A 54,663-nucleotide genomic window follows, 5' to 3' on the forward strand; every position below is an offset into this window, starting at 1 on the left:
CTGCTTGAACTCTTCAGTATGCTTGATCATCTCGTCGATCTCCTGCTGCGAGCTTAAAACGCTCAGGTGACCGGCGCAAAACCGTTACAAGTCCAGTACTCTCGATCGATCTCGACGACATCGATGGGCTGGCGGCGCGCGTGATGCGCAAGGGGCGTGATGCTGCGCGGGTAATCGTCGTGCGCAAGAATATTTGGTCGGAGCGCAAACGCTTTACGCTTGCCCACGAGCTCGGCCACATGGTCATGACGGCCACGGCAGCGGTCGACGATGAGGGCGCCGCCAACCGTTTTGCGGGCGCTTTCTTAATGCCAGCCGATGTCGTGCGCGCCGAGGTGGGTGCCCAGCGCTCGGCGATCAGCATCGGCGAGCTGGTAGCAATCAAGGAGCGTTTCGGTGTCAGCGTCCAGGCAATCGCTTATCGCTGCCTTGATCTCGGCATCATCGATAAGAAGGCATTTTCATCGCTATTCAAGGAATTCGTCAAGCGTGGATGGCGTAAGGAGCCCTTCGCCGAGCCCGCCCGTATGGCCCCCGAATACGAGGAGCCGAAGCGGTTCGAGCGACTTTGCTACCGCGCTCTGGCCGAGGGCGTGATTGGCGAGAGCCGTGCGGCAGAGATGCTGGGGATAACGCTCAAGACGCTTGATCATCGACTGGCCGAAGCAGACTGACGCGATGCCGTTCCTTGTGTCGGACACCTCGGTCATCATCGACCTCGATCGCGGCGACCTGCTCGACCCGGCCTTCGCGCTTGAAGACAGCCTCGTGGTCCCCGATCTCCTGTTCGAGCGTGAGCTGGACCAGGCATTTGGAGACCGGCTGCGCGCGCTCGGCATCGTGATCGAGTCACTCGAAGGAAGCGAGGTCCGGCACGCAGCGCAACTCGGTAGGGCCGAGCGCAGACTCTCGGTTGCCGACACCTTTGCCTTTGCCTTGGCGCATGGACGACAATGGACGCTGCTGACCGGCGACGGTGTCCTGCGCGCAATAGCGCAGGCAGAAGGAGTCCAGGTGCATGGCGTGTTGTGGATCATCGACCGCATCGAGGCGGCGGGGCTGTGCGATGCACCGACGCTCCATGCCTGTCTTACCAAGACGGCCGCCCATCCGCGCTGCCGCTTGCCGCGACGTGAGGTGGATATGCGCCTCAAACGATATCTGACCGCCTAGCAAGGTACGTGAGCGGCAGCGCTTAAGCCCGAAAGTTCTACGCCAGCCCACCGATGCCGCGCTCCGGATTCCGACCGACACAAACGTCCGACAGAGTAGGCATTCAGATCTGGATCTTGTCCATTGGGCCAAACGGGAAAAATCTGGCGATGGCGCCGTTGAGTAGCATCTGACTAGATCAGTCGGCCCTGACCCTCCGATGCCCGGCTCCGGCGCCTTTGACGGCGTTTGAAGTTCCACGGTGGCTCTGGATCATCCATAGCCCACAGTCCGCGCCGGCTATGCCGGGCGTCATCCTGCGCCTCGAAGTATTCTGCCTCGCGATCGAACGCATATTGCTCAACCACCCAAGCCCAGCCATTCACGATCATCTCGAGCTCGATATTGCGCGTCACATGACGCGCTTGCTTCACCGAACCGCTGCCGCATGTGCCTTTGTGATAATATTCGATCCTGCCGACACTCATCTGCTCCGTCAGAAATCCCATGCAGAGCAACCGCTTGTACGGATCGATGGGCATATACCCTGTCGATTCCTTGCCAACTGGATCGAGGCGAAGCTCTTTGCCTGCGATGAGGCTGGCCAAGAAATCCCTAGACTCGGGCCCGAATGGTTGGGCCATTTCTGGCGCATCAATGAATGCAAAGCGAAAAGGGATGCGTTCGACCCATGCTTCGCGATAGGGATGCCAGACATTGGCAAGAAAGCCGTCGCCGTCGAAGACCTTCTGGACAGTCGCCTTCAAGACCTCTTCGGGACCTGCGGGGCCGGGATCATCTGGGACGATGAACATGGCTGCCTGTCTCGGCTATTGCAGCGCGATCAATATTGATTTTGGCCTGCACGGACTTCGAATTGGTAGCTGGTGAACCGTTGCCGGGCCAGCGCAGGAGCCACGCAAACCGCTCGGGATCCTGAAGAAGCAGAAATTCACGAATGCGCTGCCGTTCCTGATCGGACGAGCGAACCAGCAGCGTTCGCAATTCCTGGTCGATCGCTTGGCGCGGCGCCCCCAGGCTCTCGGCTTTCGCGTACCATGCGTGTCCTGCAAGGAGGTCACCAAGCTCGATGTGAACTGCGCCCAACAGCGTGCATGGCCTGTAGTCACTTGAGGTCAGTTCATGCGCTTCGCTTGCCAGTGCCTTCGCCTCGTCGAGGCGGCGCAGATCACGCATTGCTCCGCCGCGCGTCGTTGCCAAGGCCGACCTGAGTTTGGAATTTGATCCGCACCGCGCCAACGCCGCCTCGGTCAGTCTCAATGCTTGCTCCGGTTCACCAGCCTTGCGCCAATGCCCGCTCGCATTCACGACATTCCAGGGATCACCGCTGCTTTCCCATGCTTGGGTCAGGGCTGCGGCTTCCAATGCGTGCCAGGCTCTCTGCAGCTCGTCGGTCCAGCAGTAATCGGCCTCGATCTTGAGCCATGCGACGTCCTCGACTTTGAGGCGTTGCCGGTTAGCGACTTGCCTGAGAAGCGCCATCACACGCGGATAATCTTCGCTTTCGACATATCCCACGCCGAAGCGCTGTCGCAGTTCCCTGGCCTCTCGCTTCCGGCGGAGCGCGGGATCGTTCGCCATGGCGGCAAAGGTCGCCTTAACCGCAGCTGCTCTGGCCTCAGCGCGCTCTGCCGATTCTGCCGCATCCTTCACGGCCTTTGCCGAAGCCTCCTCAATGCGCGCTGCCTGCTCCCGCTCGGCCGCGGCCCGAAACTCTCCCAGGGTTAGCTTGCCATCGGCCAAGGCGTTGAGCGTATGGAGACCTGTCGTGGCGAGAAACTGCTGCTGTAGCGCGGTCACCTGTTCGCCTGAATCAATCTTCAAGAGAATCCCGTTCAAGCGGGCGCCCAATTGAGTCGCGCCAGGCAGGTCCTCCAGAAAATAGCGTTTCGCCAAATCGGCGTGCAGAGATCGTGTCATGGGCCTTTCTTACGTCTGTGGTCCTGCTCGCCGATGATATCTTCAATTCAGATATCGTGCGACTTTCTATGTGGCACGCCGGCCTTTTGGATCTCTTAACGTCGCGACGCCCAGTCGTCGTATAGCGGTGGGACCTATCGTCTGGTGTTGACATGGTGCCGGAAGAAAAGAAGCTCGGCGCCATGCAAAATGAATCGACCATCCGCCGCCTGCATGTCCCGGTATTGCGGCCTGAAGACGTGATCCATCACCTCGGATCGCCAACCCATTGGCAGCCAGGGCGTTCTGCCAAATCGGTGGCCGATCTCTGGTTTTCTGCGAACGGGCTTCCGTCTTCAGTGAAATCGGCTTTCGATCATGACTTCGCGTTCAAGGGAGCCGCATTGGTCGATGCATTTTTTGAGCGCCCGGTAGACCTTGGTGATGGTCAGCGACCGAGTCAGACCGATCTCATGGCGATCCTTCGTCTTGATGGGCGTCTTGGCGTTCTGGCCGTCGAGGCGAAAGTGGACGAGACTTTTGGCCCGACAGTCCAAGAGTGGCTTTCGGAAGCAAAAGGGGATGCGACCGCACGCCCGGCACGCCTGGAGCGGTTGTGCCGAATTCTCGATCTCGATCCGGCGACGGTCGGGACAATCCGATACCAACTCATTCACCGAACGGCCTCCGCTGTCATTGAAGCTCAACGATACTGCGCGCGCGATGCAGCGATGATCGTTCAGAGCTTCTGCCCCAAGCGCTCTTGGTTTGACGACTACCGGGCCTTTGCCGAGGCCATGGGTTTTCCAGATGCGCCAGTTGGCACAATCAGTACGGCGAAAGTCTGCGACGGCGTATCGCTGCGGATTGGGTGGGTGGCTGAGCCAAGCGGTGGCCCGGTCAAGCGGCTCGGAACGGCGCGCACCGTTCCTTCGCTCACGGAATTGGGCCGGGCGCAGCTGTCAAAGTCCTTTTTCATGCGCGATATGCTCTATTCGGAAGTTGCGATGATCCACGGGCTGAACAACGCGCCCGATGACCCGGAACTGGCCATCAAGGCCGGTAAGCGGCTCTGCGAGGAGCTACTTGAACCACTGCAAGAGCAATGGGGACGGATCGCCATCCGTTCCGCCTACCGCTCTTCCGAGGTAAACGGCTTCTGCAACCAGATGCAGCGCAAGAAGAAGGCTGGCTACACCTGCGCTTCAAATGAGAGCAATTACGCCGGGCACATCTGGGATCGTCTTGACTCCGATGGCCGCATGGGTGCGATGGCGTGCGTCGTCGTACCCAGTTTCTGGGCGAAACATCAGGAACCAGGAGATTGGCGGATCCTGGCCCGCTGGGTGCATGAACATTTGCCCTATTCGACGCTCTATTTCTTCCCGACTTACTGGGCGTTCAACATCGGTTGGCATGAACGTCCTGAGCGGACGATCAAGAGTTACGCCGAACCGGCAGGTCTCTTCACACCTTAAAAGCGCGAAGCCGATCAAGCTATGTGCAATCCAGCCCATATCACTCGGCCGACGATCTGCACCCCATTCCTCGGAAGGCCATCCCAGTTGGGATAGGTCGGATTGTCGGTCAGTACCGAAATGCGGTTTCGGGTCGGCTCGAGCGCAATCCTACGGACCAGCAGTCCGGCATCGGCTCTGATGACGTAAAGTCCGTCGCGCGGATTTTCGTTGGCGAGGTAGCGCTGGATCAGCACTTCATCGCCGTGCCGCAGCGTCGGGTTCATTGCATCGCCCTCGACCATGACGATCGAAACCCCGGTCGGCTTGTGACTGAGCTTCCGAACCCATGCCTCATCGACCAAGCGGATGCGTGCCAGTGCGTCCGCATCATCTGTGGTGCCAAGGACAGGGATCGCGATCGTCGACAGCCCGGTGTTCTCCGGGACTGCATCGCCGCCGAACACCTCTGCCGGAACTCCGAAATGCACAGACAGCTGAGTCATATCGCTGTCGTCGAGGCGGGTCGGGCTGCCGCGTTTGATGAATTGCTGAATATAGGCGGGGTTGCGGCTCAGCAGCCGCGAAACCGACGAATAGGACTCACCGCGCTCCTTGATGAGGTCGTCGAGTGCGCGGCGCGGATCCAGTTTGGCCATCCTACGATTTCCTAGACCTTGTTTCGCATTTTCGAGGAGCATTCCCATTCGCCGAATCTTTCGCCGATTGCTACCCTCCCGTTGGCTTGTGGACGTCGGAAGTTTGCAGGGCTCCTGCCGCGAGATTAAGTGACGCCGCGCCAAAATAGAAGGATTTTCAGGGGGATTTTGGTTGGTCTACCGGAAGTATTGGGTTGGTCTGGATACGGGGATTTCCGAAACAGCAGTCTGCCTCATCGACGAATTCGGCGAAATCCTTTTCGAAGGAAAACGCGATACAAATGCCGATCAGATAAAGGATATCCTGCGCCCCTTCGGGGTCGAGGCGGTCCAGCGCATCACCATCGAGGCAGGTGTGGGCACGCACATGGTGCGCGAGCTCCAGGAGCACGGTTTCCCCGTCTACGTCGCCGAGGTTCGCAAGGCGTCCAAGTTCCTCGCCATACGGCGGCAGAAAACCGACGCCAACGACGCGCGCGGACTGGCCGAGCTTGGCCGGATTGGACGGACCATCGGGTCGGAAGTTTTCGTGAAGCCGCTCGAGTGCCAGAATCTCCGCAGCCTACTCAACGTGCGCAAGAACCTCGTCCAGCAGCGCATGAAGACTGATGCCCTGGTCCAGTCGATCGTCCGGCTGCATGGCGGGCGTCTCAAAACGAAAACAGGGGTGGGTAAGCTCGCCATTGGCATCGAGGACCAGTTGGAGCGACTGAAGGCTGACGGGCTCGATGTAGATGCCGATGTTAGGCCGCTGATCTCGATCGCGGAAACCCTGCGGTCGCATATTGCCGGAATGGACAAGCGCCTTCGCACCATGGCCGCCGCTCATCCGGTTTGTTCCAATCTTCTGACAGTGCCGGGAGTTGGCCCGATCACTGCCCTGTCCTTCTACAGCGCCATCGGCGACCCTTCGCGCTTCCAACGGGCCCGCGACGTTGGGCCCTATTTCGGACTGACGCCGTCCATCCACCAATCTGGTGTTCTCTCTCGCGTTGGGAGGATAAGCCGCTTCGGCAGCAAACTGACCCGCACGCACCTGGTGTCCGCTGCCACGGTTCTGCTTTGCTCGACGAAATCGCAAAGCGCCTTGCAGACTTGGGGGCTCGCGCTTTCAAAGAAGGTGGGTCTGTCAAAGGCCCGGGTCGCCGTCGCCCGGAAGATGGCAGTCGTGATGCTCCGAATGTGGAAATCGGGGTCGGCCTTCGACCCCTCGCACACCTGAAATCAGTTCCTCCTCCGGGAGGGGCAGGCCTGGACCCCGGTGAGTTTTCTGGGGCTTTGACCTCGCTGTAGGTAATCGGGCCAGGCCTGCCATTCAATCTAGCGGTTTACGATTCTCGAGATTTGCTAAGTCTCACTTAGCGAAAAAAGGAATTGATAAACTTGGCGCACGTTTCCCTGGAGGAAGCCCCATTGACGGCTGCGAGCCTGGCTAGTGCCTGACGATGGGGAATAGCGATGTGCATGCTAACGGTTCGCCTCTTATCGACCTAGGCTGGAATGGCCGGGCCAGGTTTGGAGCTGAGCACGCCGGGGGACCTGGCAAGCAGTTAGCTGAGATTCCACCCGCCGCCGCGCACCACGTGTGCATCACGCTCCCGCACGGCCAGGCCAAGACCTAGTTCGGTGTTCAGCAGTCCCGACATCTCACCGATGAGATTGTCCAATGGACGCATCTCTCTCGGGAAATCGTTCGCAAGCCTCTCCATCACTTGGATCAGCTCAGTTGCCGTCGAGGCCAGAATGCGTCTTGCGCCCGCAGTTGGGATACCGAGGGCGACGCAAAAACTCTCCAGATCGCCAGCCGTTATTTCGTGAGGAAGATGGGCATTGCCAATCCGGAACGCCAGTTCATCCGTGAAACCCGCGACCATCCCTACCGGGACGAGGTCATAGAATGGCGCAAGCACCGGAGACTGACCCGGTATATGCAGAAGGGCGTGGTTCTTGGCATGATTGTCGTTGTTGCCGACAAGCAGATTGAACAGCGTCAAACGCAGAAAACGCTCGCGTGCCAACGCTGGCCTGTCCGTGGCATCCAGCACGCGGGCGATAGCAGCAGCGTCAAACCGGCGTCCCTCGCGGCCACGCCGCTCGTATTTGAGCTCCGCGGGAAGACTGAGCGCTTGGGCAAAGTCTTCCTGATGTACACGGTAAACCTGGTCCTCGATCACCAATCGGTCAAAGCGGGTGATCAGCAGCACTTCCTGCCCCTCAACCTCTCCCGCAACGCACGCGCCGACATTGAACCCTGCCTGCTCGGCAAGTTCGGTTACGAACGCCTCGTGGCGAGCTTCGTGACGATGGTTCGGGTCGGGAATTTTCAGGATGTGGGTAGTTGGCGCCCCCGAGCCTGCCTTGGGCAGTCCGAAACGATCGCCCGGCAAAGCCGCGAGCGAAATCTTCCTCCGAAAGCCGGCGACAGGCGACGGATCGCGCATCTCTTCTGGCAGAGGTCGTCCTTGCGCAAGGCGCAGAATGAGATCGGCAAAGTCCTCCTCGCTTAGCGCGTCGTAATCTTGGCTGAGTGAGCCGGGTCGTTTGATTGGCGGATGATCCTCCCGCAGCACACTGACCGATCCCGAACAATCCGCGCCCACATGGGCCAGCAGGCCGACGATGTCCCCGCGATCGAGCCCCTCGCGCGCGACGACCCGCTCGAGCTGGTCGTTTTCCTGCAAAAGGTTGCTGAAGAAGGCGCGCGAGATCGCATCGCCGAAAGGCTCCTCTCGTAGCGGCAGGGACAGCGAAAGCGGAAAGTTGGTGGCTGCTTCGATCCATGCAGGAGCATAGGCGAGCTGCACTGCGCCATTATCATCCGCCGTCAGTCGCCCGACGGGATCAGGGGATGCTTCGACCCAGACGTTGAGGGTTTGCATCAGGCGCGGCGCTTCTTGGCGAAGAGGTCGACACCGACCGCTCCCGCGCAGGCTAAAACCTTATCGAACTCCAGACTGGGCTTGCCCCCCTCAAGTTCGGAAACGAAGCGGCGGCCAACGCCGGCATGCGCGGCGAACTCGGCCTGATTCATTTTCATCGCCTTCCGGGCGTCTCGCACCATCAGCCCGAGTTCGGCAATCGACTTCAGAGGATTGCGGGTTTGGCCAACCGCTTCAGCAATTACCCGCTCCGGCTTTCCATCTGACATAAGGAGCTGCGATGGCATGGATAGATTGGGATGCCGGGCTTTCAGCATTTCCCCCTGCACAACCAAGGGATGCTTTCCGAGCGCAGTGATCAACGCAGCGCCCGAGCTGCCAGGCTTCATGCGCGAGGCGAGCAGCAGGTTAGCCGCAGCTGGCAGTTTGGACTCTTTGCTCATGTCCTGCACCCTTTCGGGAGCATATATGCTCAAACCACCTAAAAAGTCAATGAATGCACCCGTTCGGGTTCATTGAGGCGACGAGTGCAATGTTTGAGCCTGAAATGCTACCGTTCGGGAGCACAAATTTCGGCAAATTTGCCATAAGCCCGCGCGCCTCCCAATGGGGGGTAAGGTCGCGATGAGTATCCCATGACCAAGGCTTCACATCCTTTTTCAGAGACCTCAAGCAGCGCGAAGATTGCGCCGACGGGGATCGCAAAAGATTTGGCGGGGCGAGTTGGAACGATGCATGAACGAATTTTTGCGGGCCTTTCGGTCCCTAGACTGATGCAAGTTTCTACTTTTGTTCACGGTGTGAAAACGGCGGAAATCCGCCGTTTCGGCAAGTTTCGAGTCCCTGAAAAAGACTCGAACCTTTAAATCATATTGAATTGCGGGCCTTTCTGCGGGCCTTCGAGAAAAACCACATCCCGTATGATGCTGTTTTACCACGTAAAACATAATTCGATGCGAGTCCTCTTCTGGGCACCATTTTCCTCTCCGGACAGATCCCGAATGTCCGGAGAAGTCCGGGAAATCAGCAACTTAGTGGGTATTCCCGTCCCCGCTGATCCCCCTGATCCACTGCAATCTACGGTACTTTGCGGTACTTTTTACGGTACTTATTATCGTGAGGTACCGCCATGCTTACCGATATGGCTGTGCGAAAAGCAGGCCCCCGCCCCTAGGCTTACAAGCTCACCGATGGAGGTGGGCTCTTTCTCCTCGTCAAGCCGACAGGTCACCGATACTGACGCATGGATTACCAATGCGCCGGAAAGCGGACGACGATCGCTCTCGGGGTCTATCAACGTTACCCTGGCCGAAGCCCGAACCAAGCGGCTCGAAATCAAGAAGCAACTTAGCGAGGGCGAGAATCCCGCGGCGAAGCGAAGGATCGAAAAGATCACCGGTTCACTGGCTCAGGCAAACACCTTCAAATCTGTTGGGTTGGAATGGCTGGACAAGGCTCAGCGCGAAAGCCCCACAGATGTGACCATGGGCAAACTGCGCTGGCTGCTCGACTTCGCCTATCCGATTCCCGGCGACCGCAAGATCGGCGAGATCAGAGACTGCGGAGCACCTGCGGACGGGTGTCCGCTACGCTATTGCGACGGGCCTAGCTGACCGCGATGTGTCGGCGGGGCCTCGGGGGGCGTTGATCGTGCCCAAGGTCAAGCACCGCGCAGCGATTGTCACGGCCGCAGAAGTCGATGAACTCCTGCGCGGTATCGGCGGCGTATTTCGCGCGCGGCGGACGCTTCGATCCGCTTGCCGACAGCGATTGGGCCGACAACTTCCGGGTCACGCTCGACGGTGTATTCCAGGACATGCGTGCGTGTACGCCGCGCATGTCCGCCGGCGGCGCCGTCGTGAATATCGCGAGCGTAGCCGCTATGGTCGAGATGCCCGTCAAGGCCGGTTACGGGGCAGCCAAGAGCGCGGTTATCGGATTGACGAGAACCGTAGCGGTTACTCTCGCGCCGCGTGGTATTCGTGCCAACAGCCTGCCACCGGGCTTCGCCACGACGAAGGCGCCCGACGACATCGCCGGAACGGTGGCCTTCCTTGCCTCGGACGATGCGGCATTCATTACCGGAGCGTGGTGGTCGATGGCGGGTTCACCGCGCAATGACGTGCGCCACCCTGCGTTCCTAGGAGGGCACGACGGAGAAACCTCATGATGGCGGTCTTCAATACTCCGGGCGAGAAGCACAGAGTTGGACCAGCAGCGGAATGCCGCTCTTGCTCAGGTGGGCTTCGAAATTTCGGGACCCAAGCGGCACGGGATGGCCGTCGAACAGCGCTGATGCGCACCGACCGCATTTCCCGCCCGCTCCAAGTTTGGAACGAGCAACCCGGTTGGTCGTCGAGCAGGTCGGACAGATGATCAGGATCGGATCTGTTGCAGTCATGCCTGATTTCCGAGATCGAGGAGCCTCATCTGTCGGATTCGCCGCACAGTTCGCATAACGTATGGATGACCCCGCGTACAATGGGATCCTTGAGGCTGTAGAAGCGGGTCTGCGCTTCTCCCCTGATGTTGACGATGCCTTCCTCCCGCAGCAATGCCAGATGCTGAGACACAGCGGACTGCGAGAGCCCCGCCAATTCCACCAGCTCTGAGACAGAAACCTCGCCTTCGTCCATCCGGCACAACATCAGCAGACGTACGGGATGGCTCATCAACTTGAGCCGTCCTGCCATAACCCCGGCATTGGCCTTGAGTTCGAAAAGATCAGTTGGCTTCATGCTTGTGCTTCCGGAAACGGGCGACCATCGTCGCGCAAGACTATGTAGATCGCTGGAATAACGAGCACAGTCAGCAAGGTCGAGGAGGCGAGGCCGAAAAGCAGCGAGATTGCGAGACCCTGAAAAATCGGGTCGGTCAGGATCACCGCCGCGCCGATCATCGCTGCTGCCGCCGTAAGCACGATTGGCTTGAAGCGAATCATGCCAGCTTCGAGCAGCGTTGCGCGCAGGCTCTTGTCAGCCGCGCGGGTGTGGCGGATGAAGTCGACGAGCAGGATCGAATTGCGCACGATGATGCCCGCCAGCGCGATGAACCCGATCATTGAAGTGGCAGTGAATGGCGCTTGGAAGAGGATGTGGCCGAGCACGATGCCGACCAACGTGAGGGGGATCGGGGTGAGGATGACCAGCGGGATCGTGAAGCTGCGGAACTGGCCGACGACGAGCACATAGATGCCGAGCAATGCCACCATGAAGGCCCCGCCCATATCGCGGAACGTCACCCACGTGATCTCCCATTCGCCGTCCCAAAGAACCGACGCCTTGCTCTCATCGTCAGGCTGGCCGTGGAGAATTATGTCCGGTTTCTCCAGCCCATTGGCCTTCCAGTCGAAATTGTTGATTGCTTCATCAACCGCCAGCATCCCGTAGATCGGGGCTTCGTAGCGACCCGCGAGTTCGGCAGTCACCATCGCCGCACCGCGCCCGTCGCGGCGAAAGATGGCCTGGCCGCCCGGCTCCATTCTTGCGGTTACCAATTCGCCGAGTGACACGAGCTGACCGGTCGGCGTCGTGGCAACGGGCGTGGCGGCAAGCGATGCCGACCAGCTGCGCTGCGACTGATCGAGCGCGACTTCTATCGGCAGAGGATTGCGTTCGTTGCCGCCCAATCCCGATCTGGTGGCATATCCCACCACCCGGCTGCCGAGTAGCGCGCCGATGCTGTCGAACACTTGGCGTTCGGAAAGGCCATAGTGATCGAGCTTCGCCCGATCAGGGACCAGCCTAAGTCTAGGGCGGGGCTGTCCGAAACTGTTGTCGACATCGACGATATAGGGAACCGACTTGAAGATCGCCTCGACTTGCGCCGCAGTCTTCTGGCGAGTGGCCTCGTCGGGACCGTAGATCTCTGCGAGCAGCGTGGCCAGCACCGGGGGGCCGGGCGGGGTTTCGACCACCTTAAGCGAGCCGCCGGCGGGCAGGGGGATTGCCTTCAGCTTCTCGCGCAGGTCCACCGCAACGTCGTGACTGGACCGCGAACGGTCACCCTTAGGAAGCAAGGTGATCATGAGATCACCCATTTCAGGCTCATTTCGCAGAAAGTAATGACGGACGAGGCCGTTAAAATTGAACGGTGCCGAGGTCCCCGCATAGGCTTCCATCGAGACGACCTCGGGCACGGTGCGGGCCAGAGACGAGGCCTGTTCGAGCACACGCGAAGTCGCCTCGAGGCTAGTGCCTTCGGGTAGGTCAGCGACGAGCTGAACTTCGCTCTTGTTGTCGAACGGCAGCAGCTTCACCGTCACCGCCTTGAAGTAGAACATCGAGCAGGCGGCGAGCGTCGCGAGGCCAACAACGATCAGAAAGCGCCGGGCGCTCTGCGAAGTGGCGATGACTTTGCTGGCATAGCGCTTGTAGAGTGCTCCCAGCTTGCCGCCATGGTCATCATGGCTGTGTGACAGCGTCTTGCGGGCGAACCGGACCATCAGCCACGGCGCGATGATCACTGCGACGAAGAAGGAGAAGATCATCGCCGCCGAGGCATTGATCGGGATCGGCGCCATATAGGGGCCCATCAGCCCCGAAACGAACAGCATCGGCAGCAGCGCCGCAACCACCGTCAAGGTAGCGACAATCGTAGGGTTGCCCACCTCGGCGACGGCATCGACCGCACCATCGATGCGGCTGCGGTCATCGTTCATGGCCCAGTGCCGCGCGATGTTCTCTATCATAACGATGGCGTCGTCGACGAGGATGCCGATCGAAAAAATCAGCGCGAACAGACTGACCCGATTGATGGTAAAGCCCATGACGTTCGACGCGAACATGGTCAGCATGATCGTGGTTGGGATGACGATGGCGGTCACGCCCGCCTCACGCCAGCCAATGGCAAAGCCGATCAGCACGACAATCGAGACCGTCGCCAGGGCGAGGTGGAAAATCAGCTCGTTGGCCTTTTCGTTGGCGCTTTCGCCATAGTTGCGCGTCACAGAGACTTCGACGCCCGGAGGAATCAGCGTCGCCTTGAGGGCATTCACCCGTTCTACAACGCTTTCCGAAACGGTAACCGCATTGGCCCCGGCGCGCTTGGCGATGGCAAGGCTGACTGCCGGGCCCATGTTCCAGCCCGCTTGGTCGTCTTTGGCCCAGCGCCAGGCTCGGGCCTGAGTTTGAGTCGGCACTTGCTCGATTTTCGCGACATCGGACAGCAAGACCGGAGCGCCGCTGGCCGAACGCACGGTCAGACCCGAAAGCTCCTGTGCATCACGCAATGTCTGGCCGGCAACAACCGGTACCGCTTGGCCGCCTTCGCGCACGGTTCCGGCAGGGAAAGCACGGTTAGCCTGGGAAACAGCCTCGATCATATTGCCCAACGGCACGCGGTAGAGTGCCAGTTTGGCCGGATCGGGCACCACGCGGAGCGCCATGTGCTGCCCCCCCGTGATGAAGGTGAGCCCGACGTCGTCGACTTTCGCGATCTCGGTCCTGAGTTTGCCTGCAAGTTCCGACAATGCCTGATCGTTCCACGCACCTGTTGCGCCAGGCTTGGGCGTGAGGGTGAGGACCACGATGGGTACGTCGTTGATCCCGCGCACCGTCACTTGCGGCGCAGGGATGCCAACCGGAATCCGGTCCTTGTTGGCCTCGATCTTCTCGTTGATGCGGATGGCCGCGTCTTCGGGGTTCGATCCTGCGAGGAAGCGGGCCGTTACCAGCGCGCCGTGATCCTGTGCCTGAGTATAGACATGCTCGACACCGTCGACGCTCTTGACGATGGCCTCAAGCGGTTTCCCCACGAGTTCGACGGCCTCGCGCGCCGACAATCCCGGCGCCTGGACCATGATGTCGACCATCGGAACCTTGATCTGGGGTTCCTCTTCACGCGGAATTGTGATGGTCGCCAGCAGGCCGACCAGGATCGCAGCAAGCAAAAACAGGGGAGTGAGGGGCGACATGATCGTCGCCCGGGTGAGTTTGCCCGAGATGCCCAGGTTCACTTGGCAACCTCGATCAGGGTATCACCTGCGGTTGCCCCAGACAGGATTTCGACTTTGCCCAGCTCGGCCGACGCGGTTGTCTGGACGGGCACCTGCGCGGCAGCGCCCTCCTTGGCGAGCACCGTGACGTAGTCGATGCCATAGCGATTGGTGACATATCCGGTCGGCACCAAGAGTGCCTTGCGCGCGCCCGTCTCGACCTTTGCCGCCACGCGACGACCGATCAGGCGATTGTCGATGCCCGGCATTTCCACATCAACCGACACTTGTCCCGCAGTGACCGAAGGATAGACTTTGATCACCGTTCCAGCGACGCTACCGATGCTGCTTGCGGTTACCCGCGATCCGGGGTGAACCTTGTCGGCCAGCGATTCCGGCATTTCGAGACGGACAATCGTGGGCCCTGCAGTAATTACTGCGATTGCCATCCCAGGAGCAACCGGGGAGCCGGCCGGGACGTCGGCCCTGAGCACACGGCCGCTGGCGGGCGCCGTCACGACACCTTGGCCCGCCACGGCCCCTACCGCCGACTGCTGCGCCTGTGCGGCCCGGATCTGGGCATGGGCAGCTGCTGCGGCGGCCTCTGCCTGTTCTAGCCGGGCCTTGGCATAAACGCCGTTTTGGTAAAGGAAGCGGACGCGGGCTAATTCGCCCTGAGCTTGTGCGGCCTGCGCCTGCACGGCGGCAGCCTGGGCTCCATAAGCACCGGCCTGATAGCCAAGCTGACTATCGACGATGCGCCCGATCACCTGGCCTTTGGCAACCTTATCGCCTTCCTTCACCGTGAGTGTGGTCAATATGCCGGGAATGCGGGCCAAAACCTGGGCCTGATCGACCGTGGCGATCTCGGCGCTGACATCCTGCCAATTTACCGTGTCACTGGCGGCAAGCACGAGGCGGGGGCCTGCCGGTGCCTTGGCCGTCTGCGCAGTTTGCTCGGCCCCGCTGCAACCGGCGAGTGGCAGACTGAGAACCGCTGTGCTGAGGGCGGTCAAGGCCAACAGGTATCCCCGCATCGTCATTTCCCTTGCTGACGTTGGTTGTCGTGGATTGGTTTATCGTTCGACAGGAAGGCCGGCCGATTGCCAAGCGTCAAACCCGCCCGCCAGGTGGGTGTCGACCGCAGCCTGCGCCACACCGCATTTGTCCAGGGCCATTGCCGAGCGCTTGCCGCCAAGGCAGGCGAGCACCAGCTTTTTTCCGGCGGTAACCGGCAGTCTGGATGGCTGGAACGTCGATAGCGGCATGTTGATCGCGCCCGGAATGTGACCTGACGAGAACTCGTCTTGCTCGCGAACATCAATAACGGCCGCAACTCCCGACCGCAGCATCTGGTCGAGCTGCTTTGCCGTCACTTCGGGGTGCTTGGCCTTACCGGAACCAAAAATCATCATGGCTGCCCTTTCGTCATGTGGCTGCGCGGTTGTGAGATCACGCAAACTTTAGTTATTGCTTATATGACGTAGCCATTATATAAGTCAACCGCGATCCAATGATGTGGATCAATGACGGGCCATCCAGCGTGTGCGCACCATCGCCGCTGCTTGGGGATCCATCAGGCAGATTTGATAGCGGAGAGCCAGCGTGTCATTGTCCCAGATCATAATTCTTGGCGCAGGCCTCGGAGGCACAATTGCTGCTTATGAAATCCGGGATGCGGTAAAGGGCAAAGCAGACGTCATGGTCGTCAACGACCAAGAGGATTACTGGTTCGTACCCAGTAATCCCTGGGTGGCCGTCAGATGGCGCGAGCCTGACGCGATCAAGGTTCATTTGCCGCCGATCATGCAGAAGAAGGGCATCGGCTTCACCGCAGTCGGGGCAAAGCGCGTCCACCCGCAGGAAAACCGGGTCGAACTCAACGACGGCACTTCACTCTCGTATGATTACCTGGTGATCGCCACCGGCCCTGATCTTGCCTTCGACGAGGTCGAAGGGCTCGGACCTGCTGGCTTCACTAAATCCATATGCCGCACCGACCATGCCGGTCATGCCGCCGACGCCTTCGACAAGTTCTGCGAAGACCCGAAACCGATCGTGGTCGGCGCCGCACAAGGCGCTTCATGTTATGGCCCGGCCTACGAATTTGCTCTGATCCTCGACACCGAACTCAAACGGCGCAAAATCCGCGACCAGGTGCCGATGACTTACGTCACGCCTGAACCTTATATCGGTCATCTTGGCCTCGACGGTGTCGGAGACACCAAGAGCCTCCTCGAGAGCGAGCTTCGCAATCGGCACATCAAATGGGTCACCAACGCCCGGATCACCAAGGTCGAAGAAGGCATGATGCACGTCGAGGAGGTGGCCGACGACGGCACTGTCAAGGCAACCCATGATCTGCCGTTCGGCTACTCCATGATCCTCCCCGCATTCCGCGGTATCTCGGCCGTCCACGGCGTTGAAGGATTGACCAATCCGCGCGGGTTCATTCTCGCCGACAAGCACCAGCGTAATCCCAATTTCAAGAACGTCTATTCCCTTGGTGTCTGCGTAGCGATCCCGCCGATCGGCCCCACGCCGGTTCCGGTTGGGGTGCCCAAGACCGGATTTATGATCGAATCGATGGTCACCGCGATTGCAGCCAACCTCAAGTTGGAACTCGACGGCAAGGAACCGATCGAAGAAGCGACCTGGAATGCCGTCTGCCTGGCGGACTTCGGTGACGGTGGTGTCGCTTTCGTCGCGCATCCCCAGATTCCGCCGCGCAACCTCAATTGGTCATCGAGCGGCAAATGGGTGCATTTCGCGAAGATCGGCTTCGAGAGGTATTTCCTCCACAAAGTGCGGCGTGGAACCAGCGAACCCTTCTACGAAAAGCTGGCGATGCATGCGCTCGGCATCCGCAAGCTGCGTTTCAAATAAGGAGAATGGCCGTGATGCTTGATGCTGCAGTTTTCCGCTTTGCCGGAATAGTCGTGCTGGCCAGCCTCGCGCTTGCGCACTGGGTTCATCCAGCGTTCCTCTGGCTGACTGCGTTTGCCGGGGCGAACATGCTTCAGGCCAGCTTTACCGGCTTTTGCCCTGCGGCAATGATCTTCAAGAAGCTGGGCGTCAGACCCGGCAACGCCTTCAATTGAATCTCGACTGACATGCATCGCCTGATCCTGGCCCCGATCCTGCAGTTGCTTATGCTGCCCTACCTTGTTGCCGCCACCCCAGCCTCGGCGCAGGATCTCGCCGCCGCCATTGCAGATGCTCTGGGCAACTCCCCGACGCTAGATGAAGCATCCGCCGGCGAGGCGGCGGCTAAGGCCCGGGTCGAACGTGCCCGAGCGGAAAGCAATCCGTTGTTTAGAGTCGAAGGCTCTTACGGCGCCGGGCGGATCGATAACGGCGAGTATTTCGGACTTTCGGCCGACAATGTCTCGCCGTTTGCGCTTCAGGCCACAACGGAAATGCCGCTCTATGCAGGGGGGCGCATATCATCCGCGATCGATCGGGCCCGTGGGGGCGCAGACGTAGCGCGCTTCGGGGCTGAGCAGGCGCGCCTCCAGACCATCGTCCTTGCCGTCAGCACGTACACCGAGGTCCTGACCACGCGAAAGCTCGAGGCGCGCTTTGCGCAACTCGTCGGTGAACTGGTCGAGACCGAGCGGCAAGCGGGCCTGCGCTTTCGCGCTGGCGAGATCGCCAGCTCGGAATTGGCTCAAGCGCGCGCCCGCAAGGCGGAAGCCGACGCCGGATTCGCGCAGGCGCAGGGACGGCGCGCTTCAGCCGAGGCCGCGTACCAGCGGTTCACGGGAAAGCCTGCGGGCGATCTGGCGCCGTTGCCGGAATTGCCGCTTATTCCGCCAACGCTCGACCAGGCGCTGGACATGGCCCGCACCTCAAACCCAGCACTTCGGCAAGCAAAGGCGGGGGTCGATGTCGCGCGTGCGGGGGTTCGCTCCGCCAAGGCAGAAGGCATGCCGACCGTCGGTGCCTTCGCGGAAGCTGCGCATGTGCGCGATCAATTCTTCCCGGGTTACAAGGCCGACACGGTAGCCGTGGGGGTGCGTGGACGCTGGACATTGTGGGCGGGCGGCCGTGTCGCTGCGCAAACCCGGGCGGCGGATGCCGATCTGGATGCCAGCGAAGCAAGGTTGCGCCAAGCTGACCAGGCGCTTGAGGGCATGGTGATCGATGTCTGGCAGGGGTTGATCACTGCGCGGCGCATGACCGAGGCCTCGCAACTGCGGAGCAATGCCGCTGTCGAAGCGCTGCGGGGCACGAGGCTGGAAGCACAAGTCGGCGCCAAGCCAACTCTTGCCGTGCTTGATGCGGAACGCGAAGCGATCGAAGCCGAGGCGGCGCTGCTGCAAGCCGAGGGCATGCAAACGGTGGCGGCCTGGCGGCTCAACGCCCTGACCGGGAATATTGCCCCATGAACGACAGCGCCATCCAGTTCGCGAGGACTCTGGTCGAAGCAGCGCGTGCTGCAGCCGGCAAACCGGTGATCCGGACGTTCTTCGACGAACCCACCTTCACTGCGACACACGTGGTGCACGACCCGGCCACCCGCCGCGCCGCTATTATCGATTCCGTGCAGGATTTCGATCAGGCTGCCGGTCGAACAAGCCATGGCTCGGCCGACGCGCTTGTAGCCTACGTGCGCGAGCAGGATCTGACGATCGACTGGCTGCTCGAGACGCATGCCCACGCCGATCATTTGTCGGATGCGCCTTATCTCAAGCAGCAACTCGGAGGCGCACTAGTCATCGGGCGCGAGATCGTGACCGTTCAGAATGTGTTCGCCGACGTCTTCAACGAGCCCGCCAGTTTTAAACGCGATGGTTCACAGTTCGATAGACTGATGGGTGACGGCGAAGTTTTTGCACTCGGCAATCTCGGTGCTATCGCGCTCCACGTCCCCGGGCATACTCCCGCGTGCCTTGCCTATGTGATCGGGGACGCTGTCTTCGTCGGCGACACACTATTCATGCCCGATTATGGCTCTGCCCGTGCTGACTTTCCGGGCGGAGACGCCAGGACATTGTACCGGTCCGTTCGCCGCTTGATGCAAATGCCCGACGAGACCCGGGTTTTCCTGTGCCATGATTACAAGGCGGCGGGCCGCGATACCTTCGTCTGGGAAACGACGATCGGGGCCGAGCGGGCTGACAACGTCCATGTTCATGACGGCATCAGCGAAGATGAGTTCGTCGCAATGCGCGAAGCGCGCGACAAGACGCTGGGTATGCCGCGCCTCATCCTGCCCTCGATCCAGGTCAACATTCGCGCCGGGCATCTGCCCGAACCGGATGATAACGGCGTCAGCTATCTCAAACTGCCGCTGAACCTCCTTTAATTGCAAGGCCCGCAGATGTTCAGCGAAGTCCAGTATATCCTTGGTGGGCTGAGCGGGGTGCTGATCGGCTTCACTTTGGGCCTCGTGGGTGGCGGGGGGTCGATCCTGGCGGTGCCTTTGATGGTCTATGTCGTGGGCGTGAAAAGCCCGCATCTGGCCATAGGCACCAGCGCACTGGCCGTTGCGGCTAACGCGCTGGCCGGGCTGTTCAATCATGCCCGCGAGAAGAACGTCAACTGGCGGTGCGGCGGCTCGTTCGCACTCGCCGGTGTGATGGGCGCGCTGGGTGGCTCGACCCTGGGCAAGGCCTTCGACGGCCAGAAGCTGTTGTTTCTTTTTGCCCTGCTTATGCTGGTCGTGGCCTTCGCGATGTATCGCGGGCGTGATGACACTGGGATCGAAGGGGTCCAGTGCAATCGCGACAACCTGCCCAAGGTCGTTCTGTTCGGAGTTGGCACGGGAATGCTATCCGGTTTTTTCGGGATAGGCGGCGGATTTCTCATCGTTCCCGCGCTCGTCGCCTCGACCTCGATGCCGATCTATCGGGCCATCGGAACATCTCTCATTGCCGTGGCCGCCTTTGGGCTGACCACCGCCGCAAACTACGCCGCCTCGGGTATGCTGGACTGGTCGCTGGCTGCCAGCTTCATCGCGGGAGGGATGGTCGGTTCTGTGCTGGGAGCCGCTGCCGCCCGCAAGCTGTCGGCTGCGAAGGGGCGTCTCAACACGGTGTTTGCCGCGCTGATCGTCGTCGTGGCTAGCTACATGCTCTACCGCAACTGGATGGTCGTCCAGCCTTGAACGCAGGGCGCAGCGAGGTTTGTGCGGCTCGAGCACCGCAATTAATAGCTGACGGACCTGTTGAGGTCAGTTCGATCCGCGCGAGAAAATCCGGACATAAATCCTCACCTCGGCAAATCGGGCATGGCTGATCAGTCCCAACACCGTCGCACTGTTCGCTATGCTCAACCAGGATCTGGAGCCTCCGCACATGAACAAGCCCAATCATCCCACAGGCTCAACACCATCGCTTCTCAAAGCGCAGATAGCCCAGGGAAACCGTTCGTAAGGACGGTCTCTGAGCATGGTTGCTCCAATTTTTTCGAGGCAGCGAGGCCCTAAAGCGGCGGCGGCGCTGCGGTGGCGAAGGCGGGGTGCGCGGCGGCGTGGTCGGCGATGGCGGCGAGTCGGGGAAATGGCGTCAGGTCGGTCTTGAAGCGGCGCGCATTGTACATTTGCGGGACCAGGCACGCATCGACGACATTGGGCGCATCGCCCCCAGCGTAGGGTGCATCGGGCAGGAGTTGTTCGAGCGTCGCGAACCCGGCCTCGACCCAGTGGCGATACCAGGTATCGACCGCAGCCTGATCCTGCCCGAGATCGTTCTCGAGGTATTTGAGAATGCGCAGATTGTTGAGCGGGTGGATGTCGCAGGCGATGGTCAGCGCCATCTCCATCGCCCGGGCGCGCTCGATCGGATCGGCTGGGATCATGCGCGGTTCGGGGTACACCGCATCGAGGTATTCGATGATCGCCAGACTTTGCCCGAGCCGCAAGCCGTTCACTTCGAGCGCCGGGACCAGGCCTGCGGGATTGACCGCAAGGTAATCGGGCGCGCGCTGCTCGCCGGCGCGCAGGGCATAGCTGCGCTTTTCGTAATCCAGCCCTTTGAGGTTCAGCACGATGCGGACCCGGTAGCTGGCCGATGACAGGGCGAAGTCGTGAAGGATCATAGGATGGCAGCTTCCATTTTGGCGTTGGCCTCCCTGCAACGCTCTAGGTGGAAAGGCGGTGTCAGGCGGGGGCAGTTACGGCAGCGACCGCGTTGCACTTCGACGAGGCTTCGGAACTGCCGCCGCCCAACATCGTGGCGGCAACGAACCCGCCAACGACCAGCACGACGAAGCCGATGGTGACGAGACCGAGGTACTTGTCGATGAACCGTTTGATCGGTGCCCCAAACAGCCGGAAAAGCACGCCGACGATCATGAAGCTGATCGAGCGGCTGACGATGCTGGCCAGAATGAAGGGCACCAGTGGCATCGCGATGAAACCGGCGGTGATCGTCAGCAACTTGAACGGGATGGGCGTGGCGCCCTTGATCATGATGATCTCGACCCCGTATTCGCGTAAGTAACACGCGGCCCTCGGGAAGCTCTCAGTGAGTCCGAGCAGAGCCAGCAGTTGCGTGCCGACGGTGTCGTAGAGACCGTAGCCGATGGCGTAGCCGAGCAAGCCACCGAGCACCGAGGCGACCGTTGCGATCGCGGCAAAGCGGATCGCCCGCTTTGGTTCGGCCAGACACATCAGGCCGAGCAGCGGGTGCGGCGGGATCGGGAAGAAGCTCGCCTCCATGAATGCGAAAAGCGCGAGCCACCATTCGGCGTGGGGGTGCGCGGCCTTGGCCATGGTCCAGTCGTAGAGGCGGCGAAGCATCGATGATCCCGTCGATCGGTTGTTGCAGCGCAGCGTTTAGGCGAGCGACGAGTGAAGTGCCAGTGGTTAGGCAACTAACCGCATTGGCACTTTTCGATTGACATCGTCACGCTCTTTCGGTACATAACAGGAACATCGAGAAAGACCGAGTCGCCGCCGCGCTGCTGGCGGCGATTGCCAAGTGCTCAACAAAATCCTTCAACTTCAAAAAGCGAGGATGGTCTGAATGGCCAAGCCGACAGAGGCAACGTGCGCGTTACAAGCGCGCGCCAAGGCGAAACCGCGAGTCGTGAGAGCGACCCATAAGACGGCGCCAAGGATTACTGTAAGCACACAGTGGCGCGTTGATTTCCTTGCCGCGCTTGCCGAAACGTCGAACGTCACTGCCGCAGCGGCCGCGGCGGCCATACACCCTTCCAGAGCATACAAAGCCAAGCGCACCGAGTCCGATTTCGCCCGTCTTTGGCGGGACGCCCTGTGTGAAGGGTACGACAATCTGGAGATGGAACTGCTGCATCGCCTGCGCTTTGGCGAAGGCAAGGAGCTGGTCGCCAAGTTCGACAACGCCAATGCGCTACGCCTGCTGACCCAGCATCGCGAGACGGTGGCGCGGCAGCGGGCGATCCGCGAGAATGCCGACATTGCCGATGTCAGAGCATCCATCCACGCCAAGTTGCTGGACATGCGCGACAAGGTTCTGGCGCATCGCAAAGCCGACCATCTGGCTTCGGATCCGGACGCACTGCATGGATGACGCCGAGCCGTTGGACTGGATGTTCAATGCGAGCCGCGGGGAAATCGACGACTTCTTCGCCCGTTTGTCCGAGATCGAATGCCGCGAATGGCGGTGGGACTGGAACGTGTGGGGCCGCAAGAGCCAGCGTGCCCCGCAAGGTGACTGGCGCATCTGGCTGGTGATGGCCGGGCGCGGCTTCGGCAAGACAAGGCTGGGTGCCGAATGGGTGCGCGCACAGGCCGAAGCCGATCCCGAAGCACGGATCGCCTTGGTTGCCGCATCGCTGCATGAAGCGCGCAGCGTAATGGTGGAGGGAGAAAGCGGGCTGCTCTCGATCGGTGCACCCTGGCGGCGCCCGACCTATGAATCGTCGGTGCGACGGCTGGTCTGGCCGAACGGGGCATGTGCCTATCTTTATTCGGCGGGCGAGCCGGAAAGCTTGCGCGGGCCGCAGCACAGCCATGCGTGGTGCGACGAGATCGCCAAATGGGACACGCGGCCCGATCAGGGCGAGAACCGGGCTTTGGCTGCCTGGGATAACCTGCTGATGGGTCTGCGCCTTGGCCACGATCCTCGGCTGGTGGCGACAACGACGCCGCGCCCGGTTCCGCTGGTTGCGCGGATCATCGGCGAGGGTGAAGCAGGTGGGGTGGTGCTGACGCGCGGAAGCACGTTCGACAACACCGCTAATCTGCCCGAGCGTTTCATCGCAGCCATGCGACGGACCTTCGGGCGATCCCTGCTCGGTCGGCAGGAAATTCATGGGGAGATGATCGAGGACCTTCGCGGTGCGCTGTGGAGCCGGGCGCTGATCGAACGTGGCCGTGAAGCCGCTGCACCGCCCTGCACGCGGATTGTCGTGGCGGTCGATCCGCCTGCCAGCGCGCACGGCGATGCCTGCGGGATCGTGGTGTGCGGCATTGGAGATGACAGGATCGCGCGGGTGCTGGCCGACTGTTCGGTCGAACAGGCCAGCCCCGAACGATGGGCCCGCGCCGTTGCCGATGCCGCCAGAGCCTGGTCTGCGGACCGGGTGGTGGCCGAGGCCAACCAGGGTGGGGCGATGGTAGAGGCGGTGTTGCGCGCTGCCGAGGCCTCGCTCCCCTTGCGCCTTGTCCACGCAAGCCGTGGCAAGTCGGCGCGGGCCGAGCCGGTGGCTGCGCTCTACGAAGCAGGCCGGGTGCGCCACGCGGGGATGTTTCCCAAGCTGGAGGACGAGCTGTGCGGTTTGATGCCGGGTGGTGAGTACCAAGGGCCGGGGCGATCCCCCGACCGCGCCGACGCCTGTGTCTGGGCACTGACCGAACTGATGCTGGGCCGCGCGGGAGAGCCGCGCATCTGGTTCGACTGACATTTAACTGAAAGGCAGAACATGTCGTTCTTTCAATCGCTTGCCGCTGCCTTCAAGGGTGAGGCGGTGACGCCCCGCGTGCCATTGGGACGCAGCTTCATCTCGCCCTGGATCGCCTCTGCCGAGTGGCACGCGGATCAATCGCGCGGGCCGATCAACTATCCCGTGGCGATCCGCGAGGCTTATCTGAAGAACCCGGTGGCACAGCGCGCGGTGCGGCTGGTGGCAGAAGGTATCGGCGGTGCCCCGGTGACGGCTTCGGACCCCGAACTGCTGGCGCTGGTCAGTGAACGAAGCGCGGGCCAGCCGCTGCTCGAGACGCTGGCTGCGCACCTGATGCTGCATGGCAACGGGTATGTGCAGGTGCTGCGCGATGCTGACGGTCATCCGGTCGAGCTGTTCGCGCTGAGGCCAGAGCGAGTCACGATCCTGCCAGATGCGGGCGGATGGCCTGCCGCGTTCGCCTACAAAGTCGGCGAAAAGGCGATGCGGATCGAGGCACTTGATGACTTCGGGAGGCCAAACCTGATCCACGTGCGTCATTTCCATCCGCTCGACGATCACTATGGCGCGGGCTGCCTGGAGGCGGCGGACGAGGCGGTGGCGATCCACAATGCCGCTGCGCGGTGGAACCGGTCGTTGCTGGAGAACGCTGCGCGGCCATCGGGTGCGCTGGTCTATGATCCAGGCGAGCCGGGGGCGGCACTGTCGTCCGACCAGTTCGAGCGGATCAAGGGGGAACTGACCGCGGCCTATGCGGGCCAGGTCAACGCCGGACGACCGATGCTGCTGGAAGGCGGGCTGAAATGGCAGAGCCTTTCGCTGACGCCTGCGGACATGGATTTCGCAACGTTGAAGGCTGCGGCGGCGCGCGATATTGCGTTGGCCTTCGGTGTGCCGCCGATGTTGTTGGGCATTCCGGGCGACAACACATACGCCAATTATCGCGAGGCCAATCGCGCGCTGTGGCGGCTGACGCTGCTGCCGGTGGCGGGCAAGATCCTGTCGGCGATTGCCGAAGGATTGAGCCCGTGGTTCCGCGACGCGCGACTTGTGGTGGACCTCGATGCCGTGCCTGCGCTGGCGGAGGATCGCGAGCGGTTGTGGACGCAAGTGAGCGCCGCGACATTTCTGAGTGACGATGAGAAGCGCGCAATGCTCGGGATCGGCGAGGTGCGGGCATGAACCGCGAGGACATGCTGGCGCGGCTGGTGGCGCAGGCCGAGGACGAGGGTTGCGACCTGGTAACGCTGCGCGCGGTGGTCGAGGAAGCCTCCGACCTTGGCGCCGTGCGGGTGCTGGCGCGGATGGGGCTGGCAGACGACAGCGCGCACAACGATCTGGCCGAACTGCGCCAGCTGCTGGGCGCATGGCGCGATGCCAAGGCCAGCGCGTGGAAGGCCGCGGTTGGCTGGGTGGTTCGCGCGGTGCTGGCGCTGCTGCTGTTTGCCATCGCGGTGCGCTTCGGGTCCGGGAATCTGGTGCGATGACTGCCGCTCTGGCGAGCGCGCCGATAAAGTTTGCGGGTTATGCCGCAATCTTTCGCAAGCGCGACAGCGGCGGCGACACGATCCTGCCGGGCGCGTTCAAGGCAAGCTTGGACCGACGTCTGGCTGAAGGGTTGCGGTTGCCGCTGTTGTGGCAGCACCGGCCCGACCAGCAGATCGGCTGGATCGACGTGGCCGGCGAGGACGAACGCGGGCTTCGCGTGGTTGCTTCGGTGACCGCCACGAATTCTGCCGCGGCGCGCGCCTTGAAGGACGGCGCGGTCGATGGGCTGTCGTTCGGATATCGCGTGCGGCAGGGCCGAACGTCGGCCGCCGGGCGCGAATTGCACGACCTCGACATCACCGAGGTGAGCCTGGTGACGCGACCGATGCAGGCATTGGCGCGCGTCCATTACATCGAGAACGGCCAGCCTCACGAGGCCTGACCCGGCCCGTTCAGAGCGAAGACAAATTACCCGACGGCCGCCCCGTTGGTGGCTTTTTCATGCAGAAAGGACTCCGTGCTCCATGGATACCATGAACATCGAAACGAAGGCTGACGCGCTTACCGGATCGTTCGACATCGTCGATCGGCAGGACGCGCATGACGCCGCGCTTGCATCGCTGCGCAGCGACATCGACGAGGTCAAGGGCCGCCTTGAGAAAGCTGGCCGAGTCGCACTGCGCCCGATGCTGCAGGGCGGTGCCGATGTGGCCGGCGCCGAACTCAAGGGCTTTGTCGACGGCTACTTGCGTAGCGGTCGCGAGACCGAGTTGAAGTCGCTTTCGAGCACGGTGGCTGCTGATGGCGGCTATGCCGTGCCGCAGGAAATCGACTCGATGATTGCCCGCCGCATGGTGGAAATCAGCCCGATCCGCGCGGTGGCTAATGTCGTCCGCACCGGCACTTCGGGCTTCCGCCGGTTGATCTCGACCGGTGGCACGGCCTCGGGCTGGGTCAGCGAGACCGGCGCGCGTCCGGAAACCGCCAGCCCCAAGCTTGCCGAGATCGCGCCTCCGACCGGTGAGCTCTACGCCAATCCTTCGGCAACGCAGTCGATGCTCGATGATGCGGCATTTGACCTCGAAGGCTGGCTGGCGAACGAAATCGCGACCGAGTTTGCCCGTGCGGAAGGGGCAGCGTTCGTCAGCGGCACCGGAACCAACCAGCCAAAGGGCTTTCTGGCCGGCACGATGAGCGCTGCGGGCGATACGGCGCGTGCGTTCGGCTCGCTCCAGTTCATCGGCTCGGGCAATGCGGCCGGGTTCGACAGCGCGCCGGAAGCCAAGCTGATCGATCTGGTTTGCCAGCTCAAGGCACCGCTGCGCCAAGGTGCAGTGTGGGTGATGAATTCGACCACGCTGGCTTCGGTGCGCAAGCTCAAGACTTCGGATGGCGCGTTCCTGTGGCAGCCGGGTCTGGTCGATGGCCAGCCGGACCGCCTGCTGGGCTATGCGGTGATCGAAGCCGAGGACATGCCCGATGTGGCGGCGAACCAGTTCCCGATCGCATTCGGTAACTTCAAGGCCGGCTACCTGATCGCGGAGCGTCGCCAGACCACGATCCTGCGCGATCCGTACACCAACAAGCCCTACGTCCAGTTCTATGCCACCCGCCGCATTGGTGGGCAGGTGATGGACAGCGACGCGATCAAGCTGCTGAAGATCACGACCTGATCTGCGGCTTTGACGGCATGACCGGACGCGGCTGAACGCCTGCGTCCGGCATCGCGCCCGCAGCGGTTACCCCTGCTGCTGCGGGCGCACCTTTTCCTTCATTGACCGGAGTTTGCCATGATGCGGGCAATTGTCGCACCGCCTGCCTTGTCTTCGGCGGCGCTAACCGAACTCAAGGCCTGGCTGGGCATCTCGCGGTCGGCCGATGACGCCGAACTGGTGGCGCTGCTGCGCACCGCGCTGGAGATCTGCGAAGGCTTCACCGGCGCCATGCCATTGCAGTCGGGCTGCGAGGAAGTGCTGACCGCGAGCGGCGAGTGGCAAGTGCTGTCTGCGCGGCCTGTTTCTGCGATCACCGCGCTGGCCGCGTTGGACCTGGCAGGCGTGCGCACGGCGCTGGCTACGGCGGACTATGAGTTCGACATCGCTGCCGATGGCGCGGGCCGGGTGCGGTTGATGAAGCCGATTTCGCAGACGCGCTTGGTGGTGACGTACTCGGCCGGAATGGCGGCCGACTGGGCCGGTCTGCCCGACGCTATCCGGCACGGGTTGATCCGGCTGTGCGCGCATCAGCACCGGGCGCGCGATGACGACCGCAAGGCTGCCGCCGTTCCGCCGTCGGTGGTGGCAGCGCTGTGGCGCCCATGGCGCCGGATGCGCCTCGCATGATCTCGGCAACGGCTGCGACCGCCGAAATGGCACGCCGCCTGACCGAGAAGGCCGAGGCGATCGCCAAGGCGCAGGCGGTAATCATGACGCAACGCAAGAATGCCCGGCGCTGGCGCGATGCTGGCCTGCTGTGGCCGCTGTTCGGGAAGGACTAAGCGCATGGAAATTGCTTTTCGCGCCGCACTTATCGCGTGGTTGGCGAGCGATCCCGCGCTGATGGCCGCGTTGAACGCCGTGGTCGAGGAAGCGCCTTCGCGCACGGCGTTGCCCTGGCTGGCGCTTACCGCCAGCGCGAGCACCAACTGGGGCACCAAGACATTGGCGGGGCGCGAAATCCGCGTGGCGCTGGAGCTCAACTTCCGCAGCGACGATCCGATCGGTGGGGCAGCAACCGTGGCGGCGATCGAGGCGCGGGTGGAGAGCCTGCCTGCCGACCAGACTGCCGCTGGGTTTCGCGTGGCCAGCATCGGCTTGATCAAGGCCCGCGCGGAGCAGCGCGACGAGGCGGTGCGGGTCGTCGTGCTCGAATATCGGGCGCGCATCCTGGCGGCCTGAATTCCTATTCATTCCAAGGAGAAAGCATCATGGCAGCCCAGAAGGGAAGCGCGTTCCTGCTGAAGATCAGCGATGGCGCAGCAACGCCGACGTACAACACCGTGGCGGGCCTGCGCACGACGCAGATGTCGATCAACGGCGAGTCCGTCGTGATCACCACAAAGGAATCGGGTGGCTGGCGCGAGTTGTTGTCGGGTGCGGGAACGCGGTCGGTTACGGTAAGCGCGGCCGGGATATTCCTTGGCAGCGCGGCCGAGGTGCAAGTGCGCGGGAATGCGCTGGCGGGCACTATCGCGGACTACGAACTGTCGTTCGAGGGCGGCGAAAAGATGCGGGGCCAGTTCCTTGTCCAGCGGCTCGACTATTCCGGCGATTTCAACGGCGAGCGTAATTACACGATGACGCTCGAAAGCTCTGGCCTGGTGGCGCAGGTTTGATGACGGGTGCCGCCAATCCCCACCGGGGGGAAGCCGTGCTGATGATCGGCGGACAGCCGCTGGTGCTGCGCCCAACCTTTGCCGCGCTCGTAGCAGCCGAGGAGGAACTCGGCCCGCTGTTCGCGCTGGTCGAGCGGGCGAGTGCGGGGCAACTCCGGCTGTCGGAGATGGTCGCGCTGTTCTGGTATGCGCTGCGTGAGCGCAACGGACTGGAGCGCGACGACTTCGCCGAGGCCGTGGCACGCGAGGGGCTTGCCGCGTGCACGCCGGCACTGCGGTCGCTGATTGTCCAGATCCTGAAAGGTGCCGGATGAGCGAACGCTTCGGCGTAGCGGCTGCTCGGCTTGGCGGACAGGCGGCACTGCTGCTCGGATGGCTGCCCGACACGTTCTGGGGCGCGACGCCCGAGGAACTGGGCACCGTCCTTTCAGCGATACGCCAGCCCGAGGGCGAAGCGATCGACAAGCGCACTCTGGACAGATTGATGGAGCAAGACCGTGACGGATGAACTCGACACGCTGGTGATCGACGTGCGCGCGAACACCTCGGGCTTTGCCGCCGACGTGGCGCGGATGCGCGGGAGCTTCGATTCTGTCCTGGTGGACGGCTTCGGACGGGCGGGCGATACGCTCGAGCGGGGCCTGCTGGGCGCGATCCGGCGGGGGTCGCTGGGCTTCGAGGACTTGCGCCGGGTGGCGTTGAATGTGCTGGGCGACATTGCCGCGCAGGCAGTGTCGGCAGGCATCGGCTCGTTGGGCGGCGCTGCGAGCGGCGGCGGTAGCGGCGGCGTGTTGGGACTTGGCAGCCTGATCGGATCGATCTTCGGCCTGCCCGGACGTGCGACCGGTGGACCGGTGGCGCCGGGACGCGGCTATCTGGTGGGCGAGCGCGGGCCCGAGCTGTTCATGCCGACGTCGGCCGGGCGGGTGGAGGCTTCGGCTGGCGGCAGTCGCGGGCGCGACGTCAACGTATCGATCAAGATCGTCAGTCCCCAAGGCAGCAACCAGCCCGAGAGCCTGCGCCGGTCGGGACGGCAGGTTGCACATGCGGTGCGCCGCGCGCTCAACGACTTCTAAAAAGCGGAGAACGGGATATGAGCCACTGGCTCGCCACGCGCCGCACGGTGCAGCATACCGACACGATCCAGCGGTTCGATCCGCGGTTCTGGACGGTGAATTTTCCACGGCCTGCGATGGCCTCGGTCGTCACCACCGCGCCGGATGCGCTGCGCGTGGACACCGTGTTTCAGAAGGCCGACGACCTGATCGGGCTGATCTGGGAATCGGAGGACAAGTGGGATCACCCGCTGCTGTCGTATGTGACGAGCACGGACTATTCCCGACTGACACTCTCGTTCCGCTGGCAATCGTCAGGCGTGCTGTCGCTCGATGCAGTGAACGGGCCAACGCTGACGATCGAGGGCCGCGATGCCGCTGGCAATGCGCGGGCCTGGTACGTGCGGCTGTGGAATTATGCCACGGGCACGCCCACCGATGCGCAAGTGGTGCTGCCGTTTTCGGCACTGAATGGCGGGTTCCTGCTTCCTGCGGAGGCCGACCCGGTGCATCCGGCGGCCATCGATCGGCTGTTCATTTCGCTGGTCCCGCCGGGGTATGGATCGGGGTCGGGCGCATTTTCTACAGCTACGACGGGTTGGGTCGAGATGACCGGAATCCGTTGCGAAGGCCACAAGCCGATGTTGGAGATCGGCGACGTGATGGTGCCGCCGCACGGGCTTTCGATGTGCACGGGCTATGACGATGCCTACAACCTGACGCCCGCAAGGCTGCTGCGACAGGTGCGCGGGTTGGGGTATCGCGGGAGCATCAACCACTACATCGGGATGAGCCACTTCTTCCCGCTCGTGCCCGATGGCGCCGGTGGTTTCGTGGTCGATCCGACGCTGCCTGCGATGAACGCGGCTGCGCAACGGTGGCACGAGGTGTTTTTCGCGCAGGCCCGCGGGATGGGTCACAGCGTGATCGCTTCGCAGTCCTACGAGCTTCTGGCGCAGCATTGCCCGGCAACGTGGCAGCAACGCACGTGGGATGGCGAGGCTGCGCGGACAGGCTGGTCGCCACCGTCGGCCTTGCTTTCCCCGGCAAACACGCAGGCGATGGCTTGGGTGCGCAAGGTCGGTGCGGCATTGGTAACCCTGATGCAGAATGCCGGGTTGCCGGTGCGACATCAGGTTGGCGAGCCGTGGTGGTGGGTCACGCAGGACCGGCGGATCTGCATCTACGACGACGCGGCCAAGGCGGCGTTTGGCGGAAGCCCGGTCAACATTGCCGACCTGAGTGCGAGCCTTAGTGTAGCGCAGAAGGCGTTGCTGGACGCCGCTGGGGCGCTTCTGGCGCAATCGACTACCGAGCTTGCAGCGGCAGTGAAGACCGCAGCCGGTGGCGCTGAGGCCGAGACACTGCTGCTCGCGTTCCTGCCGACGGTGCTCGATCCGGCGACGCCAGAGGCAAAACGCGCGAACCTGCCTGTGGGCTGGGCGTCGCCCGCGTTCGATGTCCTGCAGCTTGAGGATTACGACTGGGTCACAACCGGCAAAGACGCTTTGCGGGCAGCCGGCCGAACCCTAGCCGAGGCGCGGCTTGGTTATCCGCGCGAGCAGCAGCATTACCTGTCAGGTTTCGTACTGAATGCGGCGAACGCTTCGATCGAATGGGGCCGCATCGATACCGCTGCAAGCGAGGCAGTGGCGCTGGGTGTGGCCGAGACGTTCGTCTGGGCGCTGCCGCAGGTTTCGCGCGACGGCTACGTAAGGCTTCCCGACACGACTGGAGACGAGAACATGCAGTCCTTCGACAACGTCGTGTTTCCGTTGGCGCTGGGCCGCGACGCCTCGGTTACGCCCGAGTTTTCGACCAACGTCACGATCACCGCATCGGGCTTCGAGCGCCGTAACAGCTTATGGTCCGATGCGCGGCTGCGGTTCGACGTAGGGCCCGGTGTGCGATCGGATGCCGAGCTGGGCGAGCTGATTGCGTTTTTCCGGGCAAGGCGCGGACAGGCGCGTGGATTTCGGTTGCGCGATCCTTCGGACTTCAGCTCGAACGGCATGACCGGTGTTCCCACGCCGACCGATCAGGTGATCGGGACGGGCGACGGGGCCACAGCGCACTTCGGGCTGGTCAAGAATTACGGTGAGGGTGACGACGCGCAACGCCGCCGGATAACACGTCCGCTCGCAGAGTCGCTGCGCGTGAGCGTCAATGGTGTCGAGACCGGCAGTTTCACGCTGGAACCGCTCGGGGTCATTGCATTAGCGGCGGCGCCTGCGGTTGGCGCAGTGGTTCGGGCGGGCTTCGTGTTCGACGTGCCCGTCCGCTTTGCCGAAGACCGCCTCGATATATCGGGCGCCGAATTCGCGGCGGGCGAAGCGCCGAGCGTTCCGCTGATTGAATTGCGAGAAGACGCGTGAGCCGCGCCTGGTTCAGCCAGCCGCTGGAAACCGTGGCGGTGTGGTGGCGGATCGAGCGACGCGATGGTGTGGCGCTCGGTTTCACCAGCCATGACCGCGACCTTCTGCTAGCGGGCCTTCGGCACCGTACGGCGCCTGGGATGGTACCGTCAGCCGTCCGCCGCACCGCAACCTTTGAAGCCGATAGTGCCGAGGTCGAGGGGGCACTGAGCCACGATGCGATCGGCGAGCGCGATCTTGCCGCTGGACGCTTCGACGGCGCGCGGGTGGCCGTGGGGTTGGTCGACTGGGAAACGCTAGAATCCGAGGCGTTATTCACTGGCACGATCGGATCGGTCGGGCGTGAAGGCGAGCGGTTCTCGGCCGAATTGCAGTCCATCAAGCAGGATCTTGCGCGGCAGGTGGTTGTGCGCACCTCTCCCACGTGCAGGGCCGAGTTCTGCGGCGAGGGCTGCACGCTTTCCGGCGCGCGCTTTACACACGAGGCTGTTGTCGATGAGGTATCGTCGGATCTTCGCAAGGTCAGGCTTGCCGCAGGCTTTGCGCCCGCCAAGTTTGCGTTCGGCTGGGTCAGGCTGGTCGATGGGGCAGGCAGCGGCATCGTTACGCGCGTTCAGGGCGTGGACGCGGGCTGGCTCGTGCTCGAACAACCACTGCCGGAGGGCTCGGTTGCGGGCGTCCATGCGATCGCGCGCGAGGGCTGCGACCATACCCTGGCGACGTGTGCTGCAAGGTTCGGTAATGCCCTGAACTTCCAGGGTGAGCCGTTCCTTCCCGGCAACGACCTGCTGACCCGCTATCCGTCCAACCAGGCATGAACGGTCGTCTGGCGCAGGCCGCTTTGAGCCTGATCGGGACGCCGTTCCGTTTGCACGGACGTCAGCCTGAGAGAGGTCTAGACTGCGTCGGCCTGATTGCCGAAGCGATGCGGCGATGTGGCCATGAGGCCTCTCCGCCCGAGGGCTATTCCCTTCGCTCGGTCTCGGCCGCGCGCTGGCTGTGTCATGCAGAACAGAGCGGTCTGGAGCCAACGCGCGATGACGGGGACGTAGTCCTGTGCATGGTCAATCCAATCCAGCCGCACCTGCTGATCGCGGTTCCGGGTGGCTTCGTCCATGCCAACGCCAGCCTAAGCAAAGTCACCTTCCTGCCCGCCCCCCTTCCCTGGCCGGTCGCCCTGCAATGGCAACTAGCTGAAAAGGATCGCTGATCGTCATGGCTACGCTCGTTCTTTCTGCTGCCGGCACCATCTTCGGTGGACCAATCGGCGGCGCCATCGGTGCGCTGATTGGCCGTCAGATCGATGCCAGCATCGTTGGTGGCCGCAAGATCGAAGGCCCGCGCCTGAAGGAGCTAGCGGTGCAGACGTCGAGCTATGGCTCGGCCCTGCCCATGCACTTCGGAACGGTTCGCGCCTCGGGAACTGTGATCTGGGCCACCGAACTGATTGAGCACAAGGAAAAGTCCGGCGGTGGCAAAGGCCGACCTTCGGTTACCAATTACAGTTATACCGTTTCGTTCGCAGTGGCAGTGGCGAGCCGACCGATTGCCGGGATCGGACGTATCTGGGCGGACGGCAACCTGTTGCGCGGTGATGCCGGCGATCTGAAAGTCGGCGGCACGTTGCGCATCCATTCAGGGCATGGCGACCAAGCGGCCGATCCGTTGCTCGCGCAGGCCGAAGGCGCAGACAAGAGTCCAGCGTATCGCAACGTGGCATATGTCGTGTTCGAGGACCTGGAGCTTGCGGACTATGGAAACCGTCTGCCGTCACTGACGCTCGAGATCATCGCAGACGATGGTTCGATATCCCTGGCCGCAGTGGTATCTTCGCTGCTGCCGGGTGCAGCGACCGGCAATCTTACGCAATCGACGTTGTCGGGGTTTTCCGTTGATCAGGGTGCTGCCGCAGACGTGCTGGCTACGCTCTCCGACATCACGCCCCTGACGTGCAGCGTGGTCGACGAGCAACTGTCGTTTGGACTCGCCGAGATTTTTGTGGATGAGGCCTTGCTGGAACTTCCAGTTCCAACCGCTGGTGGCGAGACTGCAGAGGATGCGCGCGCGGACGGTTGGTCGCGGCGGCGTGACGCGCTTCCCGGCGCGCGCCAGTGCGCGGTGCGGTATTACGATATTGCCCGCGACTACCAGCCGGGATTGCAACGAAGCCTGGGCCGCAGCGGCCCGGGAGACGTGACGATGATCGAGCTTCCCGCCGCAATGGCAGCGGGCGAAGCTCGTGAATTGGCAAACAAGGCGGCGCAGCGCTTCACCCTTGCACGCGACACGATGCGATACCGGATTGCGGAAATTGATCAGCGGTTCGGCCCGGGTGCGATCGTGCGCACGCCGATAACCGAGGGGGTGTGGCGGATCGACCAGTGGGAGTGGCAATCGGACGGTGTGATGCTCGATCTCTCGGCGGTACAGGCTTCCTTGCCTGCAACACCCGTCACCGACGCAGGCCGTTCCAATCACGCGGCCGATCTGCTCACAACTCCCACCCGGATCACGGCATTCGAACTACCATGGGACGGTCAGGGTGACGGCGCTTCGCCTATGCTCAGAGTAGCAGCCACAGCCCAGACCGCTGGCTGGACAGGTGCCGCACTTTATACCGAGCGGGCTGACGCTTCGACGATCTCTCTCGGCTCAACGGGACGCAGGCGAGCGATTGCAGGCGTTGCAATTTCGGCGCTGCCTGGCGCTTCGCCCCTGCTTGTCGACACGGTGGGTGAGGTGGAGATCGAACTCGCCTCATCGGACTTCTCGCTCGATAACGCTACCTGGGCGCAGTTGGTGCAGGGCGCGAACATGGCAGTGCTGGGTGACGAACTCATCCAGTTCGCCCGCGCAGACTTCATCGGTGGCAGCGCATGGCGGCTTTCCGGGCTGCTTCGTGGTCGTGGGGGTACGGAGCATGCGACGGCTGGACACATCGCGGGAGAGGGCTTCGCTCTGATCGACGACAGTCTGATTGCGTTGGACGTGACTTTAGTAAGTGACGTTAAGACATCGACCATTGTCGCAATCGGTCTGGGTGACGCTACGCCTGCGACAAGCCCGATCGGCAATCCTGGTCTGACCCTGAGACCGCTCGCGCCCGTCCATGGCCGCGCGTCACGAGGAAGCGACGGTGCACTGACGCTGGAATGGGTGCGCCGCTCGCGTGGATCGTGGACCTGGTTGGACGAGGTGGACGTTCCGCTGAACGAAAGTGCCGAACTTTGGGAGGTGACCTTCGGTGCGACGGATACGCCTGCACGATATTGGCAGCTTACAGAGCCGCGCTTGACGATCCCAGCGGTAACCGCAGCCGAACTGGCGGCCCTTGGCTCAGGGCTGACCTTCACCGTTCGGCAGGTGGGCCGCCAATCCAGATCCCTGCCCCTTAGAATCGCGATGCCTGCGTGAGCGGCCCAAGGAAAGGTACCAGACATGTCCGATCCAATTAGTTACTCTTTTGCAACGCCCTGCCTTGGCCTGCCCCTCCTTTTTTCGGGACAGTCGCAAAAAGAGGTGACGGTCAACGAGGCCCTTTCGAAAATCGATATGCTGCTGGCGGGAGCCGTCAACGGCACGTTGGCGAGTCCGCCTGCAAGCCCAGTGATCGGTGAGAGCTGGATTGTGGGATCAGGGCCAACTGGTGCCTTTGCAGGACGAACAGACCAGATCGCGGGCTGGTCGGACGGCGGCTGGCGCTTCATTCCCCCTTCGACAGGCCTTCGCATATATGACCGAGAAGCGGCGGCAATCCGCGTTTTTTCTGGCGGATGGAGCGAGATTGTGGCCCCTGCCAGCCCCGCTGGAGGCGCGATCATTGACGTAGAAGCGCGCTCCTGCCTGACCGCACTGCTCGGCGCGCTGATCGACACCGGAATTATTTCGGCCGCCTAACAGGGAACTAAAATCCTTTTGCGACATTTCACCGGCACATGAGGGCGTCTCCAACTGGCAGATGTATGGCACAACGGTTGTATTCGTTGTATTCATGCAACAGTCAGCGTGTTTGTCCGCTTGCATGCCAACTTTGGAATCGGTAGACAATCTGCACGACGTGGCATGATGTCGCTAAAAGGGGAAACGATAATGCGGAAACTTGTCCTGGGCTTAGCCTTGGCCACGACTGCCTTGGCAACACCAGCGTTCGCTCGTGATGATTCTTGGTATGTCGAAGCTGACGCCGGTGCAATGATTGTCGAGAACATCGAGAATCTCACTGGTTCTGGCCAGCGTGGCGTGCTCGACACGAAGGTCGGTTATGATTTCGGTGGTATCGTCGGATACGATTTCGGCGGCTTCCGCCTTGAAAGCGAAGTCAGCTACCGTCGTGCCGAAGAAAAGAACTACGATGCGCCTGGCGTGCGTCTGACAGAAACCCAGTTCGGCGGTGGCGCTGAAGCTCTGAGCTTCATGGTCAACGGCCTGCTCGATTTTGGTCCGGATGATGGCATCCAGGGCTTTGTCGGCGGTGGTGTTGGCGTTAGCCGTGCGAAGATCGCAGTGATCTATCGCAATGCGCTCGACAGCGTCGTCGATACCGATACCGGCTTTGCTTACCAAGGTATCGCTGGCATTCGCGCTCCTCTGGGCGATCATGTCGACGTGGGCTTGAAGTACCGTTTCTTCAACCAGGATCACATTGACCTTGTGAAGAACTCGGGCGTCAATGCCCGCACGCGGTTCCGCTCGCACTCGCTGCTTGGTACGCTGACGTACAACTTCGGTGGCGCAGCCCCGGTCGAGGAAGCTGCTCCGCCGCCTCCCCCGCCGCCGCCGCCGCCGCCTCCTCCGCCTCCCCCGCCGCCGCCGGCAGTGGTCTGCAACAAGGGTCCGTACATCGTGTTCTTCGACTGGGATAAGTCGGACATCACGCCGGAAGCTTCGACCATTCTGGACAACGCCGTTACCGCATACGGTAACTGCGCCAGCGTGCCGATCATGCTTGCAGGTTATGCTGACCGTTCGGGCAGCGCCAAGTACAACCAGGGCCTTTCGGAACGCCGCAACACGGCTGTTCGTTCGTACCTCGGTTCGCGCGGCATCCCCGATGGTTCGATCACGAGCCAGGCATTCGGTGAAACGAACCCACGGGTTCCGACCGCTGACGGTGTTCGCGAACTTCAGAACCGCCGCGTGGAAATCACGTACGGTCCGGGTTCGGGCATGTAATTTCGGGTCAAACCGATATTCGAGAGGGGCTGGAGCAATCCGGCCCCTTTTTCGTTATGTGAGATGCCACGTTCTGGTTCCGGAGACTTTTGATGAAAATGAACCTCAGCATGATCTCGCTCGCCGCAATTAGTGCCTTATCGGGCTGCTCCACGATGTCTGGGAGCGAGACAGGCGACGCTGCTCTCTTGGCCCGCTCAACTTTGAGCGATGCGGCCGGTCGCGGCGTCGGGAGCGCGGAAATCACCAGGACCGGCTCAACACTTTATCTAAGCGCATCTGTAACGGGGCAGGGCGCGGGCGATCATGGGATCCACTTCCACGCGGTCGGCAAGTGCGAAGCGCCTGGGTTCACGACGGCCGGAGGTCATCTCAATCCCTCGGCGCACCAGCATGGAAATCTCAATCCGGCCGGTCCTCATCTGGGTGATCTTCCCAATATGACGGTTGCGGCTGATGGCTCGGGGTCTTTGAAAGCGCCCTTGATCGGGGTACCCGCCGACTTGATTGCGGCAATGTTCGATGCCGACGGGACGGCGATCGTGTTCCACGCTGGCCCCGATGACTACAAGACAGATCCAAGTGGTAATAGTGGCGGACGCCTCGCTTGTGGCGTTCTCGAGCGTTTGGCTGACTGAAGCTCAGGTGGCTTCTCCGGCAGTTCGAGCGCGTTCCAATCGAGTCGCTTGACCTGTCGGTATGGCACTTACCCGACAATGAGCATCACCAGTCCAACAGCCACCATACCCGAGTCGATGTCACGCAGAGCGACAGATTGTCTTCGTAAGTCGCCAACACATAGCCTGCCATGAACGGGCCCAGCGCGAGTCCGACCAGGGTCGTGGCGATAAAGAAAGTCGCGGTTGCCGTGCCGCGCAAGCGTGGCAGGACAGACTGCCTTGTGGCGGCGGCCCCGTCGAGCGGGCGTGCTCGAGCAGAACTCGGCAATGAATAAAAGCACTATAAAAGCTGCAACAAGTCTAGGCGCGAAACGCAGCCACGTAGACCAGCATTAAGATGCACAGCACGTACCAGTCCTAGGCTCAGGCTTCGCCGCCTTGTTCCGTTTGGACGGCAAGGTCAGTCGCTGCCGTACCGCGTTCCGTCATCGAGGCCGGCCTCTTCAAATCCCGCGCGTCGCAAGCGACAACTGTCGCAAACGCCGCAGGCTCTCCCCTCTACCCTGGGATCATAGCATGACCAGCTTTGTCCAGATTCGAGCCCCAGCCTTGCCGCCTCGAGGGCAATCTCTGATTTCTTGAGGTTTTGCAGAGGCGCGTGAACGGTTACCACTCCGCCATCATTGCCAACCTTTGTCGCCAGTCGAGCAAGCGATTCAAATCCTGCAACGAACTCGGGACGGCAATCCGGGTAGCCTGAATAGTCAAGCGCGTTGACGCCGATAAACAGGTCTCGCGCGCCTGCGGCTTCGGTCCAGGCGAGTGCCAGCGAGAGAAAGATGAGATTTCGCGCCGGGACATACGTAACGGGAACTCCGTCCCCCACGCCGTCCTTTGGAACGGCTATATCGGCGGTCAGGGCAGACCCTCCGAACTGACGCAGATCGAGCGGCAAGATGACGTGCCGCTCGACGTTCAAGCGCTTTGCAATCGCTGTCGCGGAATCCAGTTCGACACGGTGCCGTTGATTGTAATCGATCGTGAGCGCGAGCACGCGAAAACCCTGCTCTTGCGCCAGGGCCGTGCAGACCATTGAGTCAAGGCCGCCGGACAACAGGACAACCGCTAGAGGCGCATCGGTGCTTAAAGACGTTTCTGACATCGCCGGCTGGCTACCCGTCCCGGGCTTAGGAAGCAACGATTACGCGACTAGCGCCGGCGAGGTCAGCGACTGCACGCCCCTATCCTGCGCCCTTCGGCCGAAAAGTTGAAAGGCAAGCCGTTATCGATGCCCTGCGTTTCGATCAGAGCAAGCCGCGGATTTTTGAACCTGACGTGGGTCAACCCAGAGCCGCTTGCCGGACACGTATATTGCACCGTGACAGAAACGGGCTTGTCTTCGATGACGAAGCGTCGACAGGTTTCACGCGCGTGACGGACCTGGATCAGTTTGCGGCCGCTGTCTATGCACACTTGCCCCGCTTGACTGGCATCGTCGCGTGGCGTGACTTCCCACAGACCCGGTTCGAAGCGGTCGAGCATAGCTAGCGTCGGGCCTTGAGCGTCCCCCGAAGTTGCCACAAATCCCAGCGCAAGGCATCCAACTGCCAGAAGCGCCCGAGTGATGGAACTGCGATCTTTGGCCAGTGAAGTCATACCCTGAACTTTCGCACGTTCTGGCAGTTGGCGCTGTGGCCCTGCTCACGCAAAAGATCATATCACCGGGTTAGCAACGATGAAACGGACTATACCGTCGATGAGTCGTGAAAAATGCTGTTATCATTGTGAACCCTGTCGCGGGTTCACAGATCATCAATGGCAAAATCGCGCGAACAGAATGCACAATCGACGATGATAAGACCTTGATCGTCCTTCATCTCATCGCGCGCTTCTGGAGCGAACCGGGAGAGTACGTCGCGGTAGTGTTCGATCGTACAGCGGCAGCCTCGCGCTACCTCCGCGCCAGACACGACGCGGATTTCGCGCTCCTCATGGAACAGCCGCCAGACCAGCGTCTCAAGGTCGAGCGCTCCGTCGACCAATTCCTCATCCTTGGTCGATCCACCGAGCGCGGCAACGTGCTCCCACTCGGGGTGATCTAACTGCACGTGCAGACGCTCGCGCCCCTCCTCGCCATCGGGAAGATGTTGCAAGAGCACACCGCCCGCGACACAGCCTTCGGGGGCATTGAGCGTCGCCACACGAATGAGTGTCGGCACTTGCTCGGACTGCACGAAGTAGCTTTCGCACGCCTCCGCCAGCGAATTGCCCTCTAGCGGCACGACGCCCTGATAGCGCTCACCTGAGGTCGCCAGATCGAAGGTAATCGCAAGGTAGCCTTCGCCAAACAGCGCAAACAATGATGGAGCAGGACCCAGTTCATCCAGCCGGGCGCGATCATGACGAACATAGCCTCGCAGTTCGCCACCTCGATAATCGCAGACAAGCAAATCCACCACGCCGTCCTGAGTCTGTGCCTGAAGGGTAATCTGCCCGTCCTCATCCTTGAGCAACGAGCCCAGCAGCGCCGTGACCACGAGCGCCTCAGCCAAGATCTGGCGGATTGGCGCCGGATAGCTGTGCGCAGACAAGATTTTGTCGAGCACCGGCCCCAGCCTCACGACGCGGCCACGCGCATTGCGATCGGGCAACGTGAAATGAAGCAGCCGGTCAAATCCGGTGGTCGAATGCTCGTGTTCACTCACGCCCGCTAACCCTCAAATCTGTCCGAAAGCCCAGCGCAATATCGATTTCTGGGCATGGATGCGGTTCTCCGCTTCGTCCCAGATCACCGATTGCGGGCCATCGATCACCGCATTCGTCACTTCCTCACCGCGGTGCGCGGGAAGGCAGTGCAGGAACAGCGCGTCAGGCTTGGCGTGCGCCATCAAGGCGTCATTGACCTGATAAGGACCCATCGCAGCAAGCTTCGCCTCGGCATGGGTCTGCCCCATCGAGATCCAGGTGTCGGTCACGATAACGTCAGCGCCACGGACAGCGGCAACAGGATCGCGGTAAACCTGAATGCCAGCCCCGGCGGCTTGCGCAGCAGCGATGAAAGCCAAGTCCGGTTCGTATCCCTCCGGCACGCCGATGCGCACGTTGAACTTCATCAGCCCCGCCGCCTCAACGATGGAATTGAGCACGTTGTTGCCATCCCCCAGCCAGGCGACTTCGAGCCCGGGCAATGCCTTGCCGTGCTCGATGACGGTCAGCAGGTCAGCCATGATCTGGCAGGGGTGCGAAAGGTCGGTGAGTCCATTGATCACCGGAACGTCGGCATAGTGCGCCAGTTCCTCGACCTTTGCGTGGTCATCGGTACGCAGCATGATCGCGTCTGCCATGCGACTGAGTACGCGGGCGGTGTCGGCCACGCTTTCGCCCCTGCCCAGCTGTGTGGTCCCGGCATCGAGGGTCAGCGCCGATCCACCTAGCTGGCGCATCGCGATATCGAAAGACACACGCGTACGGGTCGAGTTCTTCTCGAACACCATCGCCAAGACACGCCCTGCCAATGGCGCATCGGCATCGGCCTTGCCTTTCGGCTGGCCAGCGCGGACGCTCTTGCGGTCGATGGCATCGCCGATCATCGCTGCAATTGCATCGCCGCCAGCGTCAGTCAGATTGAGAAAATGCCTGGGAGTCTGTGCATTCATGTGACGGGTGCCTCCGGAGCGTAGCTCGCTGCGGCTGCAGAGAGCCGCTCCATAAATTCATCGATGTGGCTGTCGTCGATCACCAGCGGCGGTATAACCCGCACGGTGTTGTCGCCTGCCGAGACGGTAAGCAACTGATGGTTGTCGCGCATGTGCGCCACGAACGGCCGCGGTTCGACCTTCATCATCAGGCCCAGCATCAGGCCGCGTCCGCGTACACCGATAAACAGGTCGGGGTAGTCGCCGATGAACTGCTCGATCCGACCACGCAGGCGCTCGCCCTTGGCGCGCACATCGGACAGGAATTCATCGTTGGCGACCACGTCGAGCACCGCCTCGCCCGCCGCCATCGCCAGCGGGTTGCCGCCGTACGTGCTCCCGTGTGTACCCGCAACCATGCCGCGCGCCGCTTTCTCGGTCGCAAGGCAAGCGCCCATAGGGAACCCACCGCCGATGCCCTTGGCGGTTGCCATGATATCGGGCGTCAGGTCGTACTGCTCGTATGCATAGAGCGTACCGGTCCGCGCGACGCCGCACTGGACCTCGTCGAAGATCAGCATCAGGTCGTGCTCATCACACAGCGCGCGCAGGCCCTGAAGGAACTCGTCGGAGGCATCGCGGATGCCCCCCTCACCCTGGATCGGCTCGACGAGGAAGCCTGCTGTCTTCGACCCCATCGCGGCCTTGGCGCCTTCAAGGTCGTTGAAATCGACATACTTGAAACCTTCCAACAGCGGCAGGAAGCCCTTGTGCATCTTCTCCTGATTTGATGCGCTGATCGTCGCCATCGTCCGACCGTGGAAGGCGTTCTTGAAGGTTATCAGTTCGTATTTATGCTCGTTGCCGGCAGCGCTGTGATAGGCGCGCGCGGTCTTGATCGCGCACTCGACCGCTTCGGCACCCGAATTGGTAAAGAACACCGTGTCGGCAAACGTCAGATCGACCAGCCGTTGAGCCAAATGTTCGCCTTGCGGGCTGCCGTAGAGGTTCGACACGTGCATTAGCGTTGCCGCCTGCCGCTGGATCGCGCCGATCAGGTGTTCGTGCGAATGGCCCAGAATGTTCACCGCAATCCCGCTCGCGAAATCGAGATAGCGCGTTCCGTCCTCGGAAATCAGGTGGCAGTTCTCGCCGCGCACCGGACGCACGCCGCACCGGGGATATACGGGCATCAGCGGGGTGATCGACATTGGCATCTCCTGTTGCATTCACGACGGTCCGGCTGGCCTGGAAAAGCTTAAGCGCCGGAAGGATAGGGCTAAGCGCAAACGACAAATGGCGGCCCCAAAAGGACCGCCACTTGTGCGCGTATGGTGTGCAGGCTGCCGGTTAAATCACCGGAAGCGATGCAATCGGGATCAACCCTGAATCGGCACCAGGTTGACCGCCGAGTGCTTGCCTCGTCGATCGACCTCAAGGTCGAATTCAAGCTTGTCGCCTTCGTTCAGTTCACGAAGACCCGACCGTTCAACCGCGCTGATGTGCACGAACGCGTCCGGCTGGCCATCGTCACGCGTGATGAAGCCGAAGCCCTTCATCGCGTTGAAGAACTTGACCGTACCCGTAGCGCGTTCACCCGTCAGCTCGCGCTGGGGAGCGGCAGGCTTTGCAGCAACTGCGATCACGTCACCCACGACCTGAAGATCAGCTGCCGAAACCTTCCCGCCGCGATCCACGAGATTGAATTCGAGCTGCTGCCCTTCGGCCAGACCCTCAAGGCCGGCACGCTCGACCGCGCTGATGTGAACGAACACGTCTTCGCCACCGTCTTCACGCTGGATGAAGCCGAAGCCCTTCTGAGTATTGAAGAACTTGACGACGCCCTTGCCGGTTCCGACAACCTGGGCAGGCATTCCGCCGCCACCGCCAGCGCCGCCGCGTGGGCCGCCGAAGCCGCCACCGCCGCCGCTGCGACCGCCGCCGAAGCCGCCGCGATCACCGCCGCCAAAGCCACCGCGATCACCACCGCCGAAGCCGCCACGATCACCGCCGCCAAAACCGCCGCCGCTGCGACCACCACCGAAGCCACCGCGATCGCCACCGCCGAAACCGCCGCCGGCAAATCCGCCGCCACCGCCACCGCCGTAGGGATCGAAACCACCTTCGTCGCCGAATCCGTCGCGCTTATCCTTGCCGCGACCGCGCCGCCCTCTGTCAAAACCCATAGAAATCAATAGACCTTCAATCCGCCCCTACCTTAACGGCACCACGGGCCGGACGCGGGGACCAGTGGCGCGACGAGGGAATCAGCACCGGACTTTCCGGGTCCGGACCTCTCCATTGCGCGAAAGACTATAACCGAAAAAAAGGCCAGCGCGAATGGAATCGACATCCGTCGGTCGATTACGCCCGGAAACTGTGGCTTTCCTGCCGAATTGGGCGAACTTCACAGGCCTTGCCCGACCGACCGCCATTGGGCACAAGCGCCAGACGCCTCAAGCCAGCAGGATTTCGCGCGCCATGTTCCGCAAGATCGACGATAGAACTTACGCCAGCCCGCAGATTACGCTGGCCGAAGTCGCCTATGCCAAGGCGCTCGGCATCGGCCTGATTGTCAACAACCGGCCCGAGGACGAATCGGACGACCAGACGCCGGGACCTGAGATCGAGGCCGCCGCGCGCGAAGCAGGAATGGACTATGTCGCCATCCCCGTCACGCACGCCGGGTTCTCGATGGCACAAGTCGAGGCGATGCAGTCCGCGCTCGACGCAGCAGGCGACAAACCCGTGCTGGCCTATTGCCGCTCGGGCACGCGCTCGACACTGCTCTGGGCGCTCGCCCAAGCCAAGGCCGGGATCAACCCCGACGAAATCGCCGCCAAGGCTGCAGGCGCGGGCTATGACATCGCCCCGATCCGCGCGACCGTCGATATGCTGGCCGCGCAGGGCTGACGCCTTTCATGCAGGCCCTGCTCGACACGCCGGGTGTGGCGATGGCCCTGCAGGTGCTGGGCTCGCTTGTCGCCATCGTCCTATTGGCATGGGCTGCGGCCAGACTGAACCTCGGTGGTGATCCGCGCATAGCCGACGAAGCTCATGCCCGCGCCATCGCCGACGAAGCGATCTGCGGCTTCGAGGCTCAGTCCGTCGCGCTCGACCGGGCTGGCATCGGCGCCTTGTTGCGCGACTCGCACGACCGCGTCCTGCTGATCCGCCAGCACGGCAGCCACTTCGCCGCCCGCCAGATCTCGAGCCACGCAGGCGTTCGGCTGGACGGTCGCTTCCTCACGCTTGCGACCGACGACAAGCGCTTCGGCAAAGTCACGCTCGACCTCGGCGATCAGGCGCAGGTCTGGGCTGCCAGCCTGCGCCGCCTGGGGAGCGTGCCCGCATGACGCCAATCGACATCGTCACTTACGCCGTGCCGTTCTTCGTCGCGCTGGTACTGGCCGAGATGGTTTGGGCGGCAAGACGGGCGCCCGACAAATACGAACCGCGCGACACTTTCACCAGCCTTGCACTGGGCCTCGGCAGCACGGTCGCAGGTGCGCTGGCCGCTGGCGGGATCTGGTTCGCCGCGATGTGGCTCTACGACCACCGCGTCGCCACAGTGCCACTCGCGTGGTGGGCATGGGCGCTGTGTTTCGTGCTGGACGACTTCAACTACTACCTGTTCCACCGCAGCGGCCACCGCGTGCGCTGGTTCTGGGCGTCCCACGTCAACCACCACACCAGCCAGCACTATAACTTGTCGACCGCACTGCGCCAGACATGGACCGGCCCGCTGGCAGGCTCGTTCCTGTTCCGCATCTGGCCCGCATTCATCGGCTTTCACCCGGCGATGATCCTGACGGTCGGCGCGGTGAACCTCGTCTACCAGTTCTGGATCCACACCGAAGCAATCGGCCGCATGCCGCGCTGGTTCGAGGCCCTGTTCAACACCCCCTCCCACCACCGCGTCCACCACGCGACGAACCCGCTCTACCTCGACCGCAACTACGCAGGCGTGTTCATTGTCTGGGACCGCCTGTTCGGCACCTTCCAGCGCGAGCGCGACGACCTCCCCATCCGCTACGGCACCGTAAAACAACTCGGCAGCTTCCACCTACTCCACGCCGCCTTCCACGAATGGCGCGCCATGCTGGGCGATGTTTGGTGCGCGCCGTGGCGGCACAAGCTGTCCTATCTGGTGCGTGCGCCCGGCTGGAGCCACGATGGATCGCGCGAGGGTTCGGACGCGATCAGGGCGCGGTGGGTGCAGCGGCGGGGCATAGAGTGAACGTGATGGCAAATCGGCGCTCTTCAATGCAAACATGGTTGTTTCGCATGTCCAATTTTGCCAGGTCAGTTTACGCGTTTGACGGCAACTCCGCTTTGTAAATGATGGTCGCTGTGCCAATTTGCAAAGCGTCATTTAGCGCAGCACGAAGATATGGTTCGTCTATTTCGCTCGGCTGGATTTTTACCTCGCCACCCTTCTGAAGCACGATGAAGCTCCAGCCATTGTCTTTCGCTATTTGATAGGCACGTGCCTCAGCGGCCATCAGGTTATCACTCTGCACGAAAATCATCATCGCATGGCGCGCGCCCTTCCTACGGTTGATAACGCGCTCTGCGACACCTTCACCCTTGAAGGCAAAAATTGGGTCAGTCATTCTTCACCGATCACATCTATCGGTGTCCGACGCAATGTCGTCGCACCCTTATGATCGGCCGTTTGAGCAATACGTCCGCGCCAACGTGGCCGTCGCCCCGGGCTTGGCCCGGGGTGAGGCTTTTCTTGGCGGAGGTTGGTGAGCATTTTGGTTCACGCAAAGGCGCGACGAAAAGTAAGGCGCAAAGGGGTTCCGCCCAGTCGAGCGGGACGCGTTCGGCGGCGGACTGCACCGAACGTGGCTTGGCCTCAGTAGCTTAGCGAAGCGCGGGGAGCCCTTTGCGCCTTACCTACTCTTCGCGCCTTTGCGTGAACACACTTCTCACTGCGCCGAAAAGGGAGCCTCACCCCGGATCAAGTCCGGGGCGACGAGAGTGGGGATTGAGGCGATCGATTGTGGCTCAGCTCGCCAACCTTAACCCAGCCGCGCCAACCTCAACCCCCGGCTGGTCCGGCCAGATGCCACGCGTATCGTACACAACCTTGCCCGAACGCTCGGCCAGCGGGATCACCTTGAACACATCGTGGTCGACCAGCACAATCAGCACGCCGCAGTCTTCCAGCGCGGTGTCCAGATCGATCTGGACCGCGCCCGTGCCCTCGAATTCCTTCGGCAGTTCGCCCGCGTAAGGTTCCACCACATTGATCCGGCTGCCGAATTGCCGCGCAAGGCTGGCGGCGACATAGCGTGCCGGGCTCTCGCGAAAATCGTCGATATTCGCTTTGAACGCCAAACCAAGACAGGCCACTTTGACGCCCGGATGCGCCTCGATCATCTCGGCAGCCTTCTTCACCACATGGTGCATCTTGCCGTCGTTGACGTTGCGCGCGGTGCGGATCAGCGGCGTTTCTTCGGGCGCGCTGGCCACGATAAACCATGGGTCCACCGCGATGCAGTGCCCGCCCACGCCCGGTCCGGGCTGCAGGATATTCACGCGCGGGTGGCGGTTGGCGAGGCGGATCACCTCCCACACGTCCAGCCCCATGCGGTCCGCCACCATCGAAAGCTCGTTGGCAAAGGCGATGTTGACGTCGCGATAGGCGTTCTCGACCAGCTTGGTCATTTCGGCAGAGCGCGCATCGGTTGTCACGCAAGTCCCGCGCACGAACCGCTTGTAGAACGCCAGCGCCTTGCGCGCGCAGCGCGGGGTGATGCCGCCGATCGAGCGGTCGTTGTTGGTCAATTCTTCGAGAATGCGTCCCGGCAGCACGCGCTCGGGGCAATAGGCGACCGACACGTCAGGCGTCTCGCGGGTCTTTCCCGGAAACTTGAGGTCGGGCCGCAAACCCGCCATCAGGTCGAGCATCTTTTCGGTCGTACCAACGGGCGACGTCGATTCGAGGATCACCGTGTCCCCTGCCTTCAGCACGACGGCAACTTGTGTTGCAGCAGCAAGGACATAGGAGATGTCGGGCGTGTGACGCCCATCCTTCTCGAACGGTGTCGGCACCGCGATCACGAAGACGTCTGCCGGTTCGATCTGGGTAGAAGCGCGCAGCAATCCGCGCTGCACGACGCCGTGAACCAGTCCGTCGAGGTCCACTTCCTCGATATGAATTTCGCCGCGATTGATCGTGTCGACCACGCGCTGCGATACGTCGAGCCCCAGTACGCGGCAGCCCGCGCGGGCGATAATGGCGGCAGTAGGAAGTCCGATATAGCCAAGGCCGACGACACAGACGTCCGGCTTCACATCACCCATCATTCGCCAGCAACTCCACGATTCGGCGCGCGGTCTGCCCATCCCCGAACGGGTTGTGGGCACGCGCCATAGCTGAATAGGCAGCCTTATCGTCGAGCAGGGTGAAGATTTCGGAAACGATGCGCTCCACATCGGTGCCGACAAGCTTTGCCGTGCCAGCCGTCACACCTTCGGGCCGCTCGGTCGTCTCACGCATCACCAGCACCGGCTTGCCCAGCGCGGGCGCCTCTTCCTGCACCCCGCCCGAATCGGTCAGCATGATCTCGGAAATGCTCAGGAGCCGCGCGAAGTGCGGATAATCCAGTGGCTCGATCATCGCCACGTTTGGCAGGCCCGAAAGCGCTGCGTCCATCACCTTGCGCACGTTGGGGTTAGGATGGACCGGGAACACCAGCGCCACGTCGTCGCGTGCGGCGATCTGGCGGATGGCCTCGGCGATGTTCTCCAGCCCCCCGCCGAAGTTCTCGCGCCGGTGGCTGGTCACACCGATGATCCGCTTACCCGCAAACCGCGCCTCAATCTCTGCAAGGCCTTCCGCAAGCGAAGGCTCCGCTGCGATTCGCGCAGCTACCCACTGCAGCGCATCGATCACGGTATTGCCGGTAACATGCACGCCTACAGGATCGACATTTTCCGCCAGCAAGGCACTCGCCGAAACATCGGTCGGCGCAAAATGCAGCTTCGCGATCGTGCCGATGATCTTGCGGTTCACCTCTTCGGGCCAGGGGTGATAGATGTTGTGGCTGCGCAGGCCCGCCTCGACATGGGCCACCGACAGCTTGCGATAATAAGCCGCCAGCGCTCCCGCCATCGCGGTTGCGGTATCGCCCTGCACCACCACCCAGTCGGGCTGCACAGCGTCCATCACTTTGCCAAGGCCTGTCAGCAGTGCTGCCGTCAGACCGTCGAGCGTCTGGTCGGGCCGCATCAGGTCCAGATCGTGATCGGGCACGATCCCGGCGATCTCCAGCACCTGATCCAGTATCCCGCGATGCTGCGCCGAAACGCAGGTCACCACCTTGAAACGCGGGTCCGCCTGCAGCGCATGCACCACCGGAAACATCTTAATCGCCTCGGGACGCGTCCCGAACACCACGAGTATCGTTTTCGTCATGTGCGGACCAATAATCCCAGATCGTTAACCGTGAAATAAGAGCCTCGCTTTAAGCAGGCCTCATGTCGGCGCGTCCATGCGTCAACCATGAAAGGCCGCAAGCCCCCGTGACTGTCCAGTTCCCCTCGATCTCCGCAGCCCCCGGCAAAAGCCTCGATCCGCTGGTATCGGCCACCACCCGCGTGACCGTGCTCGGCCTCGGGTACGTCGGCCTGCCGCTGGCCGTGGCGCTGGCCAAGCAGTTCTACGTCACCGGCTTCGACATCGACACGCGGCGCATCGGCGAATTGTCCGACGGCCATGACCGCACGCGCGAAATCGATTCGGACCGCCTCGCCAAATCGAGCCTCGGCCTGACCAGCGATGCCGCCGTCTGCCCGCCGAGCGACTTCTACATCGTCACCGTGCCCACGCCGATCGACGCGCAGAACAATCCCGACCTGCGCCTCGTCGAATCGGCCTCCCGTACCGTTGGCCGGATGTTGCCCGATGCCGTGGCCGAAGGGCGCAAGCCCGTGGTCGTGTTCGAGAGCACCGTCTATCCCGGCGTCACCGAAGACATCTGCGGCCCGATCCTCGAGCAGGTCTCGGGCCTCAAGTGCGGCGAGGATTTCTTCCTCGGCTACAGCCCCGAACGCATCAATCCGGGCGACCGCGAACACACTATCGACCGCATCACCAAAGTCGTTTCCGGCCAAACCCCCGAAACGCTTGATCGCGTCGCCGACCTCTATGGCGCGATTACGTCAGGGGGCGTCTTTCGCGCCGCCTCGATCAAGGCCGCCGAGGCCGCCAAGGTCATCGAGAACGCGCAGCGCGACATCAACATCGCCTTCATGAACGAGATCACGCAGATCTTTTCCAAGATGGACCTATCGGTGTGGGACGTGCTCGCCGCGTCGAACACCAAATGGAACTTCCTGCCGTTCACCCCAGGCCTCGTCGGCGGGCACTGCATCGGCGTCGATCCCTACTACCTCTCCGCCCGCGCCGAAGCGCTGGGCCACGATCCGCAGGTCATCCTGGCAGGGCGCGGCGTCAACGACGGCATGGCCCAGTGGGTTGCGCAGCAGCTCCACGCACAGCGTGGCGGCAAGCCCGGCAGTGTCCTCGTCCTCGGCCTGACCTTCAAGGAAAACGTGCCCGACCTGCGCAATTCCAAGGTCGCCGACGTTATCGCCGAACTGCAAGCGCTCGGCCACAAGGTCACCGTCCACGATCCCCATGCCGACACCGCCGAAGCCCTGCTGGAATATGGGCTGGAACTTGCAGGCGACGCGTTCGAACAGACCTACGACACGGTGTTCCTCGCCGTGCCACACCAGTATTACCTCGCCGCAGGGGCCGACCGCATCGCCGCGCTGGTGGCGCCCGGTGGTACGCTGGCCGATCTCAAGGGCGTGCTGGGCGATCGTGCCGACTGGAAGCTTTGACGCGCAGCGCTGCGTCCTTATCCTGCGTCCCCGCGAAGGCGGGGACCTCGGTGATCCGGGTCGGAGGTTTCGCAATCAGGCCTGAGGCCCCCGCCTTCGCGGGGGCGCAACGATAGATTGAAGGTAAGTTACCCATGCGCGTCCTCGTTACCGGAGCCGCCGGCTTCATCGGCTACTCCCTGATCACCCGCCTGCTCGCCCGGGGCGACGAGGTGATCGGCGTCGACATCGTCAATCCGTACTACGACCCCGCGCTCAAGGAGGCCCGCCTCTCTCGCCTGACCGAACAGGGCAAAGGCCAGTTCACGTTCCTGCGCACCGATTTCGCCGATTACCCCGCGCTCACTGCCGCGCTCGAAGGCAAGAACTTCGAACGCATCGTCCATCTGGGCGCGCAGGCAGGCGTGCGCTATTCGATCGAAAACCCCCACGCCTACGTCCAGTCCAACCTCGTCGGTCACCTCAACCTGCTCGAAGTCGCGCGCCATCGCGGGGCCGAGCACATGGTCTACGCGTCGTCCTCGTCGGTCTATGGCGGCAATACCAAGATGCCGTTTTCGGTCGACGACCGCGTCGATCACCCGATGTCGCTCTATGCTGCCACCAAAAAGGCGGACGAGCTGATGAGCGAGACTTACGCCCACCTCTATCGCCTGCCGCTGACCGGCCTGCGCTTCTTCACCGTCTACGGTCCGTGGGGCCGCCCGGACATGATGATGTGGCTGTTCACCAAGGCGATTCTGGCGGGCGAGCCGATCCAGGTGTTCAACCACGGCGATATGTACCGCGATTTCACCTACATCGACGACATCGTCTCGGGCGTCATGGCCTGCCTCGACAACCCGCCGCCCGACGATGGTGCGATTAAGGCTGGCGGCAGTGAAAAGCCCCACCGCCTCTACAACATCGGCAACCACAAATCCGAACACCTGATGAAGGTCATCGGCATTCTGGAAAGCGAACTCGGCCGCAAGGCTGAGATGAACCTGATGCCGATGCAACCGGGTGACGTCCGCCAGTCCTTTGCCGATATCGACGCGATTTCCGGCGACCTCGGCTACAAGCCCACCACCAGCATCGACGTCGGCGTGCCGAACTTCGTCAGGTGGTACAAGGACTTCCACGGCATCTAAAGATCCTCCCCCTCTGGGGGAGGTGGCAGCCGCAGGCTGACGGAGGGGGCCACGTCGGATAACGGCCAGCCAGCCCACCCCCAGCCCCTCCCGCAAGCGGGAGGGGGGAATATAACCGCCTTCTAACTCCCCTCCCGCCTGCGGGAGGGGTCGGGGGTGGGCCTGCCCATCACCCGCCCCCCAAATCCGCAAAAGACCCCAAAAACCCCACCCCCGCCGCAACCAACCGCGCCGGACACTCCAGATCCGCTAACATCGCCCGCGTCGTCTCACGGTTGGTCACGATAGACCACGCATCCGGCCCATCGCCCAAACCCATTTCCGCCGCCTCCAACGCCTCGATCAAGGCCCACGGCGCAACCTCGCAGACCGCAAACCCCTCACCCGCCATCGCGGCATCGAAAAACCCAAGCAAGCCTGCCAGCCGCTGCTTCACCGAAACGTCCATCACCATCGCCGCACGATGCGCCTCAAGGATCGCGGCAGCTTCCTCGTCGGCAGCCAACCCATCGCGCTCCAGCACCGGCATGCCCTCACCCCAAGCCTCAGGCGGACACAGCCGCCGCTCCGGCACCATCGCCTCGAACGGACGGCTCTCCAAGGGATAGATCCGGCATATCCGCGGCCGCGCGTCATAATTCCCGCAACGCATGTCGGGCAGCAGATGCGGACAGGCCCCATCGTGTCGCGCCACCAGCCGCAAATTGATCCGAAACGGAACATCGCCCACCCGCGCGTCGAACGTCGTCACCCGCCGCCACTGCATCACCGGATCATCGAGCGCGCCATTGTCCGGCCAAGGCCACCCCTCAACCAGCAAGTCCACCCGATGCCCCCGCCCCGCCCAGACTCGCGCCTCGGCCACCGAAAGCGTCAACCGCAGATCATGGCAACACCGCCCGCACTGCGTACAATCGAATGTGATTTCCATCGGGCGAGGTTAGGCCGATGCGTGCGCGCCAAGACAGCGCAACAACGCCGGTTTCGGACCTATCGGGCGGCCCCAAGCCTCCACCCCTTCACATCGCCCCGGACCTGATCCGGGGTGAGGCTACCTTCAGCAACCATCCCGCAACGCGACGCCACAAGAATTAGCGGGAGCCTAGGTCAGGCCTTAGTTGACGAGACGCCACCCGACACTCCCAACCCCGCTCATCCTGAGCTTGTCGAAGGACACACGCCACAGCAGTTCCGGGCGCGCTCGACAACCCGGTTGCGCGACACATGCCTGTGAGGCGAGCAGCCAAGACCAAGCCCAACCCTCGGCGCAGCATCCTTCGACAGGCTCAGGATGAGCGGGGTTTGAGTGTATGACGGTTGACGGCCGGTTTCGGAGCGTTGTAAAATTTAGCGTAAAGACCGGTTTTGGGTGGAAGGCCGAAAAGTAGAAAGGCAGCTTTGAAGCGGATCGGCATAAAATGCCGGTTGCCTCTAAGATCGTACCGGCAAAACGGATTGGCGAGATTCAAACTTATATTCAAGGCCAGCGGCCAACGCCTCTCTCGTCGTCTGTACGAGTTCCCGGCTACTAAAAGCAGCTGGCAGCGATACGATTGCTTCTACACGACCCTTGCCAACGGGCCGAACCGAAGAAACTACCAAAGTCGGCCGACGCGAGCGTTGCAACTCCGCGAAGCGATTCACTCCGTCTTCCGGTCCTGCAACCATCAAATGCTGCTCTGCCTTGGTGTGCTCATCGCCGCTGCAGCCCGCCAAAGCGGCAAGAGCCATCGCAACCAAAATAGATGATCTTACGCTCATGATTAGCTCCAGTCGTCTGCCTTAAAGCAATGACAGTAAACCAGAATTTGTACAATCAAGCTTGCGATGAGACGTTGGAACTGCGGCAAGGGCGTGGCTTCCAGCAGTGCGGCATCCGCATAAACCTCCGGAAGTGCCGCACCGCCAACACCTACCCCCCTCAAACCCCCGGCATCTGCTGGCTCGCGCAGTGAAACCCACCGCCCCCCGCCAGCACCGCATCGCCCATCACGCCCACCGTCGCGCGATCCGGGAACAGCTCCGCAATCGCCGCCACGCCGTCATCATCGTGCGGCGATCCGAACACCGGGACCACCACCAGATTGCTGGTGATCACGAAGTTCATGTAGCTCGCGGGCTGGACCACATCGCCCCATTCAACCCGCCCCGGCGAGGGCACTTCGACCACCGCCACGCCCGCCGCCAGCGCGCGTGCCTTGGCGTCGGCATAGATCGCCGCGTTCGGATCGTCCGGCCCGGTCGCGCGCGGTAGCGCCAGCCGGTTGGGGCCAACGAAGCGCGCCAGATTGTCGACATGGCCATCGGTATGATCGTTGATCAGTCCTTCGCCCAGCCACAACACGCGGTCGTATCCCAGATCGCGCAGCAACCGCGCTTCCAGATCATCGCGCGTCAGATGCGGATTGCGATTGGGGTTGAGCAGGCATTGCTCGGTCGTCGCGACCAGCCCGGTGCCATCGCCATCCAGCGCGCCACCTTCCAGAATCCAGTCGGCCTTGCTCGCGCTCAGCCCCGCAGACGCCGCCAGATCCGCGCCGATCTCCTGATCGCCGGGCATCAGATATTTCTCGCCCCAGCCGTTGAACCCGAACAGCCGCGCCTCGCGGTTGCCTGCCTCATCGAGAACCACCAGCGGCCCGGTATCGCGCAGCCACACATCGCCATAAGTCCACCGCTCCAGCGTCACCGAGGCCGAAACCAGCGACTTTGCGCGCATCTCGTTGGCCGCATCACGCACCACCAGCCGCACCTGCTGCCCGCTGTCGGCCACCGCATTGGCAAACGCCGCGATCTGCTCCTGCGCGCGGTCGATCACGCCCGACCATTCCTCGGCCAGATGCGGAAAGCCAATCCACAGCCAGTCCTGCGGGTGCCATTCGGGCGGCATGCGGAAGTGTGAGGTCATGGGTGTTTATCCGTAGCGAAAAGGCTGGTGGCCCGCCAACACGTCAAACGCGCGTCGCAAACCCACCCCGCTGCGACTAACGTCCCCTGCGGAGCCGCAAGTCTCGCTCCCCTCCCGCAGGCGGGAGTGGCATTCCAGCTTTCCCCCCTCCCGCCTGCGGGAGGGGTTGGGGGTGGGCCTGCAGCGCCAGATCAACTCGCAGCTTGCCACCAACAAACAAGCACAGCGCACTAGCCCAA

The 54,663-nt window shown here is 62.3% G+C and carries 62 protein-coding genes; 37 read left to right on the top strand and 25 right to left on the bottom strand.

What is annotated here, in order from left to right; all coding sequences use genetic code 11:
- The first annotated feature begins 104 nt into the window (after positions 1-104).
- Together GGQ88_RS17950 and GGQ88_RS17955 are read left to right on the top strand one after the other, a co-directional pair.
- Complete coding sequence (locus GGQ88_RS17950) at positions 105-674, top strand: ImmA/IrrE family metallo-endopeptidase (protein WP_484549392.1); 570 nt, start codon at positions 105-107, stop codon at positions 672-674.
- Between the two features lie 4 nt (positions 675-678).
- A complete protein-coding gene (locus GGQ88_RS17955) occupies positions 679-1,173 on the top strand; it encodes a PIN domain-containing protein (RefSeq protein WP_183614848.1) in 495 nt (164 codons plus the stop codon).
- Positions 1,174-1,346: 173 nt separating this feature from the next.
- On the opposite strand, the gene GGQ88_RS17960 is transcribed toward GGQ88_RS17955, so the two are convergent.
- Together GGQ88_RS17960 and GGQ88_RS17965 are read right to left on the bottom strand one after the other, a co-directional pair.
- Positions 1,347-1,919, bottom strand: a complete 573-nt coding sequence (locus GGQ88_RS17960; protein ID WP_246386296.1) for a thermonuclease family protein — start codon at positions 1,917-1,919, stop codon at positions 1,347-1,349.
- Between the two features lie 28 nt (positions 1,920-1,947).
- Positions 1,948-2,997 carry a tetratricopeptide repeat protein gene (locus GGQ88_RS17965; protein WP_183614850.1) on the bottom strand — a complete coding sequence of 350 codons (1,050 nt, stop codon included), beginning with the start codon at positions 2,995-2,997 and terminating at the stop codon, positions 1,948-1,950.
- Positions 2,998-3,245: 248 nt separating this feature from the next.
- On the opposite strand from GGQ88_RS17965, the gene GGQ88_RS17970 reads away from it, so the two are divergent.
- Entirely contained in the window at positions 3,246-4,550 is a 1,305-nt protein-coding gene (locus GGQ88_RS17970; RefSeq protein WP_183614851.1) for a DUF6946 family protein, read from the top strand.
- A gap of 14 nt (positions 4,551-4,564) precedes the next feature.
- On the opposite strand, the gene GGQ88_RS17975 is transcribed toward GGQ88_RS17970, so the two are convergent.
- Positions 4,565-5,188, bottom strand: a complete 624-nt coding sequence (locus tag GGQ88_RS17975) for a S24 family peptidase (RefSeq protein ID WP_183614852.1) — start codon at positions 5,186-5,188, stop codon at positions 4,565-4,567.
- 172 nt (positions 5,189-5,360) lie between these two features.
- Between GGQ88_RS17975 and GGQ88_RS17980 the strand changes: the two genes are divergently transcribed.
- Positions 5,361-6,410, top strand: coding sequence for an IS110 family RNA-guided transposase (locus tag GGQ88_RS17980; protein ID WP_183614853.1), 1,050 nt, complete (start codon positions 5,361-5,363; stop codon positions 6,408-6,410).
- Positions 6,411-6,738: 328 nt separating this feature from the next.
- Here the strand turns inward: GGQ88_RS17980 and GGQ88_RS17985 are convergent, their stop codons facing one another.
- Positions 6,739-8,067, bottom strand: a complete 1,329-nt coding sequence (locus GGQ88_RS17985) for a HipA domain-containing protein (protein ID WP_183614854.1) — start codon at positions 8,065-8,067, stop codon at positions 6,739-6,741.
- Positions 8,067-8,510 carry a helix-turn-helix transcriptional regulator gene (locus GGQ88_RS21400; RefSeq protein ID WP_246386298.1) on the bottom strand — a complete coding sequence of 148 codons (444 nt, stop codon included), beginning with the start codon at positions 8,508-8,510 and terminating at the stop codon, positions 8,067-8,069. Before GGQ88_RS21400 ends, GGQ88_RS17985 begins: the two co-directional genes overlap by 1 nt.
- 192 nt (positions 8,511-8,702) lie before the next feature.
- On the opposite strand from GGQ88_RS21400, the gene GGQ88_RS17995 reads away from it, so the two are divergent.
- The 3 genes from GGQ88_RS17995 to GGQ88_RS18005 all read left to right on the top strand — a co-directional run bounded on the left by GGQ88_RS17995 (position 8,703) and on the right by GGQ88_RS18005 (position 10,237).
- Positions 8,703-8,933, top strand: coding sequence for a hypothetical protein (locus GGQ88_RS17995; protein ID WP_183614855.1), 231 nt, complete (start codon positions 8,703-8,705; stop codon positions 8,931-8,933).
- A 54-nt stretch (positions 8,934-8,987) separates the two neighbouring features.
- A complete protein-coding gene (locus GGQ88_RS18000) occupies positions 8,988-9,680 on the top strand; it encodes an integrase (protein WP_246386301.1) in 693 nt (230 codons plus the stop codon).
- Between the two features lie 86 nt (positions 9,681-9,766).
- Positions 9,767-10,237 carry an SDR family NAD(P)-dependent oxidoreductase gene (locus GGQ88_RS18005; RefSeq protein ID WP_183614856.1) on the top strand — a complete coding sequence of 157 codons (471 nt, stop codon included), beginning with the start codon at positions 9,767-9,769 and terminating at the stop codon, positions 10,235-10,237.
- A gap of 9 nt (positions 10,238-10,246) precedes the next feature.
- On the opposite strand, the gene GGQ88_RS21835 is transcribed toward GGQ88_RS18005, so the two are convergent.
- Genes GGQ88_RS21835 through GGQ88_RS18025 form a run of 5 tightly spaced genes read right to left on the bottom strand, consistent with a single transcriptional unit; the run spans position 10,247 to position 15,417 of the window.
- Complete coding sequence (locus tag GGQ88_RS21835) at positions 10,247-10,468, bottom strand: MJ0042-type zinc finger domain-containing protein (RefSeq protein WP_425490462.1); 222 nt, start codon at positions 10,466-10,468, stop codon at positions 10,247-10,249.
- 25 nt (positions 10,469-10,493) lie between these two features.
- The gene (locus GGQ88_RS18010) at positions 10,494-10,805 is read right to left on the bottom strand and encodes an ArsR/SmtB family transcription factor (RefSeq protein ID WP_183614857.1); all 312 of its coding nucleotides are present in this window, start codon (positions 10,803-10,805) and stop codon (positions 10,494-10,496) included.
- Positions 10,802-14,023 carry an efflux RND transporter permease subunit gene (locus GGQ88_RS18015; protein ID WP_183614858.1) on the bottom strand — a complete coding sequence of 1,074 codons (3,222 nt, stop codon included), beginning with the start codon at positions 14,021-14,023 and terminating at the stop codon, positions 10,802-10,804. The genes GGQ88_RS18010 and GGQ88_RS18015 overlap by 4 nt, the downstream gene beginning before the upstream one ends.
- Positions 14,020-15,039, bottom strand: a complete 1,020-nt coding sequence (locus GGQ88_RS18020; RefSeq protein ID WP_343057275.1) for an efflux RND transporter periplasmic adaptor subunit — start codon at positions 15,037-15,039, stop codon at positions 14,020-14,022. The genes GGQ88_RS18015 and GGQ88_RS18020 overlap by 4 nt, the downstream gene beginning before the upstream one ends.
- Positions 15,040-15,078: 39 nt before the next feature.
- Positions 15,079-15,417: a rhodanese-like domain-containing protein gene (locus tag GGQ88_RS18025; protein ID WP_425490463.1), complete on the bottom strand. Its 339-nt coding sequence runs from the start codon at positions 15,415-15,417 to the stop codon at positions 15,079-15,081.
- A gap of 190 nt (positions 15,418-15,607) precedes the next feature.
- Between GGQ88_RS18025 and GGQ88_RS18030 the strand changes: the two genes are divergently transcribed.
- The 5 genes from GGQ88_RS18030 to GGQ88_RS18050 are packed head-to-tail and all read left to right on the top strand — an operon-like array spanning position 15,608 to position 20,114.
- Positions 15,608-16,888, top strand: a complete 1,281-nt coding sequence (locus tag GGQ88_RS18030; protein ID WP_183614861.1) for an FAD-dependent oxidoreductase — start codon at positions 15,608-15,610, stop codon at positions 16,886-16,888.
- 14 nt (positions 16,889-16,902) lie between these two features.
- The gene (locus GGQ88_RS18035; protein ID WP_425490466.1) at positions 16,903-17,103 is read left to right on the top strand and encodes a YgaP family membrane protein; all 201 of its coding nucleotides are present in this window, start codon (positions 16,903-16,905) and stop codon (positions 17,101-17,103) included.
- 12 nt (positions 17,104-17,115) lie between these two features.
- Positions 17,116-18,393, top strand: a complete 1,278-nt coding sequence (locus tag GGQ88_RS18040) for a TolC family protein (protein WP_183614863.1) — start codon at positions 17,116-17,118, stop codon at positions 18,391-18,393.
- A complete protein-coding gene (locus GGQ88_RS18045) occupies positions 18,390-19,313 on the top strand; it encodes an MBL fold metallo-hydrolase (protein WP_183614864.1) in 924 nt (307 codons plus the stop codon). The genes GGQ88_RS18040 and GGQ88_RS18045 overlap by 4 nt, the downstream gene beginning before the upstream one ends.
- A gap of 15 nt (positions 19,314-19,328) precedes the next feature.
- Positions 19,329-20,114 (top strand): sulfite exporter TauE/SafE family protein, encoded by a 786-nt coding sequence (locus tag GGQ88_RS18050; protein ID WP_183614865.1) that lies wholly within the window; start codon positions 19,329-19,331, stop codon positions 20,112-20,114.
- Positions 20,115-20,431: 317 nt separating this feature from the next.
- On the opposite strand, the gene maiA is transcribed toward GGQ88_RS18050, so the two are convergent.
- Positions 20,432-21,046: a maleylacetoacetate isomerase gene (maiA, locus tag GGQ88_RS18055; RefSeq protein ID WP_183614866.1), complete on the bottom strand. Its 615-nt coding sequence runs from the start codon at positions 21,044-21,046 to the stop codon at positions 20,432-20,434.
- A gap of 61 nt (positions 21,047-21,107) precedes the next feature.
- Complete coding sequence (locus GGQ88_RS18060; protein ID WP_183614867.1) at positions 21,108-21,749, bottom strand: YqaA family protein; 642 nt, start codon at positions 21,747-21,749, stop codon at positions 21,108-21,110.
- A gap of 289 nt (positions 21,750-22,038) precedes the next feature.
- Between GGQ88_RS18060 and GGQ88_RS18065 the strand changes: the two genes are divergently transcribed.
- From GGQ88_RS18065 to GGQ88_RS18160, 20 genes are all read left to right on the top strand, one after another.
- Complete coding sequence (locus GGQ88_RS18065; RefSeq protein ID WP_343057277.1) at positions 22,039-22,503, top strand: hypothetical protein; 465 nt, start codon at positions 22,039-22,041, stop codon at positions 22,501-22,503.
- Positions 22,496-23,836 carry a DNA-packaging protein gene (locus GGQ88_RS18070; RefSeq protein WP_183614869.1) on the top strand — a complete coding sequence of 447 codons (1,341 nt, stop codon included), beginning with the start codon at positions 22,496-22,498 and terminating at the stop codon, positions 23,834-23,836. Before GGQ88_RS18065 ends, GGQ88_RS18070 begins: the two co-directional genes overlap by 8 nt.
- A 21-nt stretch (positions 23,837-23,857) precedes the next feature.
- Positions 23,858-25,021 carry a phage portal protein gene (locus GGQ88_RS18075; protein ID WP_183614870.1) on the top strand — a complete coding sequence of 388 codons (1,164 nt, stop codon included), beginning with the start codon at positions 23,858-23,860 and terminating at the stop codon, positions 25,019-25,021.
- Entirely contained in the window at positions 25,018-25,326 is a 309-nt protein-coding gene (locus tag GGQ88_RS18080) for a DUF6127 family protein (RefSeq protein ID WP_183614871.1), read from the top strand. Before GGQ88_RS18075 ends, GGQ88_RS18080 begins: the two co-directional genes overlap by 4 nt.
- A complete protein-coding gene (locus GGQ88_RS18085; RefSeq protein WP_183614872.1) occupies positions 25,323-25,769 on the top strand; it encodes an HK97 family phage prohead protease in 447 nt (148 codons plus the stop codon). The genes GGQ88_RS18080 and GGQ88_RS18085 overlap by 4 nt, the downstream gene beginning before the upstream one ends.
- A gap of 82 nt (positions 25,770-25,851) precedes the next feature.
- Positions 25,852-27,000, top strand: coding sequence for a phage major capsid protein (locus GGQ88_RS18090; RefSeq protein WP_183614873.1), 1,149 nt, complete (start codon positions 25,852-25,854; stop codon positions 26,998-27,000).
- Between the two features lie 117 nt (positions 27,001-27,117).
- Positions 27,118-27,669, top strand: coding sequence for a head-tail connector protein (locus tag GGQ88_RS18095; protein ID WP_183614874.1), 552 nt, complete (start codon positions 27,118-27,120; stop codon positions 27,667-27,669).
- Complete coding sequence (locus GGQ88_RS18100; protein WP_183614875.1) at positions 27,666-27,824, top strand: hypothetical protein; 159 nt, start codon at positions 27,666-27,668, stop codon at positions 27,822-27,824. Before GGQ88_RS18095 ends, GGQ88_RS18100 begins: the two co-directional genes overlap by 4 nt.
- 4 nt (positions 27,825-27,828) lie before the next feature.
- Complete coding sequence (locus tag GGQ88_RS18105; protein ID WP_183614876.1) at positions 27,829-28,224, top strand: DUF3168 domain-containing protein; 396 nt, start codon at positions 27,829-27,831, stop codon at positions 28,222-28,224.
- 29 nt (positions 28,225-28,253) lie between these two features.
- On the top strand, positions 28,254-28,661 hold the full coding sequence (locus GGQ88_RS18110; RefSeq protein ID WP_183614877.1) for a phage major tail protein, TP901-1 family: 408 nt from the start codon (positions 28,254-28,256) through the stop codon (positions 28,659-28,661).
- Positions 28,661-28,975 (top strand): gene transfer agent family protein, encoded by a 315-nt coding sequence (locus GGQ88_RS18115; protein ID WP_183614913.1) that lies wholly within the window; start codon positions 28,661-28,663, stop codon positions 28,973-28,975. The genes GGQ88_RS18110 and GGQ88_RS18115 overlap by 1 nt, the downstream gene beginning before the upstream one ends.
- A complete protein-coding gene (locus GGQ88_RS18120) occupies positions 28,972-29,169 on the top strand; it encodes a phage tail assembly chaperone (protein WP_183614878.1) in 198 nt (65 codons plus the stop codon). The genes GGQ88_RS18115 and GGQ88_RS18120 overlap by 4 nt, the downstream gene beginning before the upstream one ends.
- Entirely contained in the window at positions 29,159-29,737 is a 579-nt protein-coding gene (locus tag GGQ88_RS18125) for a tail tape measure protein (protein WP_183614879.1), read from the top strand. Before GGQ88_RS18120 ends, GGQ88_RS18125 begins: the two co-directional genes overlap by 11 nt.
- A gap of 17 nt (positions 29,738-29,754) precedes the next feature.
- The gene (locus GGQ88_RS18130; protein ID WP_183614880.1) at positions 29,755-32,091 is read left to right on the top strand and encodes a DUF2460 domain-containing protein; all 2,337 of its coding nucleotides are present in this window, start codon (positions 29,755-29,757) and stop codon (positions 32,089-32,091) included.
- The gene (locus GGQ88_RS18135) at positions 32,088-32,909 is read left to right on the top strand and encodes a baseplate hub domain-containing protein (protein WP_183614881.1); all 822 of its coding nucleotides are present in this window, start codon (positions 32,088-32,090) and stop codon (positions 32,907-32,909) included. The genes GGQ88_RS18130 and GGQ88_RS18135 overlap by 4 nt, the downstream gene beginning before the upstream one ends.
- Entirely contained in the window at positions 32,906-33,301 is a 396-nt protein-coding gene (locus tag GGQ88_RS18140) for a C40 family peptidase (protein ID WP_183614882.1), read from the top strand. The genes GGQ88_RS18135 and GGQ88_RS18140 overlap by 4 nt, the downstream gene beginning before the upstream one ends.
- 5 nt (positions 33,302-33,306) lie before the next feature.
- Positions 33,307-35,505, top strand: a complete 2,199-nt coding sequence (locus GGQ88_RS18145) for a phage tail protein (RefSeq protein ID WP_183614883.1) — start codon at positions 33,307-33,309, stop codon at positions 35,503-35,505.
- A 24-nt stretch (positions 35,506-35,529) separates the two neighbouring features.
- Positions 35,530-35,988 carry a DUF2793 domain-containing protein gene (locus GGQ88_RS18150; RefSeq protein ID WP_183614884.1) on the top strand — a complete coding sequence of 153 codons (459 nt, stop codon included), beginning with the start codon at positions 35,530-35,532 and terminating at the stop codon, positions 35,986-35,988.
- A gap of 192 nt (positions 35,989-36,180) precedes the next feature.
- Positions 36,181-37,263: an OmpA family protein gene (locus tag GGQ88_RS18155; RefSeq protein ID WP_183614885.1), complete on the top strand. Its 1,083-nt coding sequence runs from the start codon at positions 36,181-36,183 to the stop codon at positions 37,261-37,263.
- 92 nt (positions 37,264-37,355) lie between these two features.
- Entirely contained in the window at positions 37,356-37,901 is a 546-nt protein-coding gene (locus GGQ88_RS18160; protein ID WP_183614886.1) for a superoxide dismutase family protein, read from the top strand.
- Between the two features lie 85 nt (positions 37,902-37,986).
- On the opposite strand, the gene GGQ88_RS18165 is transcribed toward GGQ88_RS18160, so the two are convergent.
- From GGQ88_RS18165 to GGQ88_RS21585, 7 genes are all read right to left on the bottom strand, one after another.
- A complete protein-coding gene (locus GGQ88_RS18165) occupies positions 37,987-38,211 on the bottom strand; it encodes a hypothetical protein (RefSeq protein WP_183614887.1) in 225 nt (74 codons plus the stop codon).
- Positions 38,212-38,343: 132 nt separating this feature from the next.
- The gene (queC, locus tag GGQ88_RS18170; RefSeq protein WP_183614888.1) at positions 38,344-39,045 is read right to left on the bottom strand and encodes a 7-cyano-7-deazaguanine synthase QueC; all 702 of its coding nucleotides are present in this window, start codon (positions 39,043-39,045) and stop codon (positions 38,344-38,346) included.
- Positions 39,046-39,107: 62 nt separating this feature from the next.
- The gene (locus GGQ88_RS18175) at positions 39,108-39,425 is read right to left on the bottom strand and encodes a DUF3617 domain-containing protein (protein ID WP_183614889.1); all 318 of its coding nucleotides are present in this window, start codon (positions 39,423-39,425) and stop codon (positions 39,108-39,110) included.
- Positions 39,426-39,685: 260 nt separating this feature from the next.
- Positions 39,686-40,588, bottom strand: coding sequence for an Hsp33 family molecular chaperone HslO (gene hslO / locus GGQ88_RS18180; RefSeq protein WP_183614890.1), 903 nt, complete (start codon positions 40,586-40,588; stop codon positions 39,686-39,688).
- A 12-nt stretch (positions 40,589-40,600) separates the two neighbouring features.
- Entirely contained in the window at positions 40,601-41,539 is a 939-nt protein-coding gene (gene argF / locus GGQ88_RS18185) for an ornithine carbamoyltransferase (protein WP_183614891.1), read from the bottom strand.
- Positions 41,536-42,729 (bottom strand): aspartate aminotransferase family protein, encoded by a 1,194-nt coding sequence (locus GGQ88_RS18190; RefSeq protein WP_183614892.1) that lies wholly within the window; start codon positions 42,727-42,729, stop codon positions 41,536-41,538. Before GGQ88_RS18190 ends, argF begins: the two co-directional genes overlap by 4 nt.
- A gap of 168 nt (positions 42,730-42,897) precedes the next feature.
- A complete protein-coding gene (locus tag GGQ88_RS21585; protein ID WP_183614893.1) occupies positions 42,898-43,704 on the bottom strand; it encodes a cold-shock protein in 807 nt (268 codons plus the stop codon).
- A gap of 295 nt (positions 43,705-43,999) precedes the next feature.
- Here GGQ88_RS21585 and GGQ88_RS18200 point away from each other — a divergent pair, with 295 nt between their 5' ends.
- Genes GGQ88_RS18200 through GGQ88_RS18210 form a run of 3 tightly spaced genes read left to right on the top strand, consistent with a single transcriptional unit; the run spans position 44,000 to position 45,758 of the window.
- Entirely contained in the window at positions 44,000-44,431 is a 432-nt protein-coding gene (locus GGQ88_RS18200) for a protein tyrosine phosphatase family protein (protein WP_183614914.1), read from the top strand.
- An 8-nt stretch (positions 44,432-44,439) separates the two neighbouring features.
- Complete coding sequence (locus GGQ88_RS18205) at positions 44,440-44,874, top strand: hypothetical protein (RefSeq protein ID WP_183614894.1); 435 nt, start codon at positions 44,440-44,442, stop codon at positions 44,872-44,874.
- Complete coding sequence (locus GGQ88_RS18210; protein WP_183614895.1) at positions 44,871-45,758, top strand: sterol desaturase family protein; 888 nt, start codon at positions 44,871-44,873, stop codon at positions 45,756-45,758. Before GGQ88_RS18205 ends, GGQ88_RS18210 begins: the two co-directional genes overlap by 4 nt.
- Before the next feature lie 70 nt (positions 45,759-45,828).
- Here the strand turns inward: GGQ88_RS18210 and GGQ88_RS18215 are convergent, their stop codons facing one another.
- The 3 genes from GGQ88_RS18215 to wecB form a co-directional block, all read right to left on the bottom strand.
- Complete coding sequence (locus GGQ88_RS18215; protein WP_183614896.1) at positions 45,829-46,134, bottom strand: hypothetical protein; 306 nt, start codon at positions 46,132-46,134, stop codon at positions 45,829-45,831.
- A 400-nt stretch (positions 46,135-46,534) separates the two neighbouring features.
- Positions 46,535-47,839: a UDP-N-acetyl-D-mannosamine dehydrogenase gene (gene wecC / locus GGQ88_RS18220; protein WP_183614897.1), complete on the bottom strand. Its 1,305-nt coding sequence runs from the start codon at positions 47,837-47,839 to the stop codon at positions 46,535-46,537.
- Complete coding sequence (gene wecB / locus GGQ88_RS18225; RefSeq protein ID WP_183614898.1) at positions 47,829-48,950, bottom strand: non-hydrolyzing UDP-N-acetylglucosamine 2-epimerase; 1,122 nt, start codon at positions 48,948-48,950, stop codon at positions 47,829-47,831. The genes wecC and wecB overlap by 11 nt, the downstream gene beginning before the upstream one ends.
- Before the next feature lie 107 nt (positions 48,951-49,057).
- Between wecB and GGQ88_RS18230 the strand changes: the two genes are divergently transcribed.
- Positions 49,058-50,383 carry a nucleotide sugar dehydrogenase gene (locus tag GGQ88_RS18230; protein ID WP_343057279.1) on the top strand — a complete coding sequence of 442 codons (1,326 nt, stop codon included), beginning with the start codon at positions 49,058-49,060 and terminating at the stop codon, positions 50,381-50,383.
- A gap of 134 nt (positions 50,384-50,517) precedes the next feature.
- Complete coding sequence (locus tag GGQ88_RS18235) at positions 50,518-51,516, top strand: GDP-mannose 4,6-dehydratase (protein WP_183614900.1); 999 nt, start codon at positions 50,518-50,520, stop codon at positions 51,514-51,516.
- 169 nt (positions 51,517-51,685) lie between these two features.
- On the opposite strand, the gene GGQ88_RS18240 is transcribed toward GGQ88_RS18235, so the two are convergent.
- From GGQ88_RS18240 to GGQ88_RS18250, 3 genes are all read right to left on the bottom strand, one after another.
- Positions 51,686-52,393: a YkgJ family cysteine cluster protein gene (locus GGQ88_RS18240; RefSeq protein ID WP_183614901.1), complete on the bottom strand. Its 708-nt coding sequence runs from the start codon at positions 52,391-52,393 to the stop codon at positions 51,686-51,688.
- A gap of 554 nt (positions 52,394-52,947) precedes the next feature.
- Positions 52,948-53,277 carry a hypothetical protein gene (locus GGQ88_RS18245; protein WP_183614902.1) on the bottom strand — a complete coding sequence of 110 codons (330 nt, stop codon included), beginning with the start codon at positions 53,275-53,277 and terminating at the stop codon, positions 52,948-52,950.
- Between the two features lie 160 nt (positions 53,278-53,437).
- The gene (locus GGQ88_RS18250) at positions 53,438-54,424 is read right to left on the bottom strand and encodes an agmatine deiminase family protein (RefSeq protein ID WP_183614903.1); all 987 of its coding nucleotides are present in this window, start codon (positions 54,422-54,424) and stop codon (positions 53,438-53,440) included.
- Positions 54,425-54,663: the final 239 nt, after the last annotated feature.

The sequence above is a fragment of the Novosphingobium hassiacum genome, assembly GCF_014196055.1.
In the GTDB taxonomy this organism is placed as follows: Bacteria; Pseudomonadota; Alphaproteobacteria; order Sphingomonadales; family Sphingomonadaceae; genus Novosphingobium; species Novosphingobium hassiacum.

Excerpts from the sequence above, each read along its gene's own strand:
- GGQ88_RS18005 (WP_183614856.1), top strand. The coding sequence starts at position 9,767 with ATGAACTCCTGCGCGGTATCGGCGGCGTATTTCGCGCGCGGCGGACGC.
- GGQ88_RS21585 (WP_183614893.1), bottom strand. The coding sequence starts at position 43,704 with ATGGGTTTTGACAGAGGGCGGCGCGGTCGCGGCAAGGATAAGCGCGAC.
- GGQ88_RS18025 (WP_425490463.1), bottom strand. The coding sequence starts at position 15,417 with ATGATGATTTTTGGTTCCGGTAAGGCCAAGCACCCCGAAGTGACGGCA.
- GGQ88_RS17995 (WP_183614855.1), top strand. The coding sequence starts at position 8,703 with ATGACCAAGGCTTCACATCCTTTTTCAGAGACCTCAAGCAGCGCGAAG.
- GGQ88_RS18050 (WP_183614865.1), top strand. The coding sequence starts at position 19,329 with ATGTTCAGCGAAGTCCAGTATATCCTTGGTGGGCTGAGCGGGGTGCTG.
- GGQ88_RS18105 (WP_183614876.1), top strand. The coding sequence starts at position 27,829 with ATGGAAATTGCTTTTCGCGCCGCACTTATCGCGTGGTTGGCGAGCGAT.
- wecB (WP_183614898.1), bottom strand. The coding sequence starts at position 48,950 with ATGACGAAAACGATACTCGTGGTGTTCGGGACGCGTCCCGAGGCGATT.
- GGQ88_RS18205 (WP_183614894.1), top strand. The coding sequence starts at position 44,440 with ATGCAGGCCCTGCTCGACACGCCGGGTGTGGCGATGGCCCTGCAGGTG.
- GGQ88_RS18160 (WP_183614886.1), top strand. The coding sequence starts at position 37,356 with ATGAAAATGAACCTCAGCATGATCTCGCTCGCCGCAATTAGTGCCTTA.
- GGQ88_RS18215 (WP_183614896.1), bottom strand. The coding sequence starts at position 46,134 with ATGACTGACCCAATTTTTGCCTTCAAGGGTGAAGGTGTCGCAGAGCGC.
- GGQ88_RS18100 (WP_183614875.1), top strand. The coding sequence starts at position 27,666 with ATGATCTCGGCAACGGCTGCGACCGCCGAAATGGCACGCCGCCTGACC.
- GGQ88_RS18245 (WP_183614902.1), bottom strand. The coding sequence starts at position 53,277 with ATGAGCGTAAGATCATCTATTTTGGTTGCGATGGCTCTTGCCGCTTTG.
- queC (WP_183614888.1), bottom strand. The coding sequence starts at position 39,045 with ATGTCAGAAACGTCTTTAAGCACCGATGCGCCTCTAGCGGTTGTCCTG.
- GGQ88_RS18110 (WP_183614877.1), top strand. The coding sequence starts at position 28,254 with ATGGCAGCCCAGAAGGGAAGCGCGTTCCTGCTGAAGATCAGCGATGGC.
- GGQ88_RS18090 (WP_183614873.1), top strand. The coding sequence starts at position 25,852 with ATGGATACCATGAACATCGAAACGAAGGCTGACGCGCTTACCGGATCG.
- GGQ88_RS18175 (WP_183614889.1), bottom strand. The coding sequence starts at position 39,425 with ATGCTCGACCGCTTCGAACCGGGTCTGTGGGAAGTCACGCCACGCGAC.
- GGQ88_RS17970 (WP_183614851.1), top strand. The coding sequence starts at position 3,246 with ATGGTGCCGGAAGAAAAGAAGCTCGGCGCCATGCAAAATGAATCGACC.
- GGQ88_RS17975 (WP_183614852.1), bottom strand. The coding sequence starts at position 5,188 with ATGGCCAAACTGGATCCGCGCCGCGCACTCGACGACCTCATCAAGGAG.
- GGQ88_RS18045 (WP_183614864.1), top strand. The coding sequence starts at position 18,390 with ATGAACGACAGCGCCATCCAGTTCGCGAGGACTCTGGTCGAAGCAGCG.
- GGQ88_RS18020 (WP_343057275.1), bottom strand. The coding sequence starts at position 15,039 with ATGCGGGGATACCTGTTGGCCTTGACCGCCCTCAGCACAGCGGTTCTC.
- GGQ88_RS18130 (WP_183614880.1), top strand. The coding sequence starts at position 29,755 with ATGAGCCACTGGCTCGCCACGCGCCGCACGGTGCAGCATACCGACACG.
- GGQ88_RS18080 (WP_183614871.1), top strand. The coding sequence starts at position 25,018 with ATGAACCGCGAGGACATGCTGGCGCGGCTGGTGGCGCAGGCCGAGGAC.
- GGQ88_RS18075 (WP_183614870.1), top strand. The coding sequence starts at position 23,858 with ATGTCGTTCTTTCAATCGCTTGCCGCTGCCTTCAAGGGTGAGGCGGTG.
- GGQ88_RS18235 (WP_183614900.1), top strand. The coding sequence starts at position 50,518 with ATGCGCGTCCTCGTTACCGGAGCCGCCGGCTTCATCGGCTACTCCCTG.
- GGQ88_RS18035 (WP_425490466.1), top strand. The coding sequence starts at position 16,903 with ATGCTTGATGCTGCAGTTTTCCGCTTTGCCGGAATAGTCGTGCTGGCC.
- GGQ88_RS21835 (WP_425490462.1), bottom strand. The coding sequence starts at position 10,468 with ATGACTGCAACAGATCCGATCCTGATCATCTGTCCGACCTGCTCGACG.
- GGQ88_RS18010 (WP_183614857.1), bottom strand. The coding sequence starts at position 10,805 with ATGAAGCCAACTGATCTTTTCGAACTCAAGGCCAATGCCGGGGTTATG.
- GGQ88_RS18200 (WP_183614914.1), top strand. The coding sequence starts at position 44,000 with ATGTTCCGCAAGATCGACGATAGAACTTACGCCAGCCCGCAGATTACG.
- GGQ88_RS18095 (WP_183614874.1), top strand. The coding sequence starts at position 27,118 with ATGATGCGGGCAATTGTCGCACCGCCTGCCTTGTCTTCGGCGGCGCTA.
- GGQ88_RS21400 (WP_246386298.1), bottom strand. The coding sequence starts at position 8,510 with ATGAGCAAAGAGTCCAAACTGCCAGCTGCGGCTAACCTGCTGCTCGCC.
- GGQ88_RS17985 (WP_183614854.1), bottom strand. The coding sequence starts at position 8,067 with ATGCAAACCCTCAACGTCTGGGTCGAAGCATCCCCTGATCCCGTCGGG.
- wecC (WP_183614897.1), bottom strand. The coding sequence starts at position 47,839 with ATGATGGGTGATGTGAAGCCGGACGTCTGTGTCGTCGGCCTTGGCTAT.
- argF (WP_183614891.1), bottom strand. The coding sequence starts at position 41,539 with ATGAATGCACAGACTCCCAGGCATTTTCTCAATCTGACTGACGCTGGC.
- GGQ88_RS18060 (WP_183614867.1), bottom strand. The coding sequence starts at position 21,749 with ATGCTTCGCCGCCTCTACGACTGGACCATGGCCAAGGCCGCGCACCCC.
- GGQ88_RS18115 (WP_183614913.1), top strand. The coding sequence starts at position 28,661 with ATGACGGGTGCCGCCAATCCCCACCGGGGGGAAGCCGTGCTGATGATC.
- GGQ88_RS17955 (WP_183614848.1), top strand. The coding sequence starts at position 679 with ATGCCGTTCCTTGTGTCGGACACCTCGGTCATCATCGACCTCGATCGC.
- GGQ88_RS18190 (WP_183614892.1), bottom strand. The coding sequence starts at position 42,729 with ATGTCGATCACCCCGCTGATGCCCGTATATCCCCGGTGCGGCGTGCGT.
- GGQ88_RS18085 (WP_183614872.1), top strand. The coding sequence starts at position 25,323 with ATGACTGCCGCTCTGGCGAGCGCGCCGATAAAGTTTGCGGGTTATGCC.
- GGQ88_RS18145 (WP_183614883.1), top strand. The coding sequence starts at position 33,307 with ATGGCTACGCTCGTTCTTTCTGCTGCCGGCACCATCTTCGGTGGACCA.
- GGQ88_RS18070 (WP_183614869.1), top strand. The coding sequence starts at position 22,496 with ATGGATGACGCCGAGCCGTTGGACTGGATGTTCAATGCGAGCCGCGGG.
- maiA (WP_183614866.1), bottom strand. The coding sequence starts at position 21,046 with ATGATCCTTCACGACTTCGCCCTGTCATCGGCCAGCTACCGGGTCCGC.
- GGQ88_RS18155 (WP_183614885.1), top strand. The coding sequence starts at position 36,181 with ATGCGGAAACTTGTCCTGGGCTTAGCCTTGGCCACGACTGCCTTGGCA.
- GGQ88_RS18210 (WP_183614895.1), top strand. The coding sequence starts at position 44,871 with ATGACGCCAATCGACATCGTCACTTACGCCGTGCCGTTCTTCGTCGCG.
- GGQ88_RS18150 (WP_183614884.1), top strand. The coding sequence starts at position 35,530 with ATGTCCGATCCAATTAGTTACTCTTTTGCAACGCCCTGCCTTGGCCTG.
- GGQ88_RS18250 (WP_183614903.1), bottom strand. The coding sequence starts at position 54,424 with ATGACCTCACACTTCCGCATGCCGCCCGAATGGCACCCGCAGGACTGG.
- GGQ88_RS18120 (WP_183614878.1), top strand. The coding sequence starts at position 28,972 with ATGAGCGAACGCTTCGGCGTAGCGGCTGCTCGGCTTGGCGGACAGGCG.
- GGQ88_RS18000 (WP_246386301.1), top strand. The coding sequence starts at position 8,988 with ATGATGCTGTTTTACCACGTAAAACATAATTCGATGCGAGTCCTCTTC.
- GGQ88_RS18140 (WP_183614882.1), top strand. The coding sequence starts at position 32,906 with ATGAACGGTCGTCTGGCGCAGGCCGCTTTGAGCCTGATCGGGACGCCG.
- GGQ88_RS18040 (WP_183614863.1), top strand. The coding sequence starts at position 17,116 with ATGCATCGCCTGATCCTGGCCCCGATCCTGCAGTTGCTTATGCTGCCC.